This window comes from Nostoc sp. 106C (assembly GCF_002154725.1).
GTDB lineage: Bacteria > Cyanobacteriota > Cyanobacteriia > Cyanobacteriales > Nostocaceae > Aulosira.
Genome location: NZ_MTAW01000119.1, coordinates 1 through 57,671, shown reverse-complemented (window position 1 = coordinate 57,671; position 57,671 = coordinate 1). Strand labels below are relative to the sequence as shown.

The window sequence follows — 57,671 nt, the reverse complement described above, 5'->3', positions numbered from 1 at the left end:
GCGGGCTTCCTGGCGGCTGGGAGCAGTTTGCATCCGGTCAACTAGGGGATGCCCCACCCAGCTAACATCGGCACCTTGCTGGCGAAAATAACGGGCTTCTTCGGGGAAGATGGCTAAGAGCTTATTTGTAAAGCCAACAATGCGATTAGTATTACGCAAACTGACCGACCACACCCACTCTTGGGGAGCTATATAATAAACCACCGGCACTTTTGGTAAATGCTGTTGCATATAAGTACCAATGCCGAGATTTGGGCCCATATAGTCAATTAGCAGCACCAAGTCAGGGGGATTTTGCTTCAAGTAGGCGATCGCTTTTCGTTGCACTAGAAGAGTAGGTACAAGATAAGGCAGGGATTCTAAAAGACCCATTGAGCCGATATGGCTAGTATCGCCCAGTATGGTTGCCCCTGCCGCTGCCATTTTTTCGCCACCCAGTGCCACAATCTCTAACTCCAAGCCAGCAGCCAGCGCTTGACGCTTCAGTGCCGCAATTAGTAAAGAACCTTGCAAATCGCCAGATACTTCGCCAGTGCTGATAAATATCCGCATTTGGTAATTGAGGAGAAAATAAGGGACAGGAAAACATCTTTTTTGTCTCACGCAAAGTCGCACAGAAGAACGCAATAGAGTAATCCTGTACTTACGCACAATCTCTTTCAAACTCTTATTTCTACCCTTCGGGAACGCCTCCGGCTAACGTGACCTTTGCGTCTTTTGCGGTTTGTTATTCTAAGTTGAGTTGGGGATTTAGACCTCAACTCAAACTTCTAACTGACTTAGGATTCATCACTAGCGCTTGGTTTACCTTTTCCAGGAATCAAACCCCGTCTTCCTGGCATTTTAGAGAGTAGTAAGAAGCGTCGCAGGTGTTGTAGCTGTTCGGTATCACCTAGCAGTTCCAGCTGTTCCAAAGCCTCTTTAAAGGTTAAGTTAGAGCGATAAAGAATCCGAAAAGCTTTTTTGAGGGTTTGCAACTCGCCCTGATCCATACCAGAGCGTTTTAGCCCTACCAAGTTGAGGGTTCGCACTCGCGCCGGATTACCCTCCACAAGCATATATGGCGGCACATCCCGGTCAATACGTGCCATACCCCCGATCATTGAGTGCTTGCCAATACGCACAAATTGATGGACTCCCAAAACCCCACCAAGCCTAGCGCGTGATTCTATATGAACATGACCCGCCAGCGCTACGGAGTTGGGAATAATCACATGGTCTTCAATAACGCAGTTATGAGCCACATGGACATAAGCCATCAATAGGTTGCCGTTGCCAATGACTGTCGCTTCCCCTGCACCAGTAGCGCGGTTAATGGTGACGTACTCACGAATTTGGTTATTGTCACCAATTTTGACCCAGGTAGGTTCTCCCACATATTTGAGATCCTGGGGTTCCATGCCGATAGTTGCACCAGGGAAAATCTGATTTCGCGCCCCAATTTCACAGGGTCCTTCTAGCACTACATGAGCGCCAATTATTGTTTCAGGACCTACTTTAACATGCGCTCCAATCACAGCATAGGCACCGACTTGCACTGATGGGTGGAGTTCCGAGTTAGGATGAATTACAGCAGTTGGGTGAATAAGCGTCTTCAAGGGTGAATCTCCAGAACTGTCTTGAGAGCCTGCGCCTTTCTGGGTTTAGGCTGGCAGCGTACTGCTAGGGTTTCCCCGTTGAGGCGACTGGCGTTGCGGAACATTTAAGCTCTCAGTTACTGAACACAAGTATTCAGTTACCGAAAGTGTCGGGCAAAGCAAGTTAAGTGTGAGGGCGACGAAATTAAGAAATTATAAATTACTCTTGTGGCTAGTTAGTTTTACTGCTATCCTTTTTCAGGTTTCAGTAAAGGCACTTCACGGCTGTGCCCTTACCACAAGAGCAGGTTTTTAGTTTACTAAAGAAAACATTAATTCGCCTTCAGCAGCTATCTGACCGTCAACTTCAGCACGACCCTGCATTTTACCGAAACGACGCTGTTTTACCCACAACAGTTCCACGGTCATGATTAGCTGATCTCCTGGAACTACTTGGCGACGAAAGCGGACTTTATCGATACCAGCAAACACGAATAGTCCACCTGCGTCATAATCTGGTAGTTGCGTCAGGACTATACCGCCTACTTGTGCCATTGCTTCAACAATTAGCACTCCTGGCATCAGTGGCCTTCCTGGGAAATGACCTTGAAATTGAGGTTCATTTACAGTGACGTTTTTCACACCTACCGCTAGTTTTCCTGGAACATAGTCAATAATTTTATCTACCAGTAAAAACGGGTAGCGGTGAGGCAGGAGGTTTTGAATTTCTTCAGTGGTGAAGATTTTTTTCGGTTCCGGTGTGCTTTGAGCTTTAATGCTATCGGCTTCGGTGAGGGTTGTCATTGGCTGTGCGCTTGTTTTTCAATCTGGAATCGAACAGCGAAGGAATTCTAAATTTGAAGGTTAAGATTTGTGAATCAATCCAAAATCTAAAATCCTTTGTGCCAGTTGAATATGTAAATTGTGGCTGGCTTTATACGCTAAGAAGTGAGCACGAGGAAGATTTCCTAGTAAACTCAAATCTCCTACTAAATCCAAGATTTTATGACGTACTGGCTCATTTGCAAATCTTAATGGTGGATTTAACCAACCATCAGGGCCGCAGACGAGTGCATTCTCCAAGCTACCACCCTTGATTAAGCCAGACTGCTGCAAATGTTCGATTTGATGCAACAAACCAAAGGTGCGTGCGGGAGCAATTTCTGTAGCAAAGCTAGCAGAGGCATTTTCCAGATCGGCAGTTAGTGACCAGCTGTGCCATTGGTTACCAATAGCAGGCAGATCAAAGTCAATACCGTAGCTAAAACGGGTTTCTGATGCCGGGAGAGCACAAGTAAAGGCATCTCCCTCATAAACCCAAATTGGCTCTTTAATAGCCACGGATAGTTCGCGGCCAGTTACGGCTTGCGATCGCAAGCCAGCTTGGGCGATGCTTTCTGTCCATACCCTCGCCGAACCATCCAGCAGTGGCACTTCCGGCCCATCAATTTCAATCCGAGCGTTATCTACACCCATACCCGTAAGAGCTGCCAATAAATGCTCGACAGTACGGATGCACGCCTCACCTTTACCCAATTGGGTTGAGAGAAGAGTTTGACTAACTGCTGCAACTTGGGCTGGGATGATTGGTGAATTTGGTAAATCCACTCGCACAAAGTAGCGCCCGCTACCCACATCGGCTGGTAGTATCCGAACGTGGGTATTCACACCGCTATGCAGCCCCACTCCGGTTTGAGTGAATGGTGCAGCTATTGTGTGTTGTTGCATAAACAAAAAGTCAGTATCTTGCGGTTGGTATTGTTCATATTCAGATTTAGCTAAACCTGCGAACTGCACCTGAAAATATTAATAATTCCTGTTCTAGGGTCAAGAGTCAAGAGTTCTTAGACTTTGGACTCTTGACTAAGTTAAAATCTTTCGCCAATCCCAAAATTGATCCGGCTGTCACCCTCATCGTTGAGACCGTAGTCAATGCGAATTGGTCCTAATGGTGATTGCACACGAACACCAAGACCATAGCCATAGCCAGTACCATTTTTGTTCAGTAATTCAGCTGCTCTGGTACTGGTTCCTAAATCAGTACCAAAATCGAAAAATAGTGCCCCACTGACTACTGAGAACACAGGGAAGCGATACTCAACAGTGGCTTGCACATAACTGCGAGCGCTAGTTAATGTACCTTCTTCATAACCACGAACGGAATTACTACCACCTAAAGTAAAGGCTTCATAAGGAGGTAAGTCACCTAAAACAGTGCCTCCTTGCAAGTTAAAAGCCAGAGTTTGCGGCCCTTTGCTGAAGCTAATTAAGCTGACCGGAACATATTGGCTGTAGCTACCCCGTAACCGTGTGAGGAAGATACTACCTTGCCCTATGGGAACTGACTGATCGACCCCGAAACGAAGATAAGAACCATTAGTGGGTTGCAAGGGGTTATTACGGCGATCGCGTTGTGCTCCCAGTTGAAGTAGCAACAAATCGTCGTCACCTGTCCCAGATTGGGTCAGGGGAATTAATTCTGTCGGTAGTCCATTCCTATAGATTGTGCCTTGGGTTCTGCTATTGCCATCAGCATCTTTGGTGGAAACTCGTTGATATTGGAAACCCGCTGAAGCAGTCCATTCGGAATTTGCGTAGGGATTAGCTGAAAGCGGACGGGTAAAAGTTACACCACCACCTAAACGAACCACACGGGGGCGATCGCCTTCGGTATCACCAGGTGCAAAGGTCTCAATATTTTCATCTTTGCCATCAAAAATCAAGGAAATTGAACGACGACGGAAAATATTAGCTGTGTAAGAAGTCCGATATGGATCGCCGTCAATCCAAGGATCTGTAAAGCGTAGGTCAAACAGCAGTTCCCGTTCACCTACTTGTAACTCAGCTCCTAGACGTTGGTTTCTACCATTGAGGTTTTGCTGCTGATAACTAATAGTGCCGAATAGTCCACTGGCAGAACTAATACCCGCACCTGCGGCAATAGAACCGCTGTTGCGTTCAGCCACATTCACCACTACATCTACTTTGCTGGGGTCACTACCAGGATCAAGAGAAACGTTGACATCTTCAAAGATCCCTAACCCATATACCCGTTGTAGGTCTTTTTGGACAGTGTTGCGGTTAAATACCTGTCCTGGCTTCAACTCCAACTCTCGCGTGACGATGTATGGCTGTGTTCTTCCCCGGATTGGTTGTCCCTTCTCGTCTGTATCTTGACCTTCTTTATTGCGAAACCGGACTCTAATGTTCTCTACTACCCCTTCAGCTACCTGTAAGGTAACAATTCCATTTTCTGAGACTTGGGGTGCTCCGATGACATTCGCTAGCACGTATCCTTTGTCTTGATAGCGCTTGGTTAATTGCTTGATACCTTCCTGCAAGTCACGCAAGTTGAGGATCTTGCCATACTGATCGCGAAAAACTTCATCCGCAGTGGTTTGTGGGAGTACAGAAGTAACACCTGTACCAGGATTTGCTTGGATTTGCACCTTGGTGAGGACTGGGTTTGGCTGGACAACAAAACTCACCCTTACACCTAAAGGTGTATCTTCTGGCACTGCTTGGACATTCGAGAAGAAACCTGTACCAAAGATGGCATTGATATCTTCTTGAAGTTGCGCGCGGGTAGTCGTCCTTCCTGGTTGGGTACGAATCGCTGAGTAAACTTGATTTTCCAGTTCTGGTGCTAGTTGCCCAGATTGGGATCTCACCGCTACTTCTGATACTAGTACGCGGGGTTCACTTGATTCTGGAGTAGTTTCTGGATTAGTGGGAAATACAGGTGCCCCTACTGGTGGGTTGGTATTGTCCTGGGATGGAGCGTTACCAGGAGCCGGAGCAGGTGCTGGTTGTTGCGTACCTGGGGTGGGAATGTTGGGAAATGGTGCTTGTTGGGGAGTAGGCTGTGGGGTTCTTTGTTGTGGGATTGGCTGGGGAGTAGGTTGGAGAGTAGGTTGTGGCGTTTGTTGGAAAATTTGTGCAGTTTTTGGTGTTGTGCTTGGCACTAATTCTTCTGCTGTCCCAGTCTCTGCTGACTGATTTGGTAATGTAGCGATCGTCCGAGGCTGGAGACCTTCTAGTGCCCTTACCCCGGCGCTAGGGGGTTTTTGCATTTGTATCGTTGTGGGCGTTATAGTCCCAGCTGAGCGATTGGGGAATGCTGCCACGATGGTCCGGGGCTGGAGACCCTTCAGTGCTCTCACCCCTGCGCTAGGGGGTGTTTGAGGAATTTGTGTAGTTTGTGGCCTTGTTGTGGTTGGCACTATTACTGCTGATGTCATAGTCCCCAACGAGGGATTGGGGAATGCTGCCACGACATTAGGAGAATGGAGACCTTCCAATGCCGAAATCGCTGGGGAGTGCGCGGAAGATTCCAGATTTTCACTAGAGCGTTCTTGACCGATGTCATTTTCAGGCTGCTGATTTGTCGTCGGTGTAAACACCTCTGCTGTCTGTTGGAAATTGTTAGTGGCTTGTGCATTTGCACTTAGCGGGGCACCTAAAGGAGCGGTAATTGTTACCGCTGCCACTAATACGGGAGATAAACGCATTTTATTTCACTTCCTCATCACGTCCACACACCATCACAAGGCAATCATGCTCTCATGTAAAAGGTAAAAAATAAAAATGGTATTTTTACCGATTTTATTTAATTTAGGCTTTCTACTGCTTGTAATACTCTTTGTAAAACCTCCTGGTAGGCGTTTTCTACATTTCCTAAGTCTTTGCGAAAGCGGTCTTTGTCCATTACCCGGCGGTTAGTATCCTCTTGGGCTGTGTCCCACAAACGGCAAGTGTCGGGGCTAATTTCGTCCGCTAAGAGCACTTGTGCTTTTGAGTCCAAGCCAAACTCTAGTTTGAAGTCTACTAGGGTAATACCGCAACGCAGCCAAAAGCTGCGCAGAAACTCATTAATTTGCAATGCTAGATGGGTAATTGTCTCAACTTGTTCCGGAGTTGCTAGTTCCAGCAGGTAAAGGCGATCGCGAGTCAGTAAAGGATCGCCTAATTGATCGTTTTTGTAATAAAACTCTACCAACGGCTGTTTTAGTATTGTGCCCAATGGCAGCCCTGTTTGCTCACATAGACTCCCAGCTGCAATATTTCGCACAACGACTTCTAATGGCAAAATTTTCACTGCCTTCACCCGCATTTGATGTGGGGCCGGGCTGTCAATATAGTGAGTTTTTATACCTTGTGTTTCTAAATGCTGAAACAGTTTACTGGAAATACTACAGTTAATATTTCCTTTACCTATGATACTGCCACGTTTTTGGGCATTAAAGGCAGTGGCATCGTCTTTAAAATCAGCCAACAAGACTTCAGGATCATCCGTCTTGTAGAGGATTTTTGCTTTGCCTTCGTATAACTTGGAATAAACAGACATGGTGAGCGGTAATTTTACAGGTGATGGCCAGGTTTTGGCTCTTAAAGCTAAACCATTTTATCTTTAGTTATTAGTAATTAGCCATTGCTTATGAATCAACGGTCAATCACAACAGGCAGTTAGCACTGTTATTTGATTGATGAATTTACTCGTAGAGGTAGACAATAGGTAACCCAGTCTTAGCGTTTCCCACGCCACTTGCTACGATAGCGAACTCGTCTCCTGGGGAGGAAAACTTTGTCGCAGCCCTAGTCTTTTTAGCAGCGACTGCTTTGGAAACCAGCGTAACGTCCAGCTTTTCTATGAGCGACTGGCGAATCAGAAGAGCAACAAACAATCTACAGAAAAGAAAGGAGGTTCAAAATTAGGTCTTTTTTTTCATCAAGCCAGATTCCTATAGCAGTGTTAAATTATCTTTGGCGCAAAATAAATTTTTGAGTCAAGTGTATTTTTTGACAATGTAATTAAATTTATCTATGCAAGAAAAAATATTTTGTTTGAGCAATATAGTATATATTAATACCTTAACAATCAGGCTTTTAGCGTAGTTAATGGTGGTCGTTATTTCGTGCAATCATGCATTAAGATGTAATGAATTGGCAACTAGCAGGAGTAAAGTATCCTACCTACTTTTGCAACGTTAATTAAAACCTTCTTAGTAAATCCCGATATTTAATGGTTTTTAGCTTTGATAATCTCTGCCAAAACTTAAAATTGACAAATTTGCTCAAAAAGTTTAAACAAGAGGGATTTATTTTTCAATTACTCCCGACTGGATAAAACAGAGATTTAGAGCGGCTAGTGATTCAGCTTCAGATATAAACACAGGGGGAGTTGAATAAGTGGAGAAAAAAATAGTGAGTAAAGATGATTTTCTCTATCCTCGTGGCCGCTACTACGGTCACGTAAAGCCAGAAAACTTAGTTTTCAATGCAAATCTACAGGAATTTGCTCAGAAAGTAAGTTATATTTGTAACTTAGAAACAGGGGGTAAATTACCGCCAGAAGAAGCTTACGAACAAATAAAAGAGCTTTGGAAACAGTTGAAACGTACAAAAAAACAACTAAAAATTGGTGAAAGCCCTTTTCAGGATGACCAGGATAACCAGGATCAGCCTGAAGGATAAAGCTAGAAATATAACTAACACCACCCTCCGGAGCAAGCGAAATTCTCAATAAGAAAGCTTTAATTTTGGTTTTCTGACGTTTTTTAGAGGCTCCGGCTTTACTCTGCGATAATCATCAACTCCAAAGACGCAGGGTAGATTGTCTTCATGCCCGCGATCGCTGTATTTAGTAAAATTAAATACAAAATCTAACATAGAAAAAATATCTAAATTTGTTTGGTATACTTATACAAGTATTCACGGCAAAATACTAAATTGGTTTTCTATGCTTCAATTTCAAATGCTATTAAGCCTTGCTTGTTAGGCAAGATTATTACTTGAACGTCTGTTACTTAGCAGTCATAGTCCAGACACCATCCCAAGAATCAGGGGGTGGTGTTTGTTGGTAATTATGAGCACGTTCTAAGTGAATATTTACGGCTTGGTCTTGAGGGCGAATATTCTTGGCAGCTTCAAAACAGGCGATCGCACGTTGGAAGTTACGTGCTAAATAAGCGATTCTTCCAGACTGATAATAGAACAAAAAATCTTGCGTGACATCATCTAAAGGAGTAGTGCGATCGCTAATTAACTCATAGATATTTACTGCTTGATACTTACCTTTGACGCGGATTTTATCTAACTGCCGCGCCCAAATGCGATCGCTACACAGTTGATAAGTAAATTCACTCAAAACAATGTCACAACCATATTCTTTTGTCACACCTTCCAAGCGGGAACTTAAATTGACGCCATCCCCAATGACGGTATAATCCATACGTTTGTGGGAGCCAATATTACCAGAAACTACTTCTCCCGAACTAATTCCAATGCCTATATGAATTTGTGGCTGTGCTTGAATAATCCGGCGCTGATTAAATTCTGCTAACCGTTGGCGCATATCCAATGCAGCTTGCACGGCTCGCCAAGCATGATTTTCTGTGAGGGGTAAAGGCGCACCAAACACTGCCATTAAAGCATCGCCAATAAACTTATCTAAGGTGCCTTCATGGTTAAAAACTGCCTCTACCATTGTTTCAAAATACTGGTTGAGTAACGATACCACCTCAGCTGCACCGAGATTTTCTGTAAGGGTGGTATATCCCCGGATATCAGAAAATAAAATTGTTACTTCCTTCCGTTCTCCCACCATTAAGGCATCTTCCCCCAAAGCCATCACTTGCTCGGCAACATGAGGTGTGAGGTAGCGGTACATAGTAGTTTTCAGGCGTTTTTCCTGGCTGATGTCTTCCAACACCACCAAACCACCCCGGACTCCACCCTCTGGGTTAGTTAAGGGATTCACAGTCAAATTGGTGCTGCGTTCGACTTTTTGCACCTCATTCGCACTCAAAAACTTAGATTGGGGAGTAAGGGGTAGATTCCAGGGAATAAAAATATCTGGATTTTGGCGATCGCACACTGCCAAAATTAAGGAACCAGGGGTGTAAAAGAGTTCCCCTAATGAAGGCGTGTTGCTTTGGTTGTGACGTTGCTGTGTCCATCCCGCATCCATTTCATTAGGTACTCGGCACTCAGAACTTTGGATGTGGTACAGTCCCACAGTTAAACTTTGCTCGGGAACGTAATGTTTTGCTCCGGTTTTTAGACTATCTTCCAGCCGCATTTGCAAATTTTCAATGGGCACAACTTCCCAAACTAAGCGCCCAAGCAAATTTTGTTCCCACAAATGTTTATTACTTTTTTGATGAGTATCTCCTATCGGACAACCAAGTAATTCCAGTGCGGCATCATTAATAGTGACAATTCGACCTGCCATATCTGTAGAAATGACAGCATCAGACAAACTTTGCAAAATGTCTTTTTGATACTGTTTTTCTAACAGCACATTTTCAAAAAGGCGAGCGTTTTCCAGAGCAATTCCAGCTTGGATATTAAAAGCTCGCATGAATTCTTCATCAGAAGCAGTAAAACTACCTTGTTGCTTATTAATTAACTGAGTTACACCAATTAATTCATTGGCAGAATTAAAGACTGGTAAACATAAAATATTGCGAGTTACATACCCAGTCTTTCTATCTGTAGATGGATCGAAGCGGGGATCTTTATAAGCATCTGGGATATTCACCGCTTCACCAGTGGAAGCCACATAACCAACAATTCCGCGATTAGATGGCATCCGAATTTCAATTGAGTTTGTCCCATCTGCTGCCGCCGCAACCTTTGTCCAAAGTTCCCCCATTTCTTTACGATGTAAAAATAAGGTGCTGCGGTCTGCTTGCATTAAAATCCTGGCTTGCTCCATCACTATCTGCAAAGTTGCTTCTAAATCTAAACTTTGCCCTAGGGTTTGAGTTGCCCGTAAAAGCGCTGTGGCTCCCCGTTGATTGCGAGCTGCTACATAGAAAGTTTGGCAGCTTTCTAAAATAATGCCAATCGAAGAAGCAAAATCTCGAAATCGTTCCTCATCATCATGATTAAAGGGAATATCCCCAGCTTTATTAGCCAGTTGTACCACTGCTACGGTTTGGCCTTTGCTACTAACAACTGGCATACATAAAAGATTGCGAATTTTATAGCCCATTTGTTTTTCTAGCTCTGGGCTAAATAAAGGATGAGTAGCGGTTTCAGATATATTTAAATATTGACCAGTGCTAGCAACATGACCAGGAATACCAACTGTAATTGGAGTGCGAATTTCTAAGAATTTTTGACTATTATCTTGGGGAACTTTTGACCACAGCTGGCCTTTGTCATAATCTACTAAAAAAATTGCCGTGTGCTCTGCTTGAAGAATTTGACCAATTTTTAGTGTGATCGCTTCTAAGACTTTCTCCAGCATAGTTTCTAGAGCTTCATTATTGATCAGTTCAATTGCTCTGAGAAATTGCTGAAACTCAGCAGTAATAAAATCGAGTAAACAAACAAATTCGTTAACAGAAAGATCTTTAACACGACGCAGTAAAGCGTGGGTACGATTAACTTGCGTAAGTTCAGTTAATGTAGCCAGGACGCTACCAGGATTAGGGAGTGTCATGGGAATTTTAATTTTAGATTTTAGATTTATATTGCTATACACCATTTAACTAAGAATTACTACAGCACACAAAAATCAGCCGAAGGGGGACGCGAAGATAATTTTTCTCAAAATATCTCAATGTCCCCACATCTTGCTTTTGCGCATCCGCCTGATGGGTTAACTTAGTGCCATTTGTGTTCAAATGCTTACCTAGATAGCTCTAGTCAGCTTTTGAGAAAATAGCACCTTTTGATAGTAATCTTGTAGCTGGCGTGTGGCGTTTGCCCATCCCCACCTTTCGGCTTCTTTTCGGGCATTTTGACGGATCAGGTCACATTCTTGTTTCTCCTGTAAAAGGCGAACAGTAGCGGTAATTGCACCTTGAATATCTGCTGTTGGCTCAAAGAGATAGCCATTAACCCCGTCTGTAACAATATCAGGAATTCCGCCTGAACGAGCTGCGACGACAGGACAACCAGCCGCCATTGCTTCTAGTAAGACTAATCCCAGTGTTTCTGTGCGGGAAGGAAAGATAAAAGCATCAGCACTCGCAAAAGCAGAACCTAACTCCCGTCCCATGAGATAACCAACAAAGTTGGTGTTCGTGCCAGCAAAGTGTTTTTCTAATGCTTGGCGGTGAGGCCCATCTCCTACCAATGCCAAACGTGCTTGGGGAATTGCTTCTAAAATTGGTTTGATGCGCTCAATTTCTTTCTCGGCAGATAGACGACCAACGTAGAGTAGCAACGGACTTTCTGGGTGATTTTGTGTTAAACGCGATCGCATCTCGACACTAGCTAAATCAGGATGAAATAATTCTGTATCCACCCCTCTTTGCCACAAGTCTACCCGTTCAATACCATGTGCTGATAATTCCTCCACCATTGCCGTGGAAGTGCATAGATTTAACTCGGCTTGATTATGAGCGCCTTTGAGTAATTCCCAGAGCAAGCCTTCCAACATCCCCAAGCCGTAATGCTGAAGATACTGGGGTAAATGGGTATGGTAAGACGCTACTAAAGGAATTTTTAGGACTTTGCTATAAAATATCCCAGACAATCCCAAAACTGCTGGATTTACAACATGGATAATATCTGGTTGAAATTCTTCTAAGGCGTAACCAATGGCTGGCCGAGGTAGTGCCATTTTTAACTCTGGATACAATGGCAGAGGAAAGCCAGTCACGCCGTAAACTTTCGCTCCTTTATGTTCGGTGATACCGCCTTCAGGAGCAATTACTAAGACTTGATTTCCATGACGCTGTAGATGGTCAACGGTGTGACGCAGGCGCGTCACAATGCCATCAACCTTGGGCAAAAAGGTTTCAGTGAATAGGGCTATTTTCATGCAAAACTATTCAGTCCAAGCAGATAATTCCAGCTTCTTTTGCGTTTCTTTCTCAATCACAGCGTAAACTGTCTCCCGTGGCGTAATCAATTCTGCACAGTCAGAATTAATGTTTTGCCGCTGTTGTTGGACAAAATTGGAAATGTCTTCAATATTTAAAATCCAATCTTTGGCATAAGTAGCTAGGACTTTTCCTCGTAACCCTAACTGAATAGCACGGCGCTCTAACTTGGCCCCAGATGGGTGATGATCGGGGTCCCATTGTAAGCGTACCTGTGACTGCTTCAGGGCTGTTTGCCATGCATTTCTATTTGGATAAAGTTCTGGAATATAGCTGGAATGAACAGCCATCGCTAAAATTTCATCAAAGGCAAAACGTTTAATCCAAATAGCCAACATCACTTCTTGCCCAGTTTTTGTACCCCAACCGGAACGGTACATCATCCACAAGAAGTTAGGCTTGATCCAACTCATGCGCTCAAGACTAAACTCTCCACCAAAATAACCGTGTGCAGCAGCAAATTCACCAATAGCTGGACGATACGCCTGATAAACAACAATTGAATGGTCGTCATATTGCGCTAAGATATGACGACCAGTGTTAGGCCAGGAACTTACTTGACTTAAATAAGGTTCTGTAATTAGCCGCACACACAATTTACCCTATTTTCTATGCCAAGAGACTTTGGGTAGAATTTGCTGATTATCAACTCGTTTCTGATACTTGATAGCAAAGTTTAACAGAGAATCAAGTAGAGAATCAGAGAGATAGTGGGGTTGTAAACCTAAATCGAGTAGTTTGGTGTTTTTAGCGTTGAAATAATGTTCTTCTTTCTCAACTCTGGGATTATCTAGGTGATTGACTTCTACATTCAATCCCATAGCGTTCCCGGCTTTTTTCACCATCACCGCTAAGTCGCCAACGCTGAATTGTTCGGTAAATTGGTTAAAGACACGGAATTCACCAGGTTGGGCAGGATTAGCGATCGCTAGTTCTACACACCGCACTGTATCCCGAATATCTAAAAATCCGCGGGTTTGTCCGCCTTTACCGTAGACGGTGAGGGGATGACCAATAGCTGCTTGAATGCAGAAGCGGTTAAGTGCTGTACCAAACACCCCATCGTAATCAAGGCGATTGATTAACAATTCGTCCATTCCCGTTTCTTCGGTTAAGACGCCATAAACTACACCCTGATTTAAGTCTGTAGCCCGTAATCCCCAAATTCGGCAAGCGAAGTGGATGTTGTGACTGTCATGGACTTTGCTAAGGTGATACATTGAACCCGGTTGTTTGGGATAAGGCAATGTATCTTTGCGCCCGTTGTGTTCAATGGTGATGTAACCTTCTTCGATGTCGATGTTGGGTGTACCATATTCACCCATTGTTCCCAATTTCACCAGATGACAGTCTGGGAAATCTTCCCGCATCGCATAAAGCAAATTCAAAGTGCCGACTACATTATTGACCTGAGTTAGAACTGCATGTTCACGGTCAATCATTGAAAATGGAGCCGAACGCTGTTCCCCAAAATGAACTATGGCACTGGGTTGGAATTTGTGCAGTGCTTTGTTGAGGAATTCGTAATTAGTAATATCGCCAACAAACAAGTCTATGGATTTACCAGTTAAGTCGTACCAGCGCTGGAGACGTTGCTGAATTGGCGCGATCGGAGTGAGAGTTTCGACACCTAGCTCGTTATCCCAGTGCCGCCGCACTAAACTATCTAAAATCCCGACCTCATAACCTTGATTTGAAAGGTAAAGAGCAGTCGCCCAACCACAATACCCATCGCCACCAATAACCAGGACTTTCATTTTTACCAGTTTTCACTCGCTGTAAGCTAAATCTACCAGGTTTGTGTCACCTCTCAACTATCCAAAGGGAGAAACTACTCAACAGATGTTTTTTCAAAGTGCTGTTTGCCATAGCTGGGAAAAGGTTTTGAAGGCAAAAGGAAAAAGGAAAATTTTATCGCTTTCTGCTTCAGCTTTTTTTTGCTGCCCTTTGCCCAACTTCTTGAGGAAATTTATAATTAGTGTTGATGCTCAATCCGAAATTTTGTCAAGGTATGACACAGGTAATTTCGTGAAAATTAATATAATTGGCTACTTAAGTACTTTATATTGCTGGGCAATGTAGTAAAAAAAACGATAGTAAGCAGTAAAATCTTGGCTTTGGCTTCTTCCTTGCCAGTAGTATTTGATTTGACCCTGAGTGATTGTGAGGGTCATTGAACTTACTTGCTGACCTACTTCTACAACCATTACCCCTGACAGTCCTTGAGCAGTCTTAAAGTTGGGATTCACAGTGATTTTGGCATTCCCCGCTTGGTTAACAGACTCTGGTAGCCGATTACCCGCCCAAGAGCGAATTTGTACTATATTTTTTTCAGGGGAAACAAAGGCAATCCCATCGTCATTGTCTGGTGCTGGTAAAGCATTCCAGTTGTTAGGATAGGGAAATTCAAAGCCGTACCGGGTATTAGTATAAATCTTCCAAGTGACATTAGAGGCATTAAAACCAGGTGCTGCACACCCCCACAGCATCATTAATAAAGCGATCGCTCTGCCAAAGCTGTGGGCGTTGAGATAAATTTTTCGCCCCAAACTACAAGCCTTAACCGTAGCAGTAGACATTATTGCACCTAGTTACCAATTCTCGAAAATTGGTTTTAGTTTATACTCAAAATCTATTTTTAGCATCTTGAATTTTTGTTTGAGCATGACAAACGCTAGAATTCATATTGCTTGAGCGCTTCAATATTTCCCTGCAATTGCACCTTGAATTTACCCATAAATGCGCTCTTCTGAGGGTAATAGTTATCTACAGCAACTTGTATAATTAGTTGCTCACGCTTAGTAATCTGGAAACTACGACCGTTGTGTTTTTCACTGCCACGACCTTGAGGCAATGTACTGATGCTGCCTAGTTCTCGGTGATTTTTATCCATAACTATGGCTGAGACAGTTCCAGTTCCGCGATCGCTTTGAGCGTCGAGGCTGACACCCAATTCCCCAGGATTGGCAATGAAAGTATAGTAGTAATTTGATTTATTGTCTGTTGTCCAAGAATTTTGGACTTCATTCACGGTAATCGCAACTGAATTATCTGACGATATTTGTACCGCCTGGGGTGCTTCAATATTTCCCTGTAATTGCACCTTGAATCTACCTAAAAATGTGCCCTTCTGTGGGTAATAGTTGTCTACGGCAACTTGTATAATTAATTGCTCACGCTTATGAATTCGGAAAATACGTTCGTTGTGTTTTTTGCTGCCAGATACTTGAGATAATGTACTGATACTTCCTAGTTGTCGGCGATTTTTGTCCATAACTATGGCTGAGACAGTTCCAGTTCCGCGATCGCTTTGGGTGTCGAGGATGACACGCAACTGCCCAGGATTGGCAATAAAGGTATAGTAGTAATTTGATTTATTCGCCGCTGTCCAAGTGTTCTGGACTTCATTTGCGGTAATCGGTAGTTGATTATCTGAAAATATTTGAGCAGTTACACTAGTTGTGGAAAAGATAGATGCTGCTATGACTGCCAGCGCTGCACTAGTTCTGTAGCGATTTGAGAAAATGTGAGTTACGGCTGTAATCATAAAACTTGTGGGCGCACAAATTACGCAAAGTAAAAAAAGGTTTTAGAAAAAAAGATAAACCTTGTCCATTTTGAAACCTAGAGTAGACGGAAAGCCCGCTACGAACAGTAGGGAGCAAGATGCTCTCACTACTTTTAAAACTATGGTTCTCAAAATAGATGTGGTTTAAAAATTTTTTCCTGTTTCACTACATTGGGAGTGATTATTATTTCGCCCAAATTTATTAAACTTAATTGACTCAATCGCCACGCCTAAATGCTTGCACCAGTTTCTTTAATTTTGAGAGCAAATTTTATATGCATACACTTGAAAAAAAGTCAACAAAAAGAGCCTGGTCTGGTGCGATCGCCCAACCTGCGGCAGAATTTCCTCCTACAGAATTATCGATTATTTCTGGCAATATCCCTGAAGGCTTACGTGGCACACTTTACCGCAATGGCCCTGCACGACTAGAACGTGGTGACATTCACGTAGGACACTGGTTTGATGGAGATGGGGCAATTCTGGCTGTGAATTTTAATGACTCCGGAGCCACCGGAGTTTACCGCTACGTCCAAACTGCTGGTTATCAAGAAGAAGCAGCCGCAGATAAACTGCTTTACGGTAACTATGGTATGACAGCTCCAGGGCCAATTTGGAATCAATGGCGTAGACCCGTAAAGAATGCAGCCAATACCTCAGTGTTGGCATTACCTGATAAACTGCTGGCACTTTGGGAAGGTGATAACCCTTATGCTCTCGACCTTCAAACCCTAGAAACTAGAGGTTTAGATAATTTAGGTGCTTTGGATAAGGGATTACCCTATTCTGCTCATCCCAAAATTGACTACCAAACTAGAGAGATTTTTAACTTTGGCGTTAGCCCTGGACCAAGTGCCAAACTCAATGTCTATAAAAGCAACTTTACTGGCAAGATTGTCCAGAAAGCTGAATTTAAGCTAGAAGGCTTTCCCGCAATCCATGATTTTGTACTAGCGGGGCAGTATCTTGTATTTTTTGCGCCAGCTGTGCGGGTGAATGTTTGGCCTATTCTCTTTGGAGCTAGCTCATATAGTGATTCACTACAATGGCACCCAGAAGTAGGTACTCAAATTCTGGTTATTGACCGTGAAAACTTATCTTTGGTAAGTCGGGGACAAACCGAACCTTGGTTTCAATGGCATTTTGCCAACGGTTATGTCGATGCTAGCGGTACAGTAATTGTTGATATTGCCCGTTATCGTGACTTTCAAACAAACCAATATCTTAAAGAAGTAGCCACAGGAGAGACTCACACCCCTGCTAAAAGTACGCTAACGCGAGTTCATCTGCATCCAGACACAGGTAAAGTTACAGTAATTCAAGAACTAATAGACAGACATTGTGAATTTCCGAGTGTACCTCAGCAAAATGTTGGGCAAGCATCGCGCTACACATATATGTCTTCATTCCGCCAAGAATCAGATATAGCCCAAGAAATATTAAACACGATCGCTCGTTTCGATAGCCAAACTGAAACTTTTACCGAAGCGGATTTAGGCGAAAATCGCTATTGTTCAGAACCCATTCACGTTCAAGATGCACAAAATCAAGAGCAAAGTTGGGTGATAACAATTGTTTACGACGGTAATTCTGATAGTAGCGAAGTTTGGGTATTTGATAGCGATCGCTTGGATGAAACACCTGTTTGTAAACTCGGATTACCCAGCGTTATTCCCCATAGCTTTCACGGTACGTGGAAACCAAATTAATTTTGCAGATTTCCAACATGCCCAACTTTTTCAAGAAGTCGGGCATCTAAAATTTATTGGAAGTAATTATCAACTAACTGTTGCGATGATTGACTTAACTGTTCAATCATGCTTTGCCGATCGGCATCCTCTAATGCACTAAAAATACTTTCATACTCTTCCATGAAGTTTTCTAATACATCCTTAACTAATAATTCCAGCAATTGCTGCCGCTGTTTTTTATTATTTGCAGAAACTCTACCCACTTTAGAAATAACATTGTTCAACCTAGTAGGTGTTACCAACGCTAGCATCTCCTGGCTCAATTCTTTTTCTATACTCATCTGTTGAGTAATTATTGGCTGTGGTTTCACAGTCCATTTTTTTGCCTGATGAAATCGGCTATCTTCTGCAAATTCGGGAATCTTCTTTTTCAGAATTGGACGGATTCTCTGTTTACCTATCTCTATATAAATAGAAGTTAGCGGTTTAATAACAATTCCTTCTGCCTTATTTACCAAAGGTAACTTAGGTAAACCTAAAGCTTTTGGAATTGTAGATTCAAACTCAATATTATATGCTAAAGCTTCTTCATATTTACCGATAAATAATGGTTCTGCTGCCATTATTTCCACGTGTTGAAAGAGCTTGAGCGCTATTTGATAATCTAAATAATATCTCCCGGTTACACTTTCACTTACCATTCCAACAATATCAAAAGCACAATATTCTATTTTGGGTGAGTAATAAACACCAGTCTGCACAGCTTGAACATGATTAACCGCAGGTACATCTGGATGAGGATACTCTCCGCCAAATAATTCTCCATAAACATATATTTTTTGCAACGGAGTTTCGGACTGCAAAATTCGGAAAATCTCTTTTACCTGCTGCGCTAATTTATCTTTTAAAGATTGATAATTAAAAAAATCATCTTCTGGCTGTAAGAACTCTTTCCTTTTGGCAAAGCGGACTTCTGAACCATTGGTAGTTATGCCAAAATTAGCACCATGAATTTTTTCTATGACTACCCAATCTGTTTTGGCAAACAGACGATAATCGGATTCTGCCAAACCCCATTTATTGGGATTTTCCGGAATTTTTTCATAGCTGATATACGTCCAGTCCGTGACGTTGCTATCTACTGCGTCCATAGCATCAAGGAATCTGATGTTGCACAGTTGAATTCTACATTAGAAGGTTATAAACAAGTGATCAAGCAGCAAACTGGTTTCCAATGCCTGCTATTTAAGTAACATTCTCCAGTCAACGCTACAGTAAATTTAGAGATAACATCAACCAGGTAATTGATTAGGGTCAATTCCCAAAGCTCTTAATTGTGCTGCTAGTTGTTCTGCTCTCTGTTCAGCACTTTGTGCTCTCTGCTCAGCTGCTTCAGCATGTTTTTCTGCCTGCTGTGCGCGTTCTGCACCAGTTGGCAAAATATTGCCTTCTTGATCGCACCAACGTAGCCAAATATCTTGCTTTCCTTCAAATATACCTTCCCATAAAGTCAGTCCTAAACCTACTTCTTCCAACCAGAAGGTTTCCATCTCCACATAGCGTCTTACCGCCAACTGGTAAGTACGCAGTATCTTGTCTCCCAAGATTTGCAAAGGATCAAAAACAACGTAGTATCCTACCCCCATCCGGGCATAGTCCCTCAGCTTACTGCCTAGTTCATTGCCTTCACGATTAGAGACAATTTCGATGACGACATCGGGAGCTTTACCAAACTCCCAGATAAAATAGGTACGGTTTTTCTTTTCCCGCCAGTCTTCAGGCATGGTAACATCCAAGCTGAGAAACACATCTGGCACTAATGGCGGTAAGCCGATACTGTAGAATACTCCAACATTCGCAGCTACTATAAATGCCTCAGCATTTGGAGAATTTAGCCAAGAAGTATATAAAACTTCCGTTAACAGACGCTGTTGTTTTTCAGAGCGAAAGTTATCCACAGGTATATCATCTTCGATAACTAATTGGCTAATGTCTGGGGCGGGAGCGATATCAGTTGATAAAGCTTCTTGAACCATTGGTGCGATCGCCTCCTGCTTCGGGTGGACTTTTCTATACTTTAATAGAATAGAAATAAAGCTTATATAACTTACGCTGATTAAGCATAATTCCCCATGACCACTTCTAAACGCCGCTATCACATCACTACTTTTGGTTGTCAAATGAATAAAGCCGACTCAGAGCGCATGGCTGGCATTTTAGAAGAGATGGGCTTTGAGTTTTCCGAAGACCCGAATCATGCAGATGTCATTCTCTACAATACCTGCACGATTCGGGATAATGCCGAGCAAAAAGTATATTCTTACCTGGGTAGACAGGCGAAGCGCAAACACGAGCAACCTGATTTAACATTGATTGTTGCTGGTTGCGTTGCCCAACAGGAAGGCGAGAGTCTATTGCGCCGCGTCCCAGAATTAGATTTAGTGATGGGGCCGCAACACGCCAACCGTCTCAAAGATTTGCTGGAATCGGTATTTGAAGGCAATCAAGTTGTGGCTACCGAGCCAGTTCACATTATGGAAGATATTACTCAGCCGCGACGGGATAGCAAAGTTACGGCGTGGGTGAACGTGATTTACGGCTGTAACGAACGCTGCACTTATTGCGTAGTTCCTAATGTGCGTGGTGTAGAACAATCCCGGACACCGGAAGCGATTCGCGCCGAAATGGCAGAACTAGGAAAGCAAGGTTACAAGGAAATTACTCTACTTGGTCAAAATATTGACGCTTATGGTCGTGATTTACCGGGAGTGACACCAGAAGGGCGTCATCTGCATACGTTCACAGATTTACTATATTACGTGCATGATGTCGCAGGAATTGAAAGACTACGCTTTGCTACTAGTCATCCCCGCTATTTTACTGAGCGTCTGATTAAAGCTTGTGCGGAATTGCCCAAGGTTTGCGAACACTTTCACATTCCTTTTCAATCTGGGGATAACGAATTGTTAAAAGCAATGTCACGAGGTTATACCCATGAGAAATACCGTCGCATAATTGACACAATTCGCCGTTATATGCCAGATGCGTCAATTAGTGCAGATGCGATCGTGGGTTTTCCTGGGGAGACAGAAGAACAGTTTGAAAATACCTTGAAATTAGTAGAGGATATTGGCTTTGACCAATTGAATACAGCCGCATATTCCCCACGTCCAGGAACACCAGCTGCTTTGTGGGAAAATCAACTGAGTGAAGAAGTAAAAAGCGATCGCCTACAAAGATTAAATCATTTAGTAGGCATTAAAGCAGCTGAGCGATCGCAACGTTATTTTGGACGTATTGAGGAAGTGTTAGTAGAAGACCAAAACCCCAAAGATCCAACTCAAGTAATGGGACGCACTGGCGGTAATCGTCTGACTTTCTTCACTGGCGATATCAAGGAACTTAAAGGGCAATTGGTAAAAGTTAAAATTACGGAAGTTCGTGCTTTTAGTTTGACTGGAGAACCAATCCAAGTCCGAGAACCAATGCCTGTCTAATCGTAAAACGCGATCGCCTGCAAAGATAAAATCATTTACTAGTCATGAAAGCAAGCGATCGCGTACTAAATACTCTGAAATACTACAATTGAACAATATATATTGATATTTTTTATGAAATTAGCGATTGTAGCTGAACCTCGAGCGCAACATCGTCAGAGGCTTGCTGCAACGTAACCCAAATCTTGATATTGTCAGAGTTCAAGACGTTGGTTTAATAGCATGGAATTATGGCTAGTTGACATTAACCTCACATTAGTTGAAGCGTGGAAGAAAGCTTTCACAAATTTTGATGGTGTTCGTATCAAACATGGCAATATTCTTGAAATAGCCGAGAATACTATTGTTTCTCCAACTAATAGTTATGGCTTCATGGATGGTGGAATTGACCTACTGTATACAGAGTTTTTTGGGATGACTCCGCAAACACGCTTACAAGAAGCAATCAAGAGTAGAGGTGAAGGTTATTTACCAGTTGGGGCTAGCGTTTTAATTCCTACAGATAATGCACTAATTCCTTACATGATTTGTGTATCCACAATGCTGACACCAGAATCGGTACCAACCTACAATAGTTTCTATGCAATGATTGCTGTTTTGAATACTGCATCCCGTTATTCTCAGATAGTTAAAAAAGTGTTTTGTCCAGGCCTTGCTACGGGTGTAGGTGGTGTAGTACCAGAATTAGCTGCACAGGAAATGGCTAATGCTTATCAAAAGTGGAGTTTGAGAAGAAGCTAATCAAAGTCGTGTTTCTTACCTCAACTCAACCTATTGGAACCAACAGTTTGGTGTTCCAATCAAGGAAATTGTGAAACTATGCTATCTCTTGAACAATTAACAGAACAAATAATGTCATTACCCAGTGCAGCAAGGGCATTGCTACTATTGAGGCAAAGAAGTCAATTTTTCTGTAAATTGCAGCATCAGCAACATAAGACGGTGATCGCGCATCCTCTGATGGTAAAGATGGAGTTAAATTCTGTAAAACATCAGGATAAAGGTGTATTCAGAAAAACTATTTTTTCAAAGAAGCGCTAGGTAGGTGAAAAAGAATGCCGTTTCGCTAGTGGTTGTGTCGGTAGGGATTCTAACTGCATATATTGGTTTGTTTACGCCTGCCAATATTTATTTCCTCAACTATCGTGAAATGAGCATTACTGGGTGGTTTTATTTAGAAACCATTATCGGTCTAGCATTATATCTTCTTGGGATGTCTACGGCGGCTGTTGTGTTTCAGCAGATGTCTTCCCAATTAGAAATTGAGCCATCGTTTCTGGTGTTAGGTGGCATCATCGGTTTGCTAGTTGGTAGCTTACCCCTCTCTATCAATTTACTAACCCAGAAGTCATACCAATTTATTTCACCCTTTGTTATCTTGCCTGTTTCGGTTGTGCTATCTATTTTAGGCATTCGTATTGCTTGTAAATTACCACGCCCAAAATCTAATTCCCATCAGGGAGTGTTATTATTTAGAACCTTAATCCCGTCTCTAGTTGCTCTACTTGCCTTAACTGTTATCTGGGTTCACAACAGCAGTTTTCCTGGTGTAAAGGCTGGGTCTGTTGTTCGACAGGAATGGGCATACAAAGAATTTAACAACTACAACTCAGTTGTGGACACAATCAAAACTTGTCAGCCTATTATAAAGCGAGTAGGCACCGTGAAATATGCTGCACCGACCCAAGGTAGAAACTATGTTATATATGATTCAGGTAGTTCGGGTCATAGCGGGGAATTTACTTTAGAAGTAGTTGGCTCCAAAGGTATAGGTGTGGCTAACTTTAGCTTTCATCTTGATACTGCGGTTTCGCATGGACAACTTACTTATCAGGGCAGGAAAAAAGAAATAGTCTGTCAAAGCTAAAAGTGAGCTATCTTGCAACAAGTTATTCGATGACCAAAATGATTTACTGTAGGATTAAATCACAATAGCAAGTTAATGCTATAGTGCCAGCACCTCAAAGTTCAACTGAATGCTCTTAGAGCAACCAGAACCAAACTATGCCTAACAAGTTTGACGAAGAGCAATTTCTGCCTGAAGAACCGGAAAAATTTTTTACAACTCAACACCTGAAAGTCTCTCAAAATAGCGACATTGGGCAGGTGTTGATTTGCGAATGTCGCAACTGCTTGTCTGCGCTATCTATTGAAGTGATTTTTCTGACACCGCAAAATTCAAAACCTCGACCAAAAAATAAAGTTGATAATCAGCAGGATGATGGGTTGAAATGTCCTAACTGTGGACGAATTCCCATATTTCTGGAGAACTGTTCTGTCAAATCGCTTGTTCAACTACCTTCCTCACCTTGGCAAGAGCCGCTGAATTTAGACGAAAGCGCTGGATAAGTTCTTTAATTAGAAAAATTCACTTTTTTTTCAGCTAGTCAGAAACCACTCCACCTTGCTTCTGACTACCTATTAATATTTTGTAGGCTGCTGCCGTTTACTTTGCTACTAAATTTGCCTCATCAACTGAGCCAAAAGCGATCGCAATTTACCAGACCTATGAATTGGTAATACAAATTAAATACTCAGCACTTGGTACTCAAGGCTTGTTCTTACTTGCGTTGACTGCTTAATCGCGAGTTAGGCTCTCCCAGTAACATAATTGAGCATTTCAATTCTCTAATTACTTCGGTTTTCACATGGCTAACAGCTAATCCACCTGCTGTGCGATAACGAGTAGAACATAATACTGCTAAATCAAATTTCTGAGCTTCTCGAATGATAACTCTAGCAACATCACCCTTAATTGTTTGAATATTTGTTTTAACTTGTAACTGACTGTTAGCAGCAATATCAGACAATTAAGAGGCAAATTTTTCTACCAAGTTTGGGAGTGTTTTGCGATCGCTCTTGAACAAAGAAAATTCAGAGTTGTATTTAGTGTGAAGGGTAGCGCATTAGGAACGCTAGTAGTAAGCTAGCGATCGCTATATGAGAAAGCTTGTGATCACCATAGAACAATTGTACTATAAACAATAAGATTAGTTTCGACAAGATACCCTTGCTTAATTCCACGCCAGCAAGTGTTGAAGTCTGCACTTGACCGACTATTATGTTATTAAATACACATTAACCTGTAAATATTACGTATTTTTGGAAATGTTAATTAAGAATTAAAAGGTGAAGCGCTATGACAGACAACCAAAATCAACCGAGAAATTATGATGCAGTGCTGGGCGGACAATCTCCGCCTCCTGTGTATGGAGTAGTTTTAGGCGGAATTGAGGGAGTTAAAAATTGCTTATCAAATCCTGTGATTGAAGTGCGAATTGCTGCACTTAGCGAAGCCTTAAAATATGGCGATGCAGGGTTAGATGTAGTAAGACAAGCGTTGCAAGATGAATCAAAATTGGTGCGGCGTTTTGCTTATCGACTATTGCAACACAGAGTGGAACCGCAAGTCATCCAAGCTTTGCAAGCATATAAACCTTGGAACTTGGAAGAAAGATTAAACGAGTATCAAGGGGATAACGTTACTCAATTTGCTAATCGGCAAGTTGTAGAGTTCGATACAAATATAGGTATTACCGAACCTACTAACAAAGCTTACGCCCTGAGATGCGGGTATGATGAAAATGAGGAGGATTTACCGAGTCAACTTAGTAGACTTCTGCAAGAACCCAACGCCCACAAATTAGAAGCTTTAGTGTTGGGTTTGTGGGCGGAAGCATATGAACGTGATTCAAGTGAAATTGTTCAAGCTTTAGTTGATGCAAAACAATATTTAACTAATCTCAAAGCTATTTTCTTTGGCGATATTATTGGCGATGAATGCGAAATTTCTTGGATTCAACAAAGCGATATAAGTCCGATTTTGCAAGCTTATCCCAAACTCGAAATTTTACAAGTTCGTGGTGGTGACGGTTTACAATTTAGTCTACCAGTGCAACATAATCACCTCAAAGCATTAATTGTGGAAACTGGCGGATTAAGTCGAGATACTGTCGCCCAAATTTGTCAGATGAATCTGCCAGCTTTAGAACATTTGGAATTATGGTTCGGTAGGGAAGATTACGGCGGTGACTGTTGGATTGAAGATATACATCCAATTCTTTTTGAAGAAAAATTTCCTAACTTAACTTATCTAGGGTTACGCAATAGCCAATTTACTGATGAAATAGCCAATGCTATTGTGAGTTCTCCAATTATTAATTCTATCAGCGTACTTGACCTATCAATGGGAACGTTGAGTGATGCGGGTGCTGAAGAATTGCTAAATTGTCAGGCTATCAGTTATCTTGACATACTCAATGTGTCAGAAAGCTTTTTATCTCAAGAAGTAATTGAGAAGTTGTCAACTTTAGATGTGCGTGTCTTGGTAAATAATCAGAAACAAGAAGATGAGGATGGCTACATCCACAGTCGCTATTGTTCTGTTGCCGAGTAATTTATAAATAGGTGCTATCATCGTTATTCTCCAACTTGGGAATAAACTCAAGTTAAAATCAGCATTTGTCAATTTATCAAAGTAGCGAATATAACAATATATACAACATATATAAGCGTGATGCTTCGCAAATATAGCATCTATAGCAGGAGGCAGAAGTCTAATAATCCAAATCAACCCAGAAAATATGATGCGGTGCTTGGTGGAGAATTACTACCTCCGGTTACTAGTATCGTTTTGGGAGGACTTGAGGGGGTACAAAATCGATTGAAAAGTTCAGTGGTTGAGGCGCAGGTTGCGGCGCTTTCTGAGGCGTTGAATTATGGAGATGCAGGTTTAGAGATACTGATTCAAGCTCTACATCATTAGTCAGGACAGGTGAGATTATCAGCTTATAATATTTTGCGATCGCGCACCTAATCATCTGTACAACATGCACTGCAAGATTTTAATCCTTGTATCAGAAAGTATGATTCAACGATTGTTACAACTTAACTGCCAGGTGATTGCAGATGAACAGGAAAGCGAGGTGAAAAGAGGTTGTGGCGAATCGCGATACTCTGCTTTGCATGAGTAATATAGGAATTTGATTTAGTTTGTAAAACATATTGTAGGGTAGGCATTACTCACAAAAACTCGGATAAAGTGGACATTGCTCACCCTACAACTACAACTTTATACAGAGTAAAAATAGAAATAGATGATTGTGTCATGCTATCTCAAATTCAAAATTGATTGACTAAGCTCGTGCTAGTAAGGGAGCAGCAGCTAGTAGAGTTTTTGTATAAGGGTGTTGAGGATTGGCAAAAATTTGTTTTGTGGGGCCAAGTTCCACAATTTTGCCCCCATTCATTACTGCAATGCGATCGCATAAAAATCTTGCTAACCAGAGATCGTGAGTAATAAACAAATACGTCAACTCAAATTCTTCTTTTAATTGCAACATCAAATCGAGTACTTGCGACTGCACGCTAGCATCTAACATACTTACGGGTTCATCACAGATTAACAGTTTAGGACGGGTAATTAAAGCACGGGCGATCGCAACTCGTTGCTGTTGTCCTCCAGATAAATCTGACGGATAGCGCTGATAATAAACTTCCGGCGGTATTAAACCGACTTTTTGCAACATCCCCAATACTTCTTGTTTTGCTTTAGCAGCATCGGCAAGATTGTGAATTAATAAAGGATCGCCTATACTTTGCCCCACTGTCATTGCTGGATTGAGACAAGCGTGGGGATCTTGAAATACCATCTGCATTTGCCGCCGTGAAGAACGAATTTCTTGACGTGACAAAGTAGTTAATTCCCGCCCCAAAAACTCAACTTTGCCAGCAGTAGGACGAATTAATTGCAAAATAGTCCGTGAAAGCGTACTTTTACCGCAGCCTGACTCTCCCACTAATCCCAAAATTTCTCCAGGATACAATTCTAAATTAATGCCATCTACGGCTTTAATTGTCTGACTTTGCCCTTTAAATAATCGTTCAATCAAATTCGGTTCTATCGTGTAATGCTGCTTGAGTTCGGTAATACGCAAAATTGGCGATTGTTCTTTGAAGTTTGCTAAGTTATGTTGTTCATCATTGGCAAGGATTAATTCTCCACTCTCATCTACTGCTTGAATATGCAGTGCTGCTTGTAAAAGCGATCGCGTGTATTCATGTTGAGGTTGGCGAAATACTGATTGGGTAGAACCCATTTCTACCATTTTGCCCTTGTACATCACGCCAATGCGATCGCAGTACTCTGCAACCATTGCCAAATCATGGGAAATCAACAGCAACCCCATGTTTTCTTCACCGCATAGCCGCGTTAATTCCTGCAATATTTGGGCGGAAACGGTGACATCTAAACTTGTGGTAGGTTCATCCGCAACAATTAATTTTGGGTTGAGAAGTAAAGCTAAGGCAATTGCAACCCGTTGTCGCATTCCACCGCTAAATTCATGGGGATACTGATTCCACCGACTAGCAGGAATCTTCACCTTTTCTAAAGTGGCGATCGCTTTTTCTTTCGCTTGTCGTGCTGATAATTCTGGTGAGTGTGCCTGAAGTGTTTCTAGACAATGGTTGCCAATGGTCATCAACGGATCGAGGCGTGTCATCGGATCTTGGAAAATCAGCGCTACTACTTCCCCACGAAATTTCCGCATCTGTTGGGGTGTTAAATCAAATACTTTTTGCCCTTGAAATGTTACTAGCCCCTCAACTCGGCTAGATGATGGCAGCAATCGCATCACAGCGCGTCCTAAGGTTGATTTACCACAACCTGACTCTCCTACCAATCCCATCCTTTCACCTGCTTGCAGTGTGAAAGATACATCGTCAACTGCCCAAGTAAGTTCTTCTCCACTAGGCTGAGGATAGGCAACTCGTAGATTTTCGACACAAAATAAGGCTTCACTCATATATTAATTATCAGCCCTGAGCTACTAGTTTTTATAATTGCAAATTTAGGTTAGTCTAGCAGATTAGCAAAATTAGTTTCAGGGCTGATACTCCTGCCTAGTACAGGAATTGTTGGTTTATTTAACTTGCCAAGACTAAGAATAAGGATCGGAGTGTTGTTCTGGTGGGAGTGGTGGTGGTTCAGTCGGTGGTGGTTCGATTGGAGGTGCTTTGACTTGAGTTTGCAAAGCTTTACCAAGTACGTAAGAAGTACTGCTGATACCCAGTAATCCCAAAATCTGATCGGGAATAGCAGTTGGAAACGCTGGTGGTTTGTTACTGGTAATAATCAATACTAAACTCATTGAAATGACAAAGGTAAAGATTAATAGTTGAAAGCGTGCCAGGCTTGCATCACCTGAGCTTTCACTAATTAACATATCGAGATTAATTCCTCTTCTTTTATCAGGCTTGTAATTCCAAGTACCTTCCCAAATAAATATGAGAATGAATATTTCTAAAACTGCCACAAAAATAGTAATAGCACAACCGATAACCAGCGCCAGGATTACAAAAAGATCGTTAATGTTAAGCACGCTCTGACCTCCGTTCTTTAAGAATTGAAGATAACTTAGCCCAAAGATAAGCAAAGTTACTTCCTCCTAATGCAAACAGAAATTCTGTTCGGATTCTTGGCAGACTACACGGAATATTGGAAGTTTTGCATAAATTCAAGTTATGTCTAACATCAAATAGGTAGTAAACAACGAATATCAAACTAAATATCAATAGCTGCAATCGCTCTGGGCTATATTTGTGATTACCTGTCTTGTCATACAATAATCCTCTCAGATTTATTTTCTTTTTGAATATGAGAAAAAAAATAGAAGACATCAAGCCTACAAGAAATAGCCAAATCTCAACTTGAATAAATTTAGATAAGGCATTAAATCCCCATTGTGCTTCCAAAATTTAGCCTCCATGTTAGATATTTTGCTGTTGCAATCACTGCTAAGACAGTCAATATACTAAGGGTTGATTTATTTTTATACAATAGGTAATATAAAACTTATTTTTAGATAAATTAAGTTAGTCTTTCTTAAATATTATTCATTTAAAATTGATATAAAGAAATAATACAAAATAATTGCGATCGCCTACGCTAGAGGGCTTTATCTCTTAATTAAACTGCTTCGTAATACAACAAGCTTTTAAAAGATAGATAGTAGTTTAATCTTTTTTTAATTCCAGCTTTATCCGGTTACTGCAATACTTATACATATTTGCAGTATGTTGTTTCTTGACTCATCTTTCATAGCTCAAGCCAAATTTACCTAATATCTATCCCCCAAATAGTATGAGATGCTAAAAGCGAAAATTGCTAAGAGCAAAGGAATCACTGTGCTCAATTCCATTTTTCGTTGTTTTAGCATTTCTAAACAAGATATGGGAATCATCAGCGGCCAGAAGATAGTAGCAATCAAAAATATGACAAAAGATAAAAATTTGTCTTCTGGAGAAGAGGTAGGATGACGAAGGGAAAACACTAACCAATTACCAAAAAAATAGCACGAGATAAGTAGGTAACTGATAACTACAGGTAATTGTATTTGATTCACTGCCAACACTCCTTCAGCTAATACAGCAAGACGTAAATAAATTACCCAATGGAAATGTCTGAAAACCTTTATAAAAAGGTAATTAAGAATTAGTAACTGATAAGCGGATTGTATGTAGATAGAATACGCTACTATAGATCGTTATACCAATTCCTTACATCTTAAATCCCTAATTATTCTGCTACCTACCTTGTAGCGACCTGAAGGAGAAACACTTCATTTAGTTAAAAGACAAGTATTAATTTTAATAATCTGATATTAAAGAGATATTTTTCTATAAAATAAATATTAAACTAAGCCAGAAAATATGCAACCTAGTAATTTCACTTAATAAATATCACTCCGATGTCAGGAGTTGGAATAGCCACGCAGTCAAGATTGATAGACACATGAATAGTGGCCTGTCATAGTTGGTAGTAATGAGTATCAAAAGTATACAAAACTTTTTACGCTTGCATTGTGATTAACTTAGTCTTGAGAATTATTGTGAGGAAACAGATAAGCGATCGCAGCACAACCAGAGACAGTTACTAAGCTAACCAAAAATGCAGCCAAGATAAAAGTAGACATATCAATAATTAGTTTTTTGTATTTGTATAGCAATTACGCAATGTCTGTCATTTGATGCCATGACCGAACACAGACATAGTGTAAGACTCTGATTATTTACAGTGATATGTCTGATTAAGAGCTGCTGCCTACAACGTAAAGTAAGCTGGTCCTAGGCTCAGAATCATAGTCCAATGTGAAACGATCCTTCATATTTCAACATTCATTAGGAAAACTATATATTTCTGATTTTTAAGCTAACAATTGGATATGACACAGCCATGACTACCTTGTGTCAATCTATTGTATATGTATCAATTTGTACTAGTCATTAACTAGGCAAACTGCACAAATACTTTTGTGATAGTTATCCTACTAAGCTCATGGTGCATATTTTTGATTTTGGAAAAAAAGCGCCAATTCTTCTACCCTACTGCTCTCAACACAGGAACTTCGGTAACTAACAGCTGATTTTGGGTGTAAGAGCGATCGCCCATTTGTGACAGCGAATTTCAAGTTAGTGAAGTACAGATCATCAACCCCAAACCCAGGCATCAAGCCTGTTTTACTTCTGAATTTTGGATTCTGGCATCTTGATTCTGCTGTCAGTCTCAATAAAAGCTTTTTTCAAAAGCCCAACACCTGCATTGATTTTTCCAGCACTTCCTTTGGGCGAAATGGTTTAGTTAGATAGAGGTCAGCACCAACATCAATTCCTTTTTGTTTATCAAATTCCTGTCCCTTAGCTGTTAACATCACGATGTACACGTTGCTCATTTGCAGGTCGTGTTTAACAGTATGGCAAACTTCTAGACCATTCATTTTAGGCATCATCACATCGAGAAAAACCAGGTTTGGTTTTTCAGTTTTAATCGTTTCAAGAGCTTCTTCTCCATTTCTAGCAGTTAAAAGTTCAACTCCCTCGTCTTCTAATGCTTCTAGAGCTTGTTCCATCAAAGTCACGATATTCGGTTCGTCGTCAACAATCAGAATTTTCTGAGTCATACAATTTTGGATTTTGGATTTTGCGAAAAGTTTGCCAGTACGTTGGATGGGTTTCTAAGGCAGTCCGGTGAGTCCGGTACAGCCGAAGGTTTACCCGCAGAAGGAACTGCCGAAAGGGTTTCCCACGCCAGTCCGCACAACGGAGGAAACCCCCGCAAGCGGCTGGCTTGACTTGAGCGAACTTGAACAAGACAGATTTTGGATTGGAAAGAGGAAAGTATCAAGTATAAAATTTAATATTTCATCTTCTGACCTTCTTGCATTAGCGATCGGACAGCATAATGAAGAATACATTTTCTAACTCCTTTTCAAACCTGAGAGTCTTTACCAAGTCGGCTTCTTGAGAAAAGATAGAATCGATAATGATCATGTCAGGTTTGGCTGAGAGGGCTTTATTAATGCACTCCTGGGGATTGGAGGCTTCAATTACGCTATATCCTTGAGTTTGCAGTACATCGGATATAGTTTTTAATGTTGATGCATTTTTATCTACAACCAACACCTTTTTACTGGAAGTACCCTGAGAAAGCAGTGAGCCAATTTCATTACGGAGTTGCTCCTTATTGATGGGCTTGGTGAGATAGCGATCAATGCCAATGTGATAGCCCCGTTCCTTATTTTCCACAATTGACAGAATAATTATCGGAATATCTGCGGTATGAGGATCGTTTTTGAGAACTGCTGCCACGTCAAAGCCGTTGATTTGGGGCATCATCACATCCAAGAGAATTAAATCGGGACGGTTTGTTTTGATTTGATGAATTGCATCCATACCGTCTTTTGCTTCCCGAACGTTATAGCCTTCGTTTTCTAATTGTTGACGGAGCAGTTCCCGAATATTGACATCATCATCCACTACCAGAATAGTTTTGCGGTTTTCGTTCAGCACAGCGTTTGTGGTGATGACGTGTTCTTTAAGTTGTTTTACTAACGCATCCAGATTCAGATTGGTATTGGCTTTGTGCTCGCTGGTGAAAGTAGGAATGAGGAACGAGAATGTGCTGCCTTTGCCTGGTTCACTCTCCACCCAGATTCTACCGCCGTGATGATCGACAATTTGTTTGCAGATGGGCAACCCTAAGCCTGTGCCTTTGGGTTTGTCGGTAAGGGTGTCGCCAACTTGGCGGAATTTCTCAAATACTTTGGGCTGGTCTTCAAGTGCAATGCCTATACCTGTGTCGATGATACTGATGCAAACCCCATCATTCCTTTGTTTGATGCGACAAGTGACAGAACCAGATTTAGTAAACTTAACGGCATTAGAAATCAAGTTGATCAAGACTTGCAACAAACGGTTGCGATCGCCTACTATTTGCGGCAGTCCTGGTTCAATCTCGCTGACCAACTGCAAGCCATTAGTTTCAAACAACGCGAATGTGGAAGTGGTTGCCCAATCCAGTAACTCGCTGGGGTCGAGAGGCTGCATCTGCCATTCGACCTTACCTGCTTCCATCTTGGCGATGTCTAAAACATCGTTAATCAAAGATGTCAGCCGTTCTGCTTCTGACACAATGATGGTGAGATTGTCAGCTACCCGCTTAATTGTTTTCTGAAGCTTGCGGTCTTCGGTCGAAATCATCGGAAAAACATCAGTTTCCAGTTTTTCTTTAATAATGGAGGCAAAACCGAGAACAGAAGTTAGCGGTGTTCGCAGTTCGTGGGACACTGTGGAGATGAAGTCCGTCTTCATCTTGTCAACTTCTTTTTCCGCCGTTATATCCCGAATTAATAACGCCGAACCGAAGCAAGCAGCGGGTTCGTTGTCTACCGCTTTCTTGAAGATAGCGGTCGCTACTGCCTGACCAATGCGTTCTTTTGCCAGTGCAATTTCGGCAGCGAACACCTCTTGGGGATGGGACTGGGTTTGTTCAATCAGATTGGCTAAACCGGATATCGGCAGTTCTTGGTAGTGCCCGTTGATGGCGGTGGCTGTCAATCCATGCATAGCTATAAAGGCAGGATTGAAGTGAGTGATTTGTCCGGTGATATCTGTCACTAATAAACCATCCGCTAAGTTATCCAAAATCGCATTTAAACCCTGCGCTTCTGCTAAGGTATTTTGCAGGGCAGCCGTTCGTTCTGCAACTCTGGCTTCCAATTCTTGATTTAGTTGCCGCAGAGCGATTTCTGCTTGCTTCCGGGCAGTAATATCAGTATTGATTTCCAGTATGGCGCTGGGCTGACCATCGATATCTCGTTGCAATGTCCAGCGGCTCTGTACAGTAATCTGGATGCCATCATGGGTGAGGTGTTCTACTTCTCCTTCCCAATTTCCTTGTTCTAATAACTCAGCTACGATTAATTCCTTCGGTTTGGGAAAGGTTTTTTTGATAAATTTGTAAATGTATTGGTCTTTAACTTCTTCACGCGTCCAACTGTAGAGCCTTTCAGCACCTTGATTCCAATACAGGATTTTGTCGCTCATGTCACGTACAATGATGGCATCGCTAGAATGATTCAACATATCCAATAAACGTTGATTTTCAGCTTCTGCCAGCTTGCGATCGTGAATATCAGTACAGGTGCCAATCCACTCGCGAATGCTACCGTCTTCTTCTAAGACAGGGGCACCACAAACTGAGAAGTAGCGGTAGATGCCATCCTTGCCACGTAGCCGATATTCGGTTTCATAGATACCTCGGTTAGCTACAGCCGTACTCCAGGCTTCAAAGGAATGGGGACGATCGTCGGGGTGAATCGGATCGATCCAGCCCCAACCAGCAACTTCCTCTTCAGTCTGACCTGTGTAGGCGATCCAGGTGAGCATTTCACTACTTATCCCCAATCCTTCGGAAGTAGCCCCCCAGACAATTTGTGATGTGGCAGTCACTAAAGAGCTATATCGTTCTTTAAGTCGCTGATTCTCAGCTTCTGCTAGCTTGCGATCGTGAATATCAGTACAGGTGCCAATCCACTCCCGCACGCTACCATCTTCTTCAATCACAGGGGCACCCCAGACCCAAAAGTACCGATAGTTGCCATCCTTGCCACGAATTCGGTATTCAATTTGATACATACTTAGGTTTGCTACGGCAACACCCCAGGCTTCTCCGGTGTAGCCACGATCATCGGGATGAACGGCATCAATCCAACCTCCATTCTCAGCTTCAGCTAAAGTTTGCCCTGTGTATGCTATCCAGTCTTTCAATTCAAAGCAAATTCCTTCTGGTGTACTGACCCAGATAATTTGCGTGTTAGTTTTCACCAGAGAGCGGTATCTTGCTTCGCTCTGTTTCAAGATTTTTTCGGATTGTTGGCGTTCTAGGTGAGCACGCCTGAGGTCGCTGATGTCCTCCACACTCGACCAGAGCAATCGCTCTCCATCCTTCTCAATTATCTGTCCGGAGACTCTAACAGGAACTAAGTGCCCGTCTTTGTGAATGTATTCCTGCTCATCAGGCCCGTAGCGACCAGTCCGTTCTAAGTTCTCTAGTATGGCTTGCTTGAGCGCATAGTTTTCAGAAGTTAGCTGCCAGTAGCTAAGGTTTAGGGTTTCCGGGACAGTACGCCCCAAAATCGCAGCATAGGCAGGGTTGATATCAATCAGCGTCCCATCCATCCGGCAAAGTACCAGACCAACGGGGCATTTTTCCAATAACTGACGATTGTATTCCTCTTGGCTAGACATGGTTATTTCCTTATTGGTGTAGTTGGCTAGAATGAGGACAACAGAACCAGGACAACAAGGTAGCGTAAAGTTTTAAAGAAATGGGATGGCGTTGGAACATGTAGTAAATTTGAGCTGGTGATGCAGCACTAACCTCTGGATTCTGCTGGGAAAGTCGTCGCAGCAGTTGAGTATGACGTAGTAGCAACTCCGTCGGTTTGAGCATTGGAGTTGATGAGGGAATGAAGCCGTCTGCATCGGGAGTGGGGGATGACTCAGTTGTGGAGATTGGCGGGGCGAGCGCAAGGGTAGAAATCGTACTACTCTGCTCTTCAACAGCTTCCACCATTGAACAATTCACCGGAATCTGAATCCAGAATTCTGTACCTTTACCTGGTTGAGAACGACACTTGAGAATTCCCTGGTGTTTTTCCACAACAATTTGGTGGCTAATTGCCATGCCTAACCCGGTTCCTTTGCCAATTTCTTTGGTGGTAAAGAAAGGGTCATAAATGCGTCGGATTACTTCCTCCTTCATGCCTGGGCCATTGTCGGCAATCCGAATCACAATCTGCTGATTGTCGAGGAATTCGGTGCGAATGGTAATCATTGGAAGTGTCATTGAGGAATCGCCAATAACTGATGACTCTTCTAAAGCATCAATAGCATTTACCAAGATGTTCATAAACACCTGATTCAACTGTCCTGGGTAGCATTCAATTAGGGGAAGTTCTGCATAGTCTTTGACGATTTCAATTTCCGGACGGCGAATAGCTGCTTTCAGGCGATGGCGCAGAATCATCAACGTACCATCGATGCCATCGTGAATGTTGACGGCTTTCATTCGGGATTCATCATGGCGAGAGAAGTTTTTCAGGGATTGGACAATTTCCACAATGCGATCGCTGCCTACTTTCATCGAATCCAGCAGTTTAGGGAGATCCTCCATAATAAATTCCAAATCGATACTGTCTAGCTCTGATTCCAGATCTGGCGGAGTCACAGATAGGAATTTCTGATACTCTTGCAGCAGGTGCAACAAGTCTTTGGAGTAATCGGCAACATACCTTAAGTTGCCGCAAATGAAATTCACTGGGTTGTTGATTTCGTGAGCAACTCCGGCAATGAGTTGCCCCAAACTCGACATTTTCTCACTTTGAATTAACTGGGTTTGTGCCAGTTGTAAATCATGCAGAGCTTGCTGAAGCTTTTCGGTCTGGGCTTTTGCTTGGGCGGTTGCATCAATGCTTTGTTCGTAAAGCAAAGCTTTTTCAATGGCGATCGCAGTTTGTGAGGCAAAGATACTCACGAGTTTGAGGTGTTCAGCCTTGTAGGCATCAGTTTTGGGCGTTCCAATAGCGATCGCTCCCAGTACTCGCTCCTTTGCTCTCAACGGTACACAAATTAGAGCATTAATGTTTTTTTGACCTGATAATCGTGGATCGGCTTGCACATCATTGACGAGTTCTGCCCGACCAGATTGCACAATGTCGCCAATAAGACCCTTACCTGGTTCGGGCTGATTTTGGTCAAAAAACTCTCCAAATTCGCCAATGATTTCAAATGCAGTTCCATCTGAACTGAGGAGTAGAATCATTCCCGCAGACGATTCCATCAATTGACTTATTTCCTGAAGCACGAGTTGGGCAATCTGTCGTGTATCCAAGCTTGTTGTCAGTTGAGTCGAAATATCCTGAAACAAATCAATTTCCTGGTATCTCTCCAGTAGTTCTTTAGCGAGTTCTTTCTTTTCAGCTTCCTGTTTTGCCAAAAATGAGAGCAAGTCCGCTAGTAGAGTTGCCCGTTCTTCCCCAACAACCCAACCGATGATTTCTCCTGATACCTGGATGGGATAGCGGTTTTCTGATGTTTGCTTTCCCATACTGATCAGCTTCGTGCCATCTACCAGTTCAACACTAATTGCAATGTTGAGATGAGATATTAAGTTTTGCAATAGAAACGGCAATTCTTTTTTATTGAGAATCCTTCTGAGGTTAACTGCGGACATGAAACACCTCATCTAGAGCAGGTTGCAGATTAACCGCATCCAAAATAATCGAGTTATTGGTTTCGTTTGCCACCCCTGTCACTAAGTTTTTTAAAAGGAATATTATCTTTGTTTGTACTCGTTGCGGTCTTATCTGTTGATCAATCTGTGCATTTTTTAGAGAAATGCGATCGCTACTAAAAGCTTCTGTAGACTGTTTGATGACAAAAAGGAATTGGTGAGAATCGCAAACAGCCCGATCAACTTCTTCGGTGATTTGATAGTCGCAAATCTGAACAGTTGCTTCAGCATAGCTATCCGTTCGCCTAGCATCTCTAGAAAACAGAGGAATTCTCATAAAAGTCTAGGAATAAACTAATTTATTAATTAAGACTAGTTTTCCCAGAAACGTTGGAGGCGTAACGGTAAAATTAAGCAGCAACAAATAATCTTTAAACTCAGCGTTAAAGCTTGCTTGTATGCATACATAATCGAATTTGCCAAAAATTTATAGGAAGTTGGTCAATTAAGCGATTAAGCCAAAGGCAAAGAAAATTGAAACTTACTGCCCGATCCTTTATTGCTTTCAACTTGAATCTGACCGCTTTGTAGTTCAACTAAGCGCTTAGAAATAGTTAAACCAATACCTGTTCCCCCAGAATGACGCGCGCGGGAGGAGTCAGCACGCCAAAAGCGTTCAAATACGTGGGGTAGATCTTCTGGAGCGATACCAATACCAGTATCCACTACAGCAATCCAGAGTTGGGATGAGTCGGCCCAAACACGAATAGTAATTGACCCTTTGGTAGTATAACGAACTGCATTACCTAGTAGATTCACTAGTACTTGTTCTGTACGATCCAAATCCGCCAAAACAAAAGGCAATGAAGATGGACATTCCAAACGCAGAACTGGGCCGTCTTCTAATAACTGATCTGTAAATTTTTCTACTAATGACTCTAACAAAGGGCGTAAATTTACGCGCTGTATATTAATCGCTAAATAACCAGCCTCTGCCTTAGATAGTTCTTGCAAATCGTTGACTAAACGCTCTAAGCGCTTAGTTTCTTTTGCTAGCCGTCGATAAACATCAGGAGATGGTTCAATTTCCCCATCAGCTAATTGTTCTAAGTAACCGCGTACAACTGTTAGAGGTGTTCGCAGCTCATGGGTCATGTCTCCAATCAGTTCCCGCCGCCGCGCTTCCACTCCTTCTATACTGGCTGCCATGCGGTTAAAACTTGCACCTAGTTGGTTAATTTCTGGAATATCAGACATCGGTAGCCGTGCTTCAAAATGTCCCGCCGCAAACTGTCGGGTAATTTGTTCCATCTCAGTCAATCCCTGCATAATCCGTTTCGATACCCAGTAACTCAATCCGCCAGCAGCGGTGGTGCCAACTATCACCGACCAGATAGTGCTTCGTCGCCAAGCTGTTTCAAATCCTTGTACCAATTCAGTACGGATATCAATCAAATCCAACCCTTCATTTTCCAGTCGTTCCAAGTGAAGCACAAAGAAACGGGGAGAAGAGATTTTACTGATAATTACCAGGCTAAAGACCCCCACTATCATCACTACCAAGTGGGAGAATAATAGGCGCGATGCTAAAGGCAAGGACTTCGTCCAACGCCAGCCTTTTTTCATAATCTTCACGCCATAGTGGAGTCATCAAATTTATAGCCTACTCCTACCACAGTTTTAATAAAAGTAGGGTTAGCAGGATCAGGCTCAATTTTTTTACGCAACCTAGCTATGTGAGTATCGACTACGCGCTCATCACCAAAAAAGTTATCACCCCAAAGTTTATCAATTAGTTGGGTGCGGTTCCAAACTCGACCAGGATTGCTCACAAAGGTACTTAACAAGTTAAATTCTAAGGTTGTTAAGTCCAACATTTCCGGTGGCTGAGAATCTAACTGGCGACTGGCAGTACGCTGGTCTATATCTACAATAAAGTGTTGGCTGCGATTAACTTGATGTTGTCCACCTTGGCGGAGGCTACGGCGTAACAAGGCCCGCACTCTCGCAACTAGTTCTCTAGGGCTGAAGGGCTTGACCATGTAATCATCAGCACCAGTAGATAAGCCAATCACGCGATCTATTTCCTCACCTTTAGCCGTCAGCATCAAAATATAAGGATCTTTTGCACCTGGTTTTTGGCGAATTCTGGCACAAACCTCTAGCCCATCCAAACCAGGGATCATTAGGTCTAAAATGATTAAATCTGGTGGTAGCTCTTGAAACATCCGCAAGGCATTTATACCATCACGGCTAATCCGGCAGACAAATCCTTCTTTTTCTAAAGAAAGTTGGATTAATTGAGCAATTTCTGGTTCATCCTCAACAATTAAAATATCCATGTCAATACAGGGAGAGCAGAATACGCAGAGTTATTTCCTGGCTTGTAATTTTACTCTAGAAACTTGCTGCCAGTATGCCAGTAGCCAACTAACAGTCATTGTGTAAGTTGTAAGACTGTACTTGCAGAGTATACACCCAACGCAATGACCAATGAGTAATAACAACGCTCAAGAAATTGATTTACTTTATCTCATGGATATACTATTTAAATTTAAACACCAGAATTTGACAGAGTACGATAATTGTAGCCAAACTTAGAATCCTTTTGGATGTATTGTTTAATGCTATCTAGATCAAGAAAATAGTCAGCTACATCAATTAAGCTATCGCTGGTTATTGTCCGTAAACTGATAACTTCTACCCGGACTCCTGTGCTGCTAACAGCATTCACTGCATAAGCTAAATCTCCATCTCCACTTACTAAGACCGCTGTATCATAGTAAGGAGACAAGTTAATCATATCTACAGCAATTTCTACATTCAAATTAGCTTTTTTATAATTCTCGGAAGGTTGGAATTCTTTAGTAACCACACGATAGCCATTACGACGCATCCAGAAGAGAAAACCTTGTTGCTTTTCATGGGAACGTAGACGAATAGCAGGCGGTCGTGAGATATCAATTCCCGTATAGAAAAAGGCGCGCAACAGCCGCGAGTTTTCGGTTAAACAACAAAGTAATTTCAGATAATCAATTTCTAAACTTAATTGTAAAGCTGCATGAAATAGGTTTATGCCATCAATAAAAATTGCTACTCTACCACGATGAATGCCTTGGAAAAGTAAACTTGATACCGCAGAATCTTGTTGTTTGATTTCTTCAGCTTCGTTACCATGATTCATTAGCTGTTGTCCTTGCCAAGTTGTCTCTTCCTTCAGGGGTTTATCTTTATTTTTTTCTTTCGTAAATGTATTCATATTCATTGTTTGATGCCTCTAGATTTTCTATCACAAAGGGTTCTTGGGCAAATTAGCACTAAAGACTCTGTGCTGATTTATTAGCCTAGCAGGAAATACCATGCTGTTAATTGCTGCTAATAAACCGCACTGCTGTTGATTGTACAGATTTCAAAATGACAAGCCTGAGTTTTTGACTTGTGTCGAGACAGATTTATCGAAATATCCCCAATATTTATACATAGACCACTATTAACCCAATACTGCTAACTGTTGGCTTTGCACAGAAAACGCAGCATTCAATGCGTTTAGATTCCTTTGGGGTAAACGCTTGTGTGGTCTATGGGCATTTATTTGTATTGTACATCCATATTTAACGAAGCTTACTTGAAAAGATTTTTGTATATTGAACAGGTGATTTGTGTATACCAAAATTAGAATTAAACTCCAGATAAATACAGATAAACTTGTACTTAAAGTCTTTTTCATTGATGTGAATCACATCTGTCGTCAAGGCATAAAATTGTTATTGCTCCTAGAGTGTGGGTCTAGTTATACCAAATCAAATAATGTTTGCGACACATCAATAAATATTCTAGAAGTCACGGCAGTGACGTGCCCCTACAATCTGTCGCATTCTTTTTTCAAATTGGTATTAGCTGAAAATAGCTGTAATTTTAAGGAACATCAATGTATCAAAAAAAGAGAAGAAAGAAGTTAATTCTTCTTTCTTCTCTATTAATTATATTGTGCTATTTATCGACTTATGCAAGAGGCACCAGGAAGTAAAGTGAGCGCAAAGTGCACGCTACGCGAGCACAATAAAAGATGAAAACTTTTCCTTCCTTCTGCTTCCTGTCTGATTTTCAAGCTAAGTCTATGACTGAATCGCTGTTTTAGCCTTCCCAACTATCCTGGGAGAACTTTTTATGAATGGTACTAGACTTGTGTCCATCAGCAGAAGTTGCTGTCATCAGATAGTCGATTAAGCTATCTGAGAAAGGGATACGCAAATGGAAAGTACCATCCGGCTTCAGTTTAATGGCATGACCAGCAATATTTACAGTTGCATCTGGCTCTGTTGCCCCGTGGATAATGAGTTCAGCATCAGCTACAAACCAAAAATCTGGGTAGGGACGGCTGAAGACGCGAACAGTGGTTGAACGGGCTATTGACACCCAGCGATCGCTATCTGTAGCATAGCCAATTTCTACAATGTAGTCGCGATCGCTGGTGGGGATCGCCACAAAGCGATCCTGTGATAATTCCTCACATTCGTACTGCTGCACAAGCTGGGGATTTTGATAGCTCAAATCGAGATCGGTAACATCGTACAGTCGGATTGCCAGTTGGGAAATGTGGGAATTCTGCAATACCTGCTTTTCAGTGTCAGAAATGTACCAACTGACATAAGCCCATTTGGCTGTACGAGGTGTGAGAGTAATGCTGCTTTCAATATGGGTATTATTTGCATCTAGTAAGTTAGCATCATCTTTGTCTTCTATATAAGGATGGCTAAAGACGCGCACAATCTCGGAACGAGCTATTGATACCCAATGCTCACTATCTGTAGCATAACCAATTTCTGCGATGTAGTCGCGATCGCTGGCGGGGATCGCGACTAAACTATTTTCTGTTGCTGGGTCAAATTCATACTGCTGGATAAACTGAGGAGTTTGGTAACTTAGGTCGAGATCAGTAACATCGTATAGCCGCAGTGCCAATTGACAACCTGTTTGCTCCAATGCTTGCTTGTTAACATCGGAAATCTGCCATGAAACATCAGCTGATTCTGAAGTCTGAGGTGTAAAGCTAATGCTGTCCTCGACATTGGCTTCTGATTCATCAGCAGTTTCTTCACCTGGGATGTAGGGATTGCTAAACACACGCACAATCCCGGATCTGGCTATTTTGATCCAGCGATCACCATCTGCAATATAGCCAATTTCTGCGATGTAATTGCGATCGCTTTCGGGGATCGCAATAAAGCGATCGTGTGCTATTTCGTCACATGCGTACTGCTGCACCAGATGCGGACTCTGATAACTCAGGTCGATATCGGTGACATCGTACAGTCGCAGCGTCAACTGGGAACTTGAATTTTGCAATACTTGCTTTTGAGTGTTAGAAATCTGCCACGATACATAAGCCCACTTGGGCGTATGGGGTCTGATACTCACACTATCCTCGACATTGGCATTTGTTGAAGCAGTGGTTTGCGCTTCTTCTACTGATGCATTATTTGTGTTACTGCTTGATCCCGAATCTTCGTGAATGCCATAAATCTTAGCCCAAGCGTCAAATCCTGCGCTTGCTGTTACAGATGCAGCACCAGCTAATGCCCCTAAGTTAGTTACAGAAGGATCTTCTGGCAAGTTTGATGCTTCTTCAGCTGTCTGTTCTGGTAAATTAGAGACTATTTCGATAATATCTTCTTCTGTTCCGTCCGCAGTTGATTCAGCTTCGTCTGCCACTGCATCCAATGCTATATCAGGAACATCTGGCAAATCGGGAAGTGTTGCTGCTGTTTCAATAATTGGCAATTCCACATCCGCTGTTGATTCAGGAACATCTGGCAAATCAGGGATTGTCGCTGCTGTTTCAATAATTGGCAATTCTACATCCGCTGTTTGTTCAGGAACATCTGGTAAATCGGGGATTGTCGCTGCTGTCTCAATGATTGGCAGTTCTACATCTGCTGTTGATTCAGGAACATCTGGCAAATCAGGGATTGTCGCTGCTGTCTCAATGATTGGCAATTCCACATCCGCTGTTTGTTCAGGAACATCTGGTAAATCAGGGATTGTCGCTGCTGTTTCAATGATTGGCAATTCTACATCTGCTGTTGATTCAGGAACATCTGGCAAATCGGGAATTGTCGCTGCTGTTTCAATGATTGGCAATTCTACATCCGCTGTTTGTTCAGGAACATCTGGTAAATCAGGGATTGTTGCTGCTGTTTCAATGATTGGCAGTTCAGACTCTGATGAATCCCATATAGAATAATTGCTATTTCCTATTGGATTTCCACTATCTTCAGAATTTGACCCTGCACCAGTAACAGCAGACCAGGTAGCGGCCCCAGCTGCTAGTCCCGCACCACCTGCTAAGGCTGCATTGCTAGTTGAGGCAATATTTTCTGGAATGTTATATTCTGCCTGGGGTTGTTCTTCGTTCCAATTGTGGGTATCCGATGCAACTATAGGCACGTCTGAATTATCCAAATTTGTAGGTGGTACTTCAGCCTTGGGTAATTCACTATTAGATGTAACTGTAGACACTTCCGGCAAGTGTGGATAAGAAGTATTTACAACTGTCGCAGGTGCTTCTGTTTCCCATGCAGCTTCGCCGTTATTTCTTGTCTCATCAGTTAATCCTGTGTCAGAAAAGCCAGATGATATGGCTGCGCCTGCACCAGTAGCTAGATCTGGTGTTGCTGGTGATAGAGTAGGCTCTTGCGAGGCTGAGTCTCTATCTGCTGCATCAACTGCCTGTGGGCGTCTTTTCAGAAACCACCAATAAGACAATCCACCTAAGACAGCTATAACCAACAAAGGCAATAGCAACCAAAATGGTGCTTCCCTTTGCACAATTGCATTGTTATTAGCAGCAGAATTTGCTAATGACTCGTTAGGGGCAGTAGTTGCATTAGGATCTGTAGTTGTAGTTATAGCCTCAGCCGTAGGGGCGGTAGTAGCAGCAGTTGTTGCCTCAGGTGTGGGGGAAGTGGTAGCAGTTGTGGGCAATGCTTGCAATCCACCTTGAGCGATCGCAGCTGCTTCGGCTGATCTCGCTGCTTCTACGGCTTGCTGTCCTGGTGGTGCGATCGCATAACCAAGAAAACCAGCTATACCAGTACTGGGATTTTTCTTGTAGACGTAAACTAAAGGTTGCGAGAAGGGATATTTGGCATCTGTGGGTGAGGTTTGATGTACTTGGAGAACTCGCACACCAGGTAGTTGCGATACCTGATTAGCTAAGGCGTAGCTAATCCCATCCTTACCCAGTTGTTTGACGATTTCTGCGGTATTATCATCAGCCACTTGAGTTGCTGTAGAGCCTGTAGTAAATTTAGCAGACTTGAATGCTGGATAATTCCGGAAAGTATTGCGAGTGTCGCTGGTTGTCGGGCGATCGATGACTCGAATTTTACCTTTAGTTCCTCCCAATTGCGACCAATCTGTAATTTGTCCTCGGAAAATTCGGGCGAATTGCCTAGTAGTCAAGCTTCCTTGGAAAGGATTGTCAGCACCCACAATGATGGCAATTTTTTCTCGATGCAAGCGCACTTGCTCTAGACCTTGTGCTTGTTCTTGTGGGGTCAAGCCACGGCCGAGTGCTGCTATATCTATTTTCCCCTCTAGCAAAGCTTTCAGTGCGGCATCAGTGCCGTTAGCTGCAACTTCAACTTTCGTACCAGAAAACTGTTTCTCAAAACTTTGTTTTAGGTTTTGGTTGATCGCACTCAAGCTACTTGAACCATCAATCCGCACTGTAGTCCCATTTTCCAATGTTTTTGGCAATGGAAACGAGGGAGCATCAGTTGCAGATTGTGCCAGTATATGTGTTGGCACTAAGAGACTTGTTGCCATAGGCATAGTTCCTATAGCAAGCAGTAATGCCAGACGGACTATTGCACTATCTTTTTTTTCTTTTTGCCACATATGCTCCTTATCAGGGTACAGAAAACAGAAATCCGGCCAGCCTTAAACGTTATTTTTTATGTATGAAGGAGGAGACGCGCTAATTATACATCTCTATTAAGTTTCTTCTAAATTGTTTCTATCGTTATATAGATGTATACTGGGTCTAACTTTATCTCGTCTTCAGTAAAGATTAATAGGCTGTTTATTTTTTTTAAAGTATCTCAAATCAGCATTTCAACGTAAGTTTGTAGATAATTTCCAATATTTTATTTAGTTATATATACGAAGAGTTGAAGTAATCAACAATCATCTTGTTAATCCGTAGGAGCAATTATATTGTTATCAAAGGGATAGTTGACGAATACTAACTTGAGGTATATCTCAACAATTATTTAGCAATGCCAATATTATTACTTGGGTCATTTGATTATTGGCATCATCTTTTCAAGGCATATCAATAATTCTGAGAATTTTTTATCCTTCTGGATAGCTCAAAATTTCAGCTGGTAATTAAACCGAAAGCAGAAGGCTGTCCTGTTGAAAAATGTCCTGCCAAGCTTAAATCACTCTTCAGGTGAAGTTCGTTCCTTGCCACAGCTACGCTACGAAGATAGTAGCCACCCTTGGAGAGAGTACCACGTATCAATTCGATGTGTACGAAGTCAATCGGAAACAGATATTTATCTGTGTTTATCTGTGTACCCTACGGGAAGCCACTTCGTGTCTACATCTGTGATTTTTTTATTCTTATTCGGATTTTTGCAAGAGACTCCATGAGCTGCGCTCACAAGGAACAATGAAAATGTGATACATTTTGCTCAAGCAGTAGGTACAAAGGTCGGAATGACAGTGGTGCTGCGAGCCTGAGCAAGAGACAGACCTAGATGTCCGGTGGCACAAGGAAATGTGAAACCCCTCACAAGAGTGGGAAACACGCAAGGCAGAATCTTTTTTTAAGGACATCTTGCCATCTGTGAAAAAATCAATGGAGGTGAAATATGGAAGTCACCTACACTCACTGCGCGGGATTAGATGTCCACAAGAAAACAGTAGTTGCCTGCTGCATGACTCCCTTAATTAAGGGTGAAGTTAATATAGTTAGCCGTAGTTTCAGTACGATAACAGCAGGACTGCTAGAACTGTCTGACTGGCTGCATAGCAAAAGCATTCAACAGTTGGCAATGGAAAGTACAGGAGAATACTGTTCGACTGTATATAACCTGTTGGAATCAGGCTTTGAAGTTTTGGTTGTCAACGCCCAACACATGAAGAATGTCCCAGGACGCAAAACTGATGTACTAGATGCACAGTGGATAGCAGAACTGTTACGTCATGGTTTACGAGAGAGGTAGTTTGATTCCACCCTTGCCACAGCGAGATTTGCGAGATTTAACCCGTCAACGCACCAACTTGGTGCAAGAAAGGGCTGCGGTGGTCAACCGCTTGCAGAAAACATTGGAGTGGGCAAACATCAAACTCGCCTGTGTTGTTACAGATATCACAGGTGTTTCTGCACGGCAAATATTAACGGCAATTGTTGATGGGCAGGATAATGAAAAAGTGCTAGCAGAATTGGCAAAAGCTTCTCTGAGGAACAAACGCCAACAATTAGAGCAAGCACTTATCGGAAGAGTCAGGGAACATCATCGCTTTTTAATTGCTCAACATCTAATTCATTTAGACTTTTTGAAAGAGCAAATAGCGATTTTTGATACCCAGATTACAGAACATATCCAAGCCCAAACCACTACTCAAAACAACTTAAAACCGCCTACGCCCTCTGATTCTCCATCCTCTGCCGTAGAAATTTCATCGGTTAATTGCCCTTTGTCTTGGGAAGCAGCAGTGAGCCTACTGGATACGATTCCCGGCGTAGCACTTAATACTGCTGAACTGTTACTGGCTGAGATTGGCATCGACATGACTCGTTTTCCTTCTGCCGTACACTTGGCTAGATGGGCAAGGGTCTGTCCAGGAAACAATGAGAGTGCAGGAAAACAATTTTCTGGCAGAACTGGACAAGGTAACAGTTGGTTACGCAGTGCTTTGATTCAAGCTGCCAATGCCGCCAGTAGATGCAAACATACCTACTTGGCTGTAGTCTATCAACGTCTGAAGGCACGACGAGGTAGGAAAAGAGCTATTGTCGCTGTGGCTCACCGGATTTTGACTGCTGTCTTTCATATGTTGTCCACAGGTCAACCCTATAAAGATTTGGGGGTTAATCATCTCAATCAGCCTCAAAAACAGCATCTGCTCAAGCGGATGCGTTCTCGATTAGAACAGCTTGGTTACAAGGTAACTCTCGAAGCACAGACATCTGTTGCACCAACTTAAAACAAAAACTGCTTTGTACCATTGTCTGATGACACCTTTTTTGCTTCTGTTTGAAATCATGACAAACAGAGGACTTAACATTGCGCCAGTGCATTCTATTCTCTGTTTTATTTCCCTAGCCACTACCAACAGTTTTATTTTCAAGGCAGAAGTCTATTGAAGAAGGAAAAGTCTTTATTTCCAGATGCAAAGCACGAGAAATAGCGAAAAGTCGCAGCGGCGGCTACCCTTCGGGAACGCCTAAAGGCGAACCGTCGTAGACGCGTAGCGGTGAGCCAGTCCGGTGGATGGGTTCCCCGGCATAAAGGAGCCAGCGCGTTGGAGAGACAGCGCCGTGGGCGGGTTTCCTGACTTGAAGCGACTGGCGTGAACTGGCGTTAGCGTAGCGGGGAACGAGCGTCACCCGTAGGGCTTGCCGCAGGCATCCGAACTTTTCAAGATAATGCTTCCTACTTCAATCCCCTAACTTTAGTTATAGGTTACTCAATACTCAGTACACGGTACTCTTGAATCGCTAAGTACATGTGAAGAAATATAAAGTAATAATTAATATATGTTTAAGATATAACTACAAAAAAGTGATATTTCCAAAAATGCTACTTAATGTCGTTTTTAGGAGCCACTTCTTTGACTCCAGCCCATTGCCAACCGCCCTCAAAGTCTTAGTTTACCTATTACCCCTAACCTATACCATTATCTGAGTTATCCCGATTTTATTGGTAAGCGCGATCGCTCTTGCTCTTTGGGGTGGTTATAAATTTGCTCATCAGCAGGATTAAGGGATGGGGGATTGGGCATTTGTTATTTCTCCCTAGTCCCCTGTTCCCCTAGCCCCTAATCTCTAGTCCCCGTTTTCTCCCGTTTCTGAATACCACTAAGGAACATCGGCACAAATTTCTCCATAAATGCTTGGGGATCTCGCTGCCAAGCCCTTTGTGCTGCCTCAATCCTGAGTAACTGCAATTCAGGTGCTAGCAAAGTTTGCGGTAAACGTTCCATCAAATACTGGGGACGTTGCCACAGGGGCATGGTATTTGCAACTTCTACCAAGTTGGCAACTCGCCGCAGTTCTGCACCTAAAGTAATATCCATGCCTGACTCAAACGCCGCTTGTTCAATTGCGGCATACTTGCGCTTGGCTTGCTCGACTTTTTGCCGATGTTCTGGACTTTTATCTGCGATTTGCGCTAACCAGCGATTACCCCAGCGGACGTGTCCGGCTTCCTCTGGCAGAATTTTTTCAATGGTTTCCCGAATTTTAATATTTTCTTCAGTTTGCGGAGCTTTTTTCAATGCGTAGATGTGGGCGGAAAAATACTCACAACCCCGCTTTTCGGTGATGTTAATTGCTGCCAATGCCGCAATGATACCGTCCTCTAAGTTGCTGTTGGCATTAAAAGACTCTCGGTCTATAAGACGATCAAATTCATCAATATAGGAAGAGCCAGGAGGAGTTCCTAGATCAGCTCCCAAGTCTATCAGCAAGTCAGTCAGCCACATGGCATGACGAGCTTCATCCGAAATATGATGCGACAAATCCCGCACTAATTCCCGTGGCTGTCCATTTAATTGTTCAATTACCTCAGTCAGGTCTTTGCAACTGCGTTGCTCGCTGTAACGATAACGATTGAGGGTAATTAGATGAATTTCGCGATCGCGTACTACCCTTTGAAGGATATCCCTCGCACTCATCGCATTCTGAAATTTCCGTGGATAAATAACTGTCATAGCTTTATTAACTTTTATAAACTCTATTTTCATCTGTTTCTGATGGTAACGTACTTAGCCTTAACTACTACACTCGCGCTGCGTCGTTTAAAAAAAATACTCTAATTGCCAGAGGTAGAGAGTTGTCTGTATTTAGCGATCGCCGCCAAAAGATCCTATTCTCAATGCTGTAAAAGCCCAGAATTTAAAAATTTGAATTTTGTAGATACCTACAGACTCGCTTCCTGTAAGGTATTTTGAACTCCACGCACTGATTTTGAGCTTTCTGAGACTTTTACTACTCAAATATAAATAAGTGTAACGAATAAACAATCGACCTTGAGGCAGGTGTGAGTCTTGCGGTTAGACCACCCTAAAGCCAGATGTTTAAGTGCAATAGCAGTTTTAGCCAGATTAGTGATGAATTTTTTCGACTTTTCTCCCTAGAAAACTTTCAGCTTAATATTAACTTTTATTACAAAAGACTATTTTGTAACATTGGTTACAGAATTGTTTGCTATATTAAATAAAGAGGAAATTAATCAATTATCTATAAGTAAAAAATTAGGAAGGACTAAGTTATGTCTATTCAAGAAAAATCTCGTGCAATCATGGCGCGTCAATATCAAGAAGTCAAGAAGCGTCAACAATCGATGCTGATGCGTAGCGCACAAGAACTCGGTCTTCCTGAAGAAATGTCCCACTACTGGAACCCCATTCAAGGCAAGATAGACCAAGCTACTCGGACACTTTATGGCAGTAGCCATGCTGGGATGAGTTAGGTTGCAAGTGTTCTGAGCACAATTGAAGGAGACAATAGACCATCAATGGCAAATTCAGGTGTCTCAGCCTTCATAAATGCCCCCTTGATTTTTAAGCGGATTTTGCATCCGTAGCGTGATTAACTCTAAAAAAAAGCCACCCTCTAGGGTGGCTTAAAAATTAGCAGCAAGAAATATCCAGTTGCAAAAGGTAGAAAAACTTATCTCATCAGCTTTTTTCCTTCTGCTTTCTGCTTTCTCGTGCCAGTTATTGCAATTAGCAATCGTAATACATGTAAAACTCGTAGGGATGAGGACGTAGTTGTAGCTGCTTAACTTCGTTAACTAGCTTGTACTCAATCCAATTTTGGATAAAGTCTTCTGAAAATACACCAGTGTCTGTTAAGAACGCGTGATCGTTTTCCAGCGCTTCCAATGCCAGGTCTAAAGAACCTGGAGTAGAAGGAACCTTCGCCAATTCTTCTGGAGAGAGTTCATAGATATTTCTATCTAAAGGTTCGCCAGGATCGATTTGATTCTTGATCCCATCAAGACCAGCACAAAGCATGGCAGCAAATGCTAAGTAAGGGTTAGAGGTAGCATCTGGGCAACGGAACTCTAAACGCTTGGCTTTGGGGTTAGTGCCAGACAGCGGAATGCGCACAGAAGCCGAACGGTTACCTTGGGAGTAAGCCAAGTTTACTGGTGCTTCGTAACCAGGTACTAAGCGCTTGTAAGAGTTAGTTGTGGGGTTGGTAATTGCCAACAGTGCTGGTGCGTGTTTGAGGATACCACCAATGTAATACAGCGCTGTTTGACTCAAGCCAGCATACTTATCGCCTGCAAACAGAGGCTTGCCATCTTTCCAAATAGACTGGTGAGTATGCATCCCAGAACCGTTATCACCAAACAATGGCTTGGGCATGAAGGTGACGGTTTTGCCATACTTCTTAGCAACGTTTTTGATGACATATTTGTAAGTCATCAACCAGTCAGCAGCTTCGACTAGCTTACCAAAGCGGAAACCCAGTTCGCACTGACCACCTGTGGCAACTTCGTGGTGTTGCTTTTCAATGGGTACGCCGCAGGCTGCCATCGTCAGCAGCATTTCTGTACGGATATCTTGGAAAGTATCCGTGGGTGCAACTGGGAAGTAACCTTCTTTAAAGCGTGGTTTGTAAGCGAGGTTAGGACCTTCATCTTTACCAGAATTCCAACGACCTTCTACGGAGTCTACGTAGTAGTAACCTGCGTTGGCGGTTTGGTCAAAACGCGCATCATCAAAGATGAAAAACTCAGCTTCTGGGCCTAAGAAGGCTGTGTCACCAATGCCAGTAGAAACTAAGTAGTCTACGGCTTTTTGGGCAATCACGCGGGGGCAACGGTTATACCATTCGCCTGTGCGGGGTTCTTTAATGCTACAAATTATACTTAGTGTTGGCTCTTTCATGAATGGATCGATCCAGGCAGTGTTTGGATCGAGAACCATTGTCATGTCTGATTCTTCGATGCCTTTCCAACCCCGAATACTGGAACCGTCGAAAGGTACGCCATCAGTGAATGAACTTTCATCGATTTGATTGTAGTACACGGTGAGGTGCTGCCATGTCCCTGGTGTATCGATGAATTTCAGATCAATCATCTGAATTTTTTGGTCTTGAATCAATTTCAAGACTTCTTGTGGGGTTGTCATTGTTACTCCTTCTCTGCCAATTAAATAAACTCAATCTAGAATCTTCAAAGCTTGCTGACCCTGCTGAGCTGAACCCAATTGTGACACACCTGGAATATCCTAAGGATAGGAGATTAAAGAAATTTGTAGTGTTTGTTACAGATCTTCGAGTTTAGAGGTTATTTAACCTTTCCCTAACATCTGTACAAAACTCAAACATATCATCTCAGAGGGGGCAACTTTGGCATAGAATCCTTAAGTAGCGGATAGATTGTTTTGTGCCGAAACCTATATTGTAATTGGCACAAAAAGTGACTGTGCATGAAAGCAGCCAAATAAATATCAAACCATAGATAGTAATGATTGGGAGAAACCAGAATGCGCGATGCAGTAACAAGTTTAATTAAGAATTATGACGTAGCTGGACGGTATTTTGACCGGAATGCGATCGACAGCCTTAAATCCTACTTTGAAAGTGGTACCGCACGAGTCCAAGCTGCGGCAACAATTAATTCCAATGCTGCTGCAATTGTCAAGCAGGCTGGTTCTCAATTATTTGAAGAACTGCCTGAGTTGATTCGCCCTGGTGGAAATGCTTATACGACTCGTCGTTATGCAGCTTGTCTGCGGGATATGGATTACTACTTGCGCTATGCTACCTATGCGCTGGTTGCTGGCAACACTAATGTATTGGATGAGCGAGTACTGCAAGGGCTGCGAGAAACATACAATTCTTTAGGAGTGCCCATTGGCCCAACGGTTCGTGGTGTTCAGATTATGAAGGAACTTGTTAAGGAACAAGTGACAGCAGCAGGTGTGGCTAATGCCGCCTTTGTAGAAGAACCATTTGATCACATCACTCGTGAGTTGAGCGAGACCGATATCTAGATATTAGAGGCGGGCAATGTCCATCCTTTAAAAATATCAACAGCGATCGCTCAAAGAAAGTGTTAAAAAAAGCGATCGCTTTCTTTAAATAGCTATATAAGTGCAAAAAACACAAATTTTCAAATACAATTTAATATTTTTAATTTTTTCTTTACCTTTAGCTAGCGCGAGACAAAAGTTGATAAAAGATTAAAATAAATTTTATTTGTCAATGCGCAATTTTACTGAAAAACTTATAAAAATCAAAATAATTTTGAATATGACTTTTGAAAGTACGGAAAGCAGTTAACTGAAGATTAAGTTACAAATTTTTCTCGGTATTACATAGTCATATTCAGTTACAAAAATTAGTAATATTCGATTAGTAACGGTTCCTCAGGAATTAAGCGAGAGGCAAAATTAGACTTTTTACCTAAAGCCTTTAAAGAAGCTATTGCAATTGGAGATTTTAGCCGTTTTAACTCTTGCACTTCCCAAAAAACTGCCCAAGTAGGTTTGTCAGTTGCAGTAGATGGCGGACGAAACTTAGATTTACCTGGATATCTACCATTACGAGAATTTGCATGACCAATGTATAAGCCTTGCCAAGAAGCCTCTGAGTTTAGAGGTTGATCTATAGATTGTGAAGCATAAATTAATACTTGTACCTGTTTATCTCCACGTAATTCATCTGCTTTGCGAAATACCTCAAAAGCCATGCTACCAAAAGCTATTTTGATGATTTCATCGCTTAATTCATTTTCCAACTTGTCTATTGTTTCTAATGCAGACAGCAAGTGTATCTCTGGAACAGGTGCAAGAATCGCAAAAGAAGTTGTTTTAGCCATGTTCTGTTCCTAATATGTGAACTTTTGTAATTATAATTACATTTATACTCACTGTGCTGATTGTTGCAAAAGTCGGTGATTGCAACTGCGATCGCCTCAAATCCGGCACAATAGAAGTTGCTCACAATCATTAAGCTGTAACGCCACCGCAAAAGCAAGTTAATTGGCTAAACAACGACTCGATACACTCTTAGTAGAAAGAAATTTATGTTCTTCTCGCGCCTTAGCACAAAGGCTCATCCAGGCGGGAGAAGTGACTGTGAATCAGCAGGTTGTTGACAAGCCTGGCACAGAAGTTGATATTACATCTCAAATACAGATTAAAGAGCGATCGCGCTTTGTTTCTAGAGGCGGAGAGAAACTTGCTAAAGCTTTAGAAATTTTTGCAATTCCTGTGGAAGGGCGGATTTGTATAGATGGTGGGATTTCTACAGGTGGCTTTAGCGATTGTCTCTTACAAGCTGGAGCCAAACAAGTTTACGGCATTGATGTTGGTTATGGACAAGTTGACTGGCGCTTGCGCAATGATTTGCGGGTGATTTTGCGCGAACGCACTAACTTACGACAACTACAACCACAGCAGTTGTATGCGGAAACCGATCCTATCCCTGATTTAGCAGTCGTAGATGTATCGTTTATTTCGTTAACTAAAATTTTGCCTGCATTGTGGCAACTAACTCAACCTCCCCGCGAAGCAGTATTATTAGTAAAGCCACAGTTTGAAGTTGGTAAATCCCGTGTGGGCAAAAAAGGCGTGGTGCGCGATCCACACGACCAAGCAGATGCGATTTTCCATGTATTGCAAGCGGCTCAAGCATTAGGTTGGAAATACCAAGGTTTAACCTGGTCGCCAATTACCGGGCCTGCTGGAAATATCGAATATCTTTTATGGTTAAGAATGGATAGCGAAACACCATCGCCCGATTTAGAAGCAATTCAGCACATCACTAAATCAGCGATCGCTGATTTAAGAGAAAATTAGACATCATATATCAAGCACTCAACTGCTTCGGGATGTTGCTCACAGTAGCTTTCTAAATTGGTTTTGTGTTTTTTTGCCTGCTTTTGATGAGCTTTTTCGGCTTGCAATTCTTCGACAATTTCCCATGCTACAGCACAATTAGCAGAATCCTTGCCGTTGCGATCGCAGGTTGTACGCGCTTCGGTCATAGCCTCTAAAATGGCTTGTTCAATAGTTTTCGTGCCATTTTGGTCAGCGCTAACAGCAGCCTGAACTACTTCTAAAGTTGTCTGCATGATACTTTTACCTTTCTGTAGTGAAATAGGGATGAGACTCCTTGCAAAAGGTACTTTTGCAGGTAAATTCTATTTTGACAAATCTGAGAAGAATTGGCCTAAATACAATGTTTTTATTCCATATCTCCTGAAATTAGCATATGCAAATCGGTAGGAAATAATTATAAAAATTACAACATACAACGCACAACGGGCATATTTACTCTCATCTTTAGGAATACGAGAAATTCTGATTATTCAAGTAACTATTTTTTCTTTACTTACTGAATAAAAATTTAAAGTGTAGATGCTTCAGCAGACTCCGTAGAAGAGAAATTTTTTTAGAAATTTTACATTTTAGTGCACTTTTCTACTGTTGTTTAAGCAGATTTTTTTGTTTATAAGTAGTGTGTTTATAACTGTTTACTTTTCTTCATAAAGGAGGTAATTAAGGAAAAATTCATCTTTGTTTTGTGGTTCAGATAGGTAATTAATGTCAGAATGAATCGTCAGTCATTAGGGATTGTTTGGGATTTATTCAGCACCCTATTGTTAACTATTGTTAGTGCTCTTGTAGTTGGAACACCTACCATTAAATTAGTTTCTAGTAGTGTAGAGTCTATCTTAGGACTTAGCTCATCGTATTCTGGAAGACTCGACTCTCTATTTGCCAATAATTCTTCTGTTGGAGTACTAGCTATTTGTGTAGCTGAAGGAAATTGTCAGATTGATGGTAGCAAAACCCAGAACTATTTTCAAAATATTGATCCGGGTAATGGCTTGATAAATAGAGGTTGGTGTTCTGATCAAGGAAGAGGGGGTAGTAATTTGGCAAATGCGGATACTGGATGTTTAAGACGCATACAAAGCCGTATTCCTCGCCTTATCGAAAGAATGAAGCGTGTAGGACTAAATCCTGAACACTACTTAGAGGCATTTGTAAATGTAACTGATTTATGGAATCAAGCATCTCCCAGAGTCAGTGATGCTTTTCCTACTGCTTATCGCACCGCACTCAATCAGGGATTAGAAGGGCACGAAGCGATTTTGTGGGCACGAGTAGAGGCTTTTCGTGATGCCTCAGGGGAACTGTCAGCAGGCAACATAAATATCGAAAGAGGTGTTTATAGAGGTTTGTTTGGTATTTGTGCAAACCCACAGAACACTTATTACCAAAGCCGCTTGCAGACTTATCCTTTGATGTCAGAACGCTGGCGTTGGTCTTGTATAGCATTAGATCAAAAAAGGCGAGTCAAAGCTATTCAAAGTGTTTTCACTATAATTTATTGAAGCAGGTACTACTCTGTAATTAAATGCAATTACAAATGAGAAAATGGTCGAGATAGCAGGTAAATTATCCTTACTCCCATTTCCTTATATTGTGATATTGTTACTACCTTGCTGATTAATAACTAATCTCACAACTGACAGCACCAAAATTATTAAGAATAGCACTAGTCCAATTGTGCAAGCATAACTAATTTCCAAGTTACTAAATGCTTGCTCATACAAATAGTAAACAATTGTTTTTGAGCTATTAAGTGGACCTCCTTGGGTCATAATGTACACCTCTTCAAATACTTTAGTAGCAGAAATAGCTGAAATTACTGCTACTAAAACTAGATAAGGTTTCATTAAAGGAATAGTAATATCCAAATGTTTGCGGATACCATCTGAACCGTCAATTGCTGCGGCTTCATATACATCAGCAGGAATTGATTGCAACCCTGCTAGATAAATTACCATGTAGTAGCCTAACCCTTTCCATACAGTAACAGCCATAACACTTGCTAAAGAAATAGGCACAATGCCCAAAATTTTACTGGGGCTAGTTAGCCAGGGAATTCCTTCAGGAAAAATATTTACAGCTTTAAAAAACTGATTCAGTAAGCCATTTTCTGCATACAGCCATTTCCAAGCGATTCCCGCGACTACCATTGAAATTACCACTGGCGTATAATAAGCAGCCCTAAACCAATTCATTCCCCGTAGTTTCTGATTGACTAAGATTGCTAACCCTAAAGGAGCAATGACTAGAATTGGCACTACACCTACAAGATATAGGAATGTATTAGATAAAGTTTGCCAAAAAACTGCATCTTGCCAAAGCTTGAAGAAATTAGCAACACCTATCCATTGTGGTGGTTGGGCTATATCCTCATAGCTTGTAAAGCTGAGGTAAAATGCTTGCAAACCAGGCCAAAAGACAGTTAAACCCAAAATTAATAAGGCAGGTAGCAAAAATAAATAAGGAGTTAATCGCTGTTTGATAAAGATCAAATCTTTAGAAGACAATTGAATCATAAAAACAGGGTATTGGGTTTCTTTTCTGGGGAGCATCCAGTTTTGGCAGAAAGACTTAAATAGCAAGTAAAGCGTTAAGATAAGCACAACGAACAGAGAGAATTTGATTAACACTCTCAATATTCCACTGTGCGCCAGAAATTTTAATCCTGGCTCCAATCTGTTTAATAGCAGACTCAACAGCACTCCTATCCAATAGAACAAAGTTGTTCAGTTTGGTAATAATCGTAGTTGACAATGCGAGAGCGATGTTTTTCTAGATAAGTAATGAAGTTGTTCACCTGTTTGCTACGACAATTATGAAATAAAGCCTGAGTTGTTTCTACGTGACCTTGCCACAAAAGAGTTTCAGCAGCTTTGAATCGCTTTAACGAACCACCAACTTTGTAGAGATTTTCCTTGAGGTGATACCAATCCAAGATTTCTCAACGCTCAAAATGTTCTGTTTTACCAAACTCTTGGACTAGATTCCACACGCCATCATGACCATCCCCCAAGCAAACTAACGGGTTAACCAGACGTTGGCTATTAACATAATCTACTAATGATTGGTTGTCATGGTATGAGGAACATCTCGCAACCAAATCCATCCGAAAAACATATATTTCATGCATCAGCCGTGAGAATCTGTACTTGGATGTTTGCTAAAACCACAATTCTGAACCTTTTTTGGTGGTTTGTACTCATTCCCATTGCTTAACTGTTTCCAAAGCTCATCTCCATTATCATGATCGCGATCGCCCAAGCTCCCTAGCTGACAAACTGAGTAATGTTAGGTTCCGATATTTGAATCGCTTTTTTAAAAGCCTAACAAAAAAAGTTGTGATAACCCCTTGACGAATCACCAAGAGAGTTGTTACCTTAGATAAGTGCTAAGGGCGAGGCAAAAACGCCCAAGTAACCGAACCGAGAAAAAGAAATACTTTGAAAGCTTAAAATCAAACCAATCCTCGTCAAACAGGTTTTTTTGGGCAAAGCTCAAAAATCTAACCAAAATTTAACAGGATTTCTGAAAACGGAATTAAGTTTTCGGAAAAAAAACTCGAAAAAGAACAAAATGGAGAGTTTGATCCTGGCTCAGGATGAACGCTGGCGGTATGCTTAACACATGCAAGTCGAACGGTGTTTTCGGACACAGTGGCGGACGGGTGAGTAACGCGTGAGAATCTAGCTTCAGGTCGGGGACAACCACTGGAAACGGTGGCTAATACCGGATGTGCCGAGAGGTAAAAGGCTTGCTGCCTGAAGATGAGCTCGCGTCTGATTAGCTAGTAGGTGTGGTAAGAGCGCACCTAGGCGACGATCAG

General features: G+C 42.0%; 44 protein-coding genes, 1 rRNA gene and 2 pseudogenes (1 of these 47 running past the window's edge). 16 read left to right on the top strand and 31 right to left on the bottom strand.

Going from position 1 to position 57,671, the window contains the following annotated elements; all coding sequences use genetic code 11:
- The 6 genes from lpxB to purC form a co-directional block, all read right to left on the bottom strand.
- On the bottom strand, positions 1-552 hold the 5' end (the start) of the coding sequence (gene lpxB / locus BV375_RS16545; RefSeq protein WP_086762319.1) for a lipid-A-disaccharide synthase. 618 nt of this gene lie to the left of the window's left edge; only the first 552 of its 1,170 coding nucleotides appear in the window; its start codon is at positions 550-552; its stop codon lies off the left edge, out of view.
- Between the two features lie 227 nt (positions 553-779).
- Entirely contained in the window at positions 780-1,598 is an 819-nt protein-coding gene (lpxA, locus tag BV375_RS16540) for an acyl-ACP--UDP-N-acetylglucosamine O-acyltransferase (RefSeq protein WP_086762317.1), read from the bottom strand.
- Between the two features lie 291 nt (positions 1,599-1,889).
- Positions 1,890-2,381, bottom strand: a complete 492-nt coding sequence (gene fabZ / locus BV375_RS16535; RefSeq protein WP_086762315.1) for a 3-hydroxyacyl-ACP dehydratase FabZ — start codon at positions 2,379-2,381, stop codon at positions 1,890-1,892.
- A gap of 60 nt (positions 2,382-2,441) precedes the next feature.
- Positions 2,442-3,305: a UDP-3-O-acyl-N-acetylglucosamine deacetylase gene (gene lpxC, locus BV375_RS16530; RefSeq protein ID WP_086762576.1), complete on the bottom strand. Its 864-nt coding sequence runs from the start codon at positions 3,303-3,305 to the stop codon at positions 2,442-2,444.
- Positions 3,306-3,445: 140 nt separating this feature from the next.
- Positions 3,446-6,088, bottom strand: coding sequence for a BamA/TamA family outer membrane protein (locus BV375_RS16525; protein ID WP_086762313.1), 2,643 nt, complete (start codon positions 6,086-6,088; stop codon positions 3,446-3,448).
- 98 nt (positions 6,089-6,186) lie between these two features.
- A complete protein-coding gene (gene purC, locus BV375_RS16520; RefSeq protein ID WP_086762311.1) occupies positions 6,187-6,924 on the bottom strand; it encodes a phosphoribosylaminoimidazolesuccinocarboxamide synthase in 738 nt (245 codons plus the stop codon).
- A gap of 842 nt (positions 6,925-7,766) precedes the next feature.
- Here purC and BV375_RS16510 point away from each other — a divergent pair.
- On the top strand, positions 7,767-8,051 hold the full coding sequence (locus tag BV375_RS16510) for a hypothetical protein (protein WP_208095787.1): 285 nt from the start codon (positions 7,767-7,769) through the stop codon (positions 8,049-8,051).
- Positions 8,052-8,379: 328 nt separating this feature from the next.
- Here the strand turns inward: BV375_RS16510 and BV375_RS16505 are convergent, their stop codons facing one another.
- From BV375_RS16505 to BV375_RS16480, 6 genes are all read right to left on the bottom strand, one after another.
- Positions 8,380-11,028, bottom strand: coding sequence for a GAF domain-containing protein (locus BV375_RS16505; RefSeq protein ID WP_086762574.1), 2,649 nt, complete (start codon positions 11,026-11,028; stop codon positions 8,380-8,382).
- 192 nt (positions 11,029-11,220) lie between these two features.
- Positions 11,221-12,357 (bottom strand): glycosyltransferase family 1 protein, encoded by a 1,137-nt coding sequence (locus BV375_RS16500; protein ID WP_086762305.1) that lies wholly within the window; start codon positions 12,355-12,357, stop codon positions 11,221-11,223.
- Between the two features lie 6 nt (positions 12,358-12,363).
- Complete coding sequence (locus BV375_RS16495; RefSeq protein ID WP_086762303.1) at positions 12,364-13,008, bottom strand: DUF4291 domain-containing protein; 645 nt, start codon at positions 13,006-13,008, stop codon at positions 12,364-12,366.
- Between the two features lie 12 nt (positions 13,009-13,020).
- Positions 13,021-14,175, bottom strand: a complete 1,155-nt coding sequence (locus tag BV375_RS16490) for an NAD-dependent epimerase/dehydratase family protein (RefSeq protein ID WP_086762301.1) — start codon at positions 14,173-14,175, stop codon at positions 13,021-13,023.
- 291 nt (positions 14,176-14,466) lie between these two features.
- A complete protein-coding gene (locus BV375_RS16485) occupies positions 14,467-14,997 on the bottom strand; it encodes a hypothetical protein (protein WP_086762299.1) in 531 nt (176 codons plus the stop codon).
- 95 nt (positions 14,998-15,092) lie between these two features.
- A complete protein-coding gene (locus BV375_RS16480; RefSeq protein ID WP_086762297.1) occupies positions 15,093-15,965 on the bottom strand; it encodes a hypothetical protein in 873 nt (290 codons plus the stop codon).
- A 296-nt stretch (positions 15,966-16,261) separates the two neighbouring features.
- On the opposite strand from BV375_RS16480, the gene BV375_RS16475 reads away from it, so the two are divergent.
- Complete coding sequence (locus tag BV375_RS16475; protein WP_086762295.1) at positions 16,262-17,695, top strand: carotenoid oxygenase family protein; 1,434 nt, start codon at positions 16,262-16,264, stop codon at positions 17,693-17,695.
- Positions 17,696-17,748: 53 nt separating this feature from the next.
- On the opposite strand, the gene BV375_RS16470 is transcribed toward BV375_RS16475, so the two are convergent.
- Together BV375_RS16470 and BV375_RS16465 are read right to left on the bottom strand one after the other, a co-directional pair.
- Positions 17,749-18,828: an RNA ligase family protein gene (locus BV375_RS16470; RefSeq protein WP_086762293.1), complete on the bottom strand. Its 1,080-nt coding sequence runs from the start codon at positions 18,826-18,828 to the stop codon at positions 17,749-17,751.
- Between the two features lie 141 nt (positions 18,829-18,969).
- Entirely contained in the window at positions 18,970-19,713 is a 744-nt protein-coding gene (locus BV375_RS16465; RefSeq protein ID WP_086762291.1) for a Uma2 family endonuclease, read from the bottom strand.
- Between the two features lie 96 nt (positions 19,714-19,809).
- Here BV375_RS16465 and miaB point away from each other — a divergent pair, with 96 nt between their 5' ends.
- The 4 genes from miaB to BV375_RS16440 all read left to right on the top strand — a co-directional run bounded on the left by miaB (position 19,810) and on the right by BV375_RS16440 (position 23,523).
- Positions 19,810-21,174 (top strand): tRNA (N6-isopentenyl adenosine(37)-C2)-methylthiotransferase MiaB, encoded by a 1,365-nt coding sequence (gene miaB, locus BV375_RS16460; RefSeq protein ID WP_086762289.1) that lies wholly within the window; start codon positions 19,810-19,812, stop codon positions 21,172-21,174.
- A gap of 222 nt (positions 21,175-21,396) precedes the next feature.
- Positions 21,397-21,915 carry a macro domain-containing protein gene (locus BV375_RS16455; protein WP_086762287.1) on the top strand — a complete coding sequence of 173 codons (519 nt, stop codon included), beginning with the start codon at positions 21,397-21,399 and terminating at the stop codon, positions 21,913-21,915.
- A gap of 304 nt (positions 21,916-22,219) precedes the next feature.
- Positions 22,220-23,041, top strand: a complete 822-nt coding sequence (locus tag BV375_RS16445; protein WP_086762283.1) for a hypothetical protein — start codon at positions 22,220-22,222, stop codon at positions 23,039-23,041.
- 137 nt (positions 23,042-23,178) lie between these two features.
- Positions 23,179-23,523: a hypothetical protein gene (locus BV375_RS16440; RefSeq protein WP_086762281.1), complete on the top strand. Its 345-nt coding sequence runs from the start codon at positions 23,179-23,181 to the stop codon at positions 23,521-23,523.
- 212 nt (positions 23,524-23,735) lie between these two features.
- On the opposite strand, the pseudogene BV375_RS16435 reads toward BV375_RS16440, so the two are convergent.
- Positions 23,736-24,029: pseudogene (locus BV375_RS16435) on the bottom strand (sodium:proton antiporter); the annotation flags it as partial.
- A 284-nt stretch (positions 24,030-24,313) separates the two neighbouring features.
- Between BV375_RS16435 and BV375_RS16430 the strand changes: the two are divergent.
- Positions 24,314-25,570 (top strand): STM4015 family protein, encoded by a 1,257-nt coding sequence (locus tag BV375_RS16430; protein WP_086762279.1) that lies wholly within the window; start codon positions 24,314-24,316, stop codon positions 25,568-25,570.
- Positions 25,571-25,690: 120 nt separating this feature from the next.
- Positions 25,691-25,939, top strand: a complete 249-nt coding sequence (locus tag BV375_RS16425; protein WP_086762277.1) for a hypothetical protein — start codon at positions 25,691-25,693, stop codon at positions 25,937-25,939.
- A 370-nt stretch (positions 25,940-26,309) separates the two neighbouring features.
- Here the strand turns inward: BV375_RS16425 and BV375_RS16420 are convergent, their stop codons facing one another.
- The 3 genes from BV375_RS16420 to BV375_RS16400 all read right to left on the bottom strand — a co-directional run bounded on the left by BV375_RS16420 (position 26,310) and on the right by BV375_RS16400 (position 31,133).
- Positions 26,310-27,980 carry an ABC transporter ATP-binding protein gene (locus tag BV375_RS16420; RefSeq protein ID WP_086762275.1) on the bottom strand — a complete coding sequence of 557 codons (1,671 nt, stop codon included), beginning with the start codon at positions 27,978-27,980 and terminating at the stop codon, positions 26,310-26,312.
- 135 nt (positions 27,981-28,115) lie between these two features.
- Positions 28,116-28,556 (bottom strand): hypothetical protein, encoded by a 441-nt coding sequence (locus tag BV375_RS16415; protein WP_086762273.1) that lies wholly within the window; start codon positions 28,554-28,556, stop codon positions 28,116-28,118.
- Between the two features lie 2,199 nt (positions 28,557-30,755).
- Entirely contained in the window at positions 30,756-31,133 is a 378-nt protein-coding gene (locus BV375_RS16400) for a response regulator (RefSeq protein ID WP_086762270.1), read from the bottom strand.
- Positions 31,134-31,139: 6 nt separating this feature from the next.
- Between BV375_RS16400 and BV375_RS36905 the strand changes: the two genes are divergently transcribed.
- Entirely contained in the window at positions 31,140-31,304 is a 165-nt protein-coding gene (locus BV375_RS36905) for a hypothetical protein (protein WP_166507459.1), read from the top strand.
- A 91-nt stretch (positions 31,305-31,395) separates the two neighbouring features.
- Here the strand turns inward: BV375_RS36905 and BV375_RS16395 are convergent, their stop codons facing one another.
- The 7 genes from BV375_RS16395 to BV375_RS16365 form a co-directional block, all read right to left on the bottom strand.
- On the bottom strand, positions 31,396-34,761 hold the full coding sequence (locus BV375_RS16395; RefSeq protein WP_086762268.1) for a PAS domain S-box protein: 3,366 nt from the start codon (positions 34,759-34,761) through the stop codon (positions 31,396-31,398).
- 10 nt (positions 34,762-34,771) lie between these two features.
- Positions 34,772-36,748, bottom strand: a complete 1,977-nt coding sequence (locus tag BV375_RS16390; protein ID WP_086762266.1) for an ATP-binding protein — start codon at positions 36,746-36,748, stop codon at positions 34,772-34,774.
- Entirely contained in the window at positions 36,735-37,085 is a 351-nt protein-coding gene (locus BV375_RS16385; RefSeq protein WP_086762264.1) for a hypothetical protein, read from the bottom strand. Before BV375_RS16385 ends, BV375_RS16390 begins: the two co-directional genes overlap by 14 nt.
- A gap of 176 nt (positions 37,086-37,261) precedes the next feature.
- Positions 37,262-38,377 carry a HAMP domain-containing sensor histidine kinase gene (locus BV375_RS16380; protein WP_086762570.1) on the bottom strand — a complete coding sequence of 372 codons (1,116 nt, stop codon included), beginning with the start codon at positions 38,375-38,377 and terminating at the stop codon, positions 37,262-37,264.
- A 2-nt stretch (positions 38,378-38,379) separates the two neighbouring features.
- Entirely contained in the window at positions 38,380-39,090 is a 711-nt protein-coding gene (locus tag BV375_RS16375; RefSeq protein WP_086762262.1) for a response regulator transcription factor, read from the bottom strand.
- A 212-nt stretch (positions 39,091-39,302) separates the two neighbouring features.
- Positions 39,303-40,013, bottom strand: a complete 711-nt coding sequence (locus tag BV375_RS16370; protein ID WP_086762260.1) for an NYN domain-containing protein — start codon at positions 40,011-40,013, stop codon at positions 39,303-39,305.
- Between the two features lie 869 nt (positions 40,014-40,882).
- Positions 40,883-44,578 carry a DUF4912 domain-containing protein gene (locus BV375_RS16365; protein WP_166507458.1) on the bottom strand — a complete coding sequence of 1,232 codons (3,696 nt, stop codon included), beginning with the start codon at positions 44,576-44,578 and terminating at the stop codon, positions 40,883-40,885.
- 1,052 nt (positions 44,579-45,630) lie between these two features.
- Here BV375_RS16365 and BV375_RS37660 point away from each other — a divergent pair.
- The gene (locus BV375_RS37660) at positions 45,631-45,984 is read left to right on the top strand and encodes a transposase (RefSeq protein WP_208099137.1); all 354 of its coding nucleotides are present in this window, start codon (positions 45,631-45,633) and stop codon (positions 45,982-45,984) included.
- Positions 45,965-46,969, top strand: coding sequence for an IS110 family transposase (locus BV375_RS16360; RefSeq protein WP_208099136.1), 1,005 nt, complete (start codon positions 45,965-45,967; stop codon positions 46,967-46,969). Before BV375_RS37660 ends, BV375_RS16360 begins: the two co-directional genes overlap by 20 nt.
- Before the next feature lie 834 nt (positions 46,970-47,803).
- On the opposite strand, the gene BV375_RS16350 is transcribed toward BV375_RS16360, so the two are convergent.
- A complete protein-coding gene (locus tag BV375_RS16350; protein ID WP_086762569.1) occupies positions 47,804-48,697 on the bottom strand; it encodes a ferritin-like domain-containing protein in 894 nt (297 codons plus the stop codon).
- A gap of 560 nt (positions 48,698-49,257) precedes the next feature.
- On the opposite strand from BV375_RS16350, the gene BV375_RS16345 reads away from it, so the two are divergent.
- A complete protein-coding gene (locus BV375_RS16345) occupies positions 49,258-49,458 on the top strand; it encodes a hypothetical protein (protein WP_086762256.1) in 201 nt (66 codons plus the stop codon).
- Positions 49,459-49,714: 256 nt separating this feature from the next.
- Here the strand turns inward: BV375_RS16345 and glnA are convergent, their stop codons facing one another.
- Positions 49,715-51,130: a type I glutamate--ammonia ligase gene (glnA, locus tag BV375_RS16340; protein WP_086762254.1), complete on the bottom strand. Its 1,416-nt coding sequence runs from the start codon at positions 51,128-51,130 to the stop codon at positions 49,715-49,717.
- A 357-nt stretch (positions 51,131-51,487) separates the two neighbouring features.
- Between glnA and apcB the strand changes: the two genes are divergently transcribed.
- Positions 51,488-51,997, top strand: a complete 510-nt coding sequence (gene apcB / locus BV375_RS16335; RefSeq protein WP_086762252.1) for an allophycocyanin subunit beta — start codon at positions 51,488-51,490, stop codon at positions 51,995-51,997.
- A gap of 347 nt (positions 51,998-52,344) precedes the next feature.
- On the opposite strand, the gene BV375_RS16330 is transcribed toward apcB, so the two are convergent.
- Positions 52,345-52,824 (bottom strand): hypothetical protein, encoded by a 480-nt coding sequence (locus BV375_RS16330; RefSeq protein ID WP_086762250.1) that lies wholly within the window; start codon positions 52,822-52,824, stop codon positions 52,345-52,347.
- Positions 52,825-52,987: 163 nt separating this feature from the next.
- Between BV375_RS16330 and BV375_RS16325 the strand changes: the two genes are divergently transcribed.
- Complete coding sequence (locus BV375_RS16325) at positions 52,988-53,806, top strand: TlyA family RNA methyltransferase (protein ID WP_086762248.1); 819 nt, start codon at positions 52,988-52,990, stop codon at positions 53,804-53,806.
- Here the strand turns inward: BV375_RS16325 and BV375_RS16320 are convergent.
- A complete protein-coding gene (locus BV375_RS16320) occupies positions 53,803-54,081 on the bottom strand; it encodes a Calvin cycle protein CP12 (RefSeq protein ID WP_086762246.1) in 279 nt (92 codons plus the stop codon). The two genes, BV375_RS16325 and BV375_RS16320, sit on opposite strands and share 4 nt — an antisense overlap.
- A 480-nt stretch (positions 54,082-54,561) precedes the next feature.
- On the opposite strand from BV375_RS16320, the gene BV375_RS16315 reads away from it, so the two are divergent.
- A complete protein-coding gene (locus BV375_RS16315; RefSeq protein ID WP_086762244.1) occupies positions 54,562-55,350 on the top strand; it encodes a hypothetical protein in 789 nt (262 codons plus the stop codon).
- An 84-nt stretch (positions 55,351-55,434) separates the two neighbouring features.
- Here the strand turns inward: BV375_RS16315 and BV375_RS16310 are convergent, their stop codons facing one another.
- On the bottom strand, positions 55,435-56,364 hold the full coding sequence (locus tag BV375_RS16310) for a sugar ABC transporter permease (RefSeq protein ID WP_086762567.1): 930 nt from the start codon (positions 56,362-56,364) through the stop codon (positions 55,435-55,437).
- 55 nt (positions 56,365-56,419) lie between these two features.
- Positions 56,420-56,921 (bottom strand): annotated as a pseudogene (locus BV375_RS16305) (ISKra4 family transposase); the annotation flags it as partial.
- A 497-nt stretch (positions 56,922-57,418) separates the two neighbouring features.
- On the opposite strand from BV375_RS16305, the gene BV375_RS16300 reads away from it, so the two are divergent.
- Positions 57,419-57,671, top strand: a 16S ribosomal RNA gene (locus tag BV375_RS16300); the annotation flags it as partial.

Coding starts and splice junctions, on each gene's coding strand:
- fabZ (WP_086762315.1), bottom strand. CDS start 2,381: ATGACAACCCTCACCGAAGCCGATAGCATTAAAGCTCAAAGCACACCG.
- lpxC (WP_086762576.1), bottom strand. CDS start 3,305: ATGCAACAACACACAATAGCTGCACCATTCACTCAAACCGGAGTGGGG.
- BV375_RS16525 (WP_086762313.1), bottom strand. CDS start 6,088: ATGCGTTTATCTCCCGTATTAGTGGCAGCGGTAACAATTACCGCTCCT.
- purC (WP_086762311.1), bottom strand. CDS start 6,924: ATGTCTGTTTATTCCAAGTTATACGAAGGCAAAGCAAAAATCCTCTAC.
- BV375_RS16505 (WP_086762574.1), bottom strand. CDS start 11,028: ATGACACTCCCTAATCCTGGTAGCGTCCTGGCTACATTAACTGAACTT.
- BV375_RS16500 (WP_086762305.1), bottom strand. CDS start 12,357: ATGAAAATAGCCCTATTCACTGAAACCTTTTTGCCCAAGGTTGATGGC.
- BV375_RS16490 (WP_086762301.1), bottom strand. CDS start 14,175: ATGAAAGTCCTGGTTATTGGTGGCGATGGGTATTGTGGTTGGGCGACT.
- BV375_RS16485 (WP_086762299.1), bottom strand. CDS start 14,997: ATGTCTACTGCTACGGTTAAGGCTTGTAGTTTGGGGCGAAAAATTTAT.
- BV375_RS16480 (WP_086762297.1), bottom strand. CDS start 15,965: ATGATTACAGCCGTAACTCACATTTTCTCAAATCGCTACAGAACTAGT.
- BV375_RS16475 (WP_086762295.1), top strand. CDS start 16,262: ATGCATACACTTGAAAAAAAGTCAACAAAAAGAGCCTGGTCTGGTGCG.
- BV375_RS16470 (WP_086762293.1), bottom strand. CDS start 18,828: ATGGACGCAGTAGATAGCAACGTCACGGACTGGACGTATATCAGCTAT.
- BV375_RS16465 (WP_086762291.1), bottom strand. CDS start 19,713: ATGGTTCAAGAAGCTTTATCAACTGATATCGCTCCCGCCCCAGACATT.
- miaB (WP_086762289.1), top strand. CDS start 19,810: ATGACCACTTCTAAACGCCGCTATCACATCACTACTTTTGGTTGTCAA.
- BV375_RS16455 (WP_086762287.1), top strand. CDS start 21,397: ATGGAATTATGGCTAGTTGACATTAACCTCACATTAGTTGAAGCGTGG.
- BV375_RS16440 (WP_086762281.1), top strand. CDS start 23,179: ATGCCTAACAAGTTTGACGAAGAGCAATTTCTGCCTGAAGAACCGGAA.
- BV375_RS16430 (WP_086762279.1), top strand. CDS start 24,314: ATGACAGACAACCAAAATCAACCGAGAAATTATGATGCAGTGCTGGGC.
- BV375_RS16425 (WP_086762277.1), top strand. CDS start 25,691: ATGCTTCGCAAATATAGCATCTATAGCAGGAGGCAGAAGTCTAATAAT.
- BV375_RS16420 (WP_086762275.1), bottom strand. CDS start 27,980: ATGAGTGAAGCCTTATTTTGTGTCGAAAATCTACGAGTTGCCTATCCT.
- BV375_RS16400 (WP_086762270.1), bottom strand. CDS start 31,133: ATGACTCAGAAAATTCTGATTGTTGACGACGAACCGAATATCGTGACT.
- BV375_RS16395 (WP_086762268.1), bottom strand. CDS start 34,761: ATGTCTAGCCAAGAGGAATACAATCGTCAGTTATTGGAAAAATGCCCC.
- BV375_RS16390 (WP_086762266.1), bottom strand. CDS start 36,748: ATGTCCGCAGTTAACCTCAGAAGGATTCTCAATAAAAAAGAATTGCCG.
- BV375_RS16385 (WP_086762264.1), bottom strand. CDS start 37,085: ATGAGAATTCCTCTGTTTTCTAGAGATGCTAGGCGAACGGATAGCTAT.
- BV375_RS16375 (WP_086762262.1), bottom strand. CDS start 39,090: ATGGATATTTTAATTGTTGAGGATGAACCAGAAATTGCTCAATTAATC.
- BV375_RS16370 (WP_086762260.1), bottom strand. CDS start 40,013: ATGAATATGAATACATTTACGAAAGAAAAAAATAAAGATAAACCCCTG.
- BV375_RS16365 (WP_166507458.1), bottom strand. CDS start 44,578: ATGGCAACAAGTCTCTTAGTGCCAACACATATACTGGCACAATCTGCA.
- BV375_RS37660 (WP_208099137.1), top strand. CDS start 45,631: ATGGAAGTCACCTACACTCACTGCGCGGGATTAGATGTCCACAAGAAA.
- BV375_RS16360 (WP_208099136.1), top strand. CDS start 45,965: ATGGTTTACGAGAGAGGTAGTTTGATTCCACCCTTGCCACAGCGAGAT.
- BV375_RS16350 (WP_086762569.1), bottom strand. CDS start 48,697: ATGACAGTTATTTATCCACGGAAATTTCAGAATGCGATGAGTGCGAGG.
- BV375_RS16345 (WP_086762256.1), top strand. CDS start 49,258: ATGTCTATTCAAGAAAAATCTCGTGCAATCATGGCGCGTCAATATCAA.
- glnA (WP_086762254.1), bottom strand. CDS start 51,130: ATGACAACCCCACAAGAAGTCTTGAAATTGATTCAAGACCAAAAAATT.
- apcB (WP_086762252.1), top strand. CDS start 51,488: ATGCGCGATGCAGTAACAAGTTTAATTAAGAATTATGACGTAGCTGGA.
- BV375_RS16330 (WP_086762250.1), bottom strand. CDS start 52,824: ATGGCTAAAACAACTTCTTTTGCGATTCTTGCACCTGTTCCAGAGATA.
- BV375_RS16320 (WP_086762246.1), bottom strand. CDS start 54,081: ATGCAGACAACTTTAGAAGTAGTTCAGGCTGCTGTTAGCGCTGACCAA.
- BV375_RS16315 (WP_086762244.1), top strand. CDS start 54,562: ATGAATCGTCAGTCATTAGGGATTGTTTGGGATTTATTCAGCACCCTA.
- BV375_RS16310 (WP_086762567.1), bottom strand. CDS start 56,364: ATGATTCAATTGTCTTCTAAAGATTTGATCTTTATCAAACAGCGATTA.